The sequence below is a fragment of the Halorubrum trueperi genome (assembly GCF_042662525.1).
GTDB lineage: Archaea > Halobacteriota > Halobacteria > Halobacteriales > Haloferacaceae > Halorubrum > Halorubrum trueperi.
This window is the reverse complement of record NZ_JBHSXI010000020.1, coordinates 1-57671: the sequence shown is the minus strand read 5'-3', so window position 1 is coordinate 57671 and position 57671 is coordinate 1. Positions and strand designations below refer to the sequence as shown.

Sequence of the window (57671 nt, the reverse complement as noted above, 5' to 3'; positions counted from 1 at the left end):
CGCGGCGCTCCCGATGAACGCCGCCCACACGACGAAGTACAGCTCTTCGGTGTCGTACTCGACGAGGAACGTCGCGCCGACCAAGAGGGCGGCCGCGATGACGAGTCCGACCACCTGCCAGCTCACGCCGACGACGCCGCCGATGGTATCGTAGAGTTGCGGGACGGCGTAGACGGAGCCGACCACGGCGAGCGCGGCCGGGATGTAGAGGGTGTGGTTGGAGTTGGTAGAGCGGTAGAGGGGGCGCGCGACGATGTAAAGGACTGCAAAGAGAGCAAGGAAGAAGGCGAGGCCGTACTGCGAGAGCACGAAGTTGGCGAACGAGGAGCCCTGGAGGGGAGGTTGGGCCTCGCCGATGGTGCGTGCGCCAGCGCCTGCACTGAAGCCGACGGTATTGAGCAATCTCCCGGTGACTGTCGACCACAGTGAGGGGATTGCAAGCCAGACGACGGCCCCAGAGGCGAGGATGAGGCCACCGACTGTGAGGGGATATCTACTCGCATCGAGCTCGCGACCTTCCCACTGGCGTGTGAACCATCCGAGGAACACGGCTCCGACAGCAACGCCGAGGGGAAGAACGATCTGGAGCAAAGAGTACTCACTGACCGCAAACGAGAAGTCGTCGAGTGGAATGAGCTGCATCACTCCGGCAACGGTCATCGACAGTGCACCGGCGAAGACGATCGGTTCAGGACTCTTCCCGTGGTACACGTCGCTCGTTATCTTGATCGCGAGGAAAATTCCCGTGAAGCCGACCATGAGGATTCCCGGCTGCCACGTCCACATGTAAAGACCGAGTGCGACGCCCGCGGCGGCCGCGTACGCCGCTGGACGCTTGAGGGCGACCCAATCGTGATCGACGAACAACTCCCACACGGGGGCTTCGCGTTCTGCGACCGCGAAGGCGACGAGGAACGCGAGGACGGCGAGACTCTGGAAGAGGACTTCGGCCGCGCTGTGGTCAGGGAAGCCGACGAGAGAGTAACTGAAGAAGGTTCCCGAGAGGAGCGCGAGGACGACGACGCCGGCGAGGGCGGCGAACCGGTCGACGAACCGGCGCGCGATGAGGTACGTCGGAATTGCGACGAGAGCTCCTGCTATGGGGGCCATCACGAGCATGACACGCATCGCACCCTCCTCGCCGCCACCCGCGATCGGGGTCGTGAGGAAGATAGCAATGACCATGATCTGGTCCCAGAGGGTGCCGAACTGCCCAGCCTGGTTTCCGAACGGGAAGCCGGTCCAGACGTCGAACGGCATCCGACTCGGCCAGTTTTCCATGATGTACGAGGTCTCACGGAAGTGGTACCACGGGTCGTTCCCGCGGAAGTACGCCTGACCGTCCACGATAAAGTTCCCGTACGACTGGACGCGAGTCCAGAGCATGAACGCCAGTGCGACGAGAATCGCCGGAACGTGATACCACCGTTCGAGGAGATCGAGTGGGGACCGATCCGATCCCTCCGGCGGATCGTTCGCTTGACTCATTACGTGAAGACGACTGTCAAAACGCGCATAAGGCTTGTGATAAGCGGAGCGGTCTGAGACAGAACACCTAAGCGCTCCAGCGGCGCAACGTCCTGACGTGAAGGTCTCGGTCGTCCTCTGTACGTACGCTCCCGACATGTACGAGCACTTCCGCGAGGCTGCCGACAGCGTCCTCGCGCAGACATACGAGAACGTCGAACTCGTCGTGATCGTCGATGGGACGCCCGAGATGTATGAACAGGTCGTCGACGATTTCGGTGGTTTCGAAGACGTGGTGATCGAGTGTAACGACGAGAACGTGGGTCTCTTGGAGAGTCGAAATCGCGGCGCGGAAATTGCCGCCGGTGACGCCGTCGCGTTCATCGACGACGACGCGATTGCGGACGAGGCGTGGGTCGAAAGTCTGGTCCAGGCGTACGAGGAAGAGGACGCGATCGCGGCCGGCGGGAAGATGACGCCCGAGTGGGTCGCGGGGAAGCCGTCGTTTCTCCCCGAGGAGTTCTACTGGCTGATCGGGGTGACACACCGCGGGTTCGCCGACGGACCAGGAGAGGTCCGAAACACGTTCGGATCGAACATCTCGTTCCGGGCAGACGTGTTCGCCGAATTGGGTGGGTTCGATGTCGACATCGGCGGTCGGAAAGGCAACAAGAACCTGCAGGGTGGTGAAACCGAGTTGTGCGCGCGAATGCGGGAGCGATACGGGCAGGGAGTATGGTATGATCCCGAAGCGAAGGTGGCACACAAGGTGTTCGAGTACCGGACAGAGTCCCGGTGGCTGGTGGATCGAGCGTTCTGGCAAGGGTACTCGAAGCGGGCGATGGAGTCTTTCGTCGACGACGAAGCAGGTGAAGAAGGTCACTTTCTTCGTCAACTCATTTTTGAGTTCGTGCCAAATCGGCTCAAATCACTCGTCTACAACCCTTCCGTCTCACAGATTAGTCAACTCCTCTGCCTCTTCGTTTTCACAGGGTCAGTTGGTATCGGATATCTCTACGGATACCTCCGATACTAAACAACCAGACATATACCGGGGTTCATCGAACCTGCAGGTATGACTGACCGTGGCGTATGCGTCGTCACGCATCCCCTGAGTGCGGCTGGAGAGAATGCGACACGGACTCTCCTGGATATCCTTTCAGAATTAGGGCCAGTATCACTCGTGACAGCGGATCTCCCGGATAATTCATCAATATGGGACGATCGTGAGGTGGTGGAGCTAACACACAAGGGAACTGGTCACAGCGTTCCAATTGCGGCTTTTCGGTTCATACTGAACCAGATTCGGATGTGTGCTGCGATCCGCCAGCGTCCCGAAAAAACAATTCTGTTTTTCGGAGCCACTGCTTACCTCCTTCCGATACTCTTCGCCCGTGTCATCGGAAGAAGAGTGATCGTCGAACCAAGAGGTGATGTTCCGCTTACGCTACAACTCAACTGGGAGCAGCAAATGCCGAAATTCCTCGCACAATTATTGGCCGGCAGCGTTCGGCTGCTTGAACGGGGAGGATTCTCGGCTGCCCACACCGTTGTAACATATACTCCGAATATGGCCCGAGAACTGGGACTTGATCCGGGTTCGTCGAATGTGTATCCTCATGGGGCACGGTACGTTGACACCGAGAAGTTCCACCCAGATACTCCGTTTCAGGAACGCGACGCCGTGGTAGGGTTCGTCGGTCGCCTCGACGAGGAAAAGGGTATTCGAGAACTCGCAGCGGTGGCAAAACGACTCCGAGACGGAATGACATTCCGATTCGTCGGGGACGGACCGCTGTCCGACTGGTTGCAGTCAGAACTAGCCGCAGAGATTGAAGCTGGCACGGTTGAACTCACGGGGTGGGTACCCCATGACGATATTCCGGCAGAATTGAGCCGAATGAGACTACTCGTAATGCCTTCACAGCCGACTGAAGGACTCCCAACGACTATTCTGGAAGCGATGGCGTGCGGGACGCCAGTCTACGCAACGCCCGTCTCTGGTATTCCTGATGTCGTTTTAGAAAACGAAACGGGTTTCGAAATGACTGAGCGTAGTCACAAAAAAATAGTACAGCAAATCGAATCCATCCTCTGTAGAGAGGATCTAACAGATATGAGCCATGGGTGTCGGAGATGGATTGAGCAAGAATACAGCTTCGAAGCCGCGGTGGAGAGGTACCGCCGTCTCTTGGAGAGTAGCTAAATACGAGGAGGCTTCTATGGGTCGGTTTCGGTACTGTTCTCACTCCAAATGGAATCGTAAATTGCTACAGTGGAGGATGACAGGTTCCATTGATAAGAGAGGGACAAAAGTATTGTCGAGCGAGACCACTAAAATGGCCAACCGAGTTCAATATATTTACCAGAAAAATTGCCTCAAGTATCGGCGAACCGGTCGAATTATGAATATGGGAAGTTGCCTTTTAGGAGGGAACAATGATCGAATTTAACAACGAACAAATTGGAAATGGTGATCAGCCATTTATTGTTGCGGAGGTCGGCGTTAATTTTCGGGATGATATTGAATTAGGTAAAGCGTTCATTGAGGAGGCGGCCGAGGCCGGAGCCGATGCGGTCAAATTCCAAACACACATCCCGAGTGCCGAGATGGTTGAGTCGGAAATGGACGCTCTCGGAATGAGTGATCTCTACGATCGCATGGGTGTCTACGAGCTCTCTATGGAAGAGCATCGAGAATTGAAACAGCATTGCGAAGATTGCGATATTACCTTTCTTTCGACACCGTTCTCACCGGCAGCCGTAGAGCGTCTAGAAAAACTCGATGTCGGGGCCTACAAAGTTGGCTCGGGAGAATTAACCAACCACCACCTCTTGCGGACTATCGCCGAAACAGGCAAACCGATGATCGTCTCCACGGGGATGCACGGTATGGCCACCGTACAGGAGGCGGCCGCACTCCTCGACAAACACGCGTCGGAGTATATGTTCCTCTACTGTGTTTCAGAGTATCCGACTGAACCCTCGGATTTCAATCTCGGTCTCATCCAGCGTATGGAAGCGGAGTTCGACGTACCGATCGGCTTCTCGGACCATTCGACCGGTGTCGAGGCCGCCGCGATCGCGATGGCACGCGGGGCGACCCTCGTTGAAAAGCACTTCACGATCGACCGCCGTCTTCCGGGAGGCGATCAGGAGGTGTCCATCGAACCCGAAGAGCTCCAGAAATTAGTTGAATATGCAACCCTCTGTCACAAGACGAAGGGCGATGATAAGGAGGTTCGTGACGGTGAAGTCTCAATTGCGGAGTGGGCACGACATAGTGTTGTTACGACGAGTCAAGTAGCGACTGGTGAAACCCTTACGGCCGAACAGTTGACGACAAAACGTCCGGGTACTGGGATTCCCGCGACGGAGTTCGACGAAACCGTTGGTCGCGTGGCGGCTCGAGACTTGGAGGCAAACAGGACGTTACAGGAGGCGGATCTCGAATAGTATCGGCCGGGACTCTGTCTCAATCTAATACCGCGGAACCAGTGAGTTTATTCGGCCAATAGGTCATACTTCCCAAACATGCGCAAGGTCTGTTTTCCTGTGACGACTCGAGGAAACTACGGAAAATTCAAGCCAGTGATGCAGGCCGTGAAGGCTCACCCTGAGTTGGAACTACAGCTCATCGTGGCGGGTGGTGCGCTCCTACACAAGTACGGGGATTTCGTCGAGGACGGGTACTTGGGTGAGTTTGAGGTCGACAAGAAGATCTACTTCCTACTCGAAGGCGAGAACCCGATCACGATGGCGAAGTCGACCGGAATCGCGTTGACCGAGTTCACGTCCGTCTTTGAAAATCTCGAACCAGACGTCGTCATGACCATTGCCGACCGGTTCGAAGAACTCGCCATCGGCACGGCTGCCGCCTTCCAGAACATCCCGTTAGCTCACATTGAGGGAGGAGAGGTGTCGGGTTCGGTTGACGAGAGTATTCGGCATGCGATAACGAAGATATCTCATCTCCACTTCCCGTCGACCGAACGCGCCGCGGAACGCGTCCGCAAACTCGGGGAACCCGCCAAGAGTATCTTCAACGTGGGAACACCGAGCCTCGACGTGATTTCGAAGCTCGACTTAGACGACATCGAGACGGTCGGATCGGACCTCCGGGACAAAGGTGTTGGTGCTGATATTCGTCTGAGCGATGATTATCTCTTAGTTATTCAGCATCCAGTGACGACAGAGTACGACCACAACCGGCGGTACATCGACGAAACGATCGAGGCGGTCGACGACCTCAGACGGCCCACTGTCTGGCTGTGGCCGAACATGGACGCAGGGGCCGACGCAGTCTCGAAAGGGATCCGAGTCTATCGGGAGCAAAACGACCAGGACTTCATCCGCTTTTTTACGAGTCTCCCACTGGAGCAGTACGCGGTCCTCCTGAACAACGCCGCCTGCATCGCCGGGAACTCGAGCAGCGGGATCCGAGAATCCGCATACTTAGGGGTGCCGTCGGTCAACATCGGGAATCGTCAAAACGGGCGCCAACGTTCAGACAACGTCGTCGACGTTCCCCACGAGGCCGAGCGCATCAAAAGTGCTATCGAAGACCAAGTGGAACACGGTCCGTACCCATCGAGCTCGATATACGGGAATGGGAACTCCGGCGAGAAGATTGCGGATATTCTCGCCGAGTTTGATTTCAACATTCAAAAGCAGATCACATATTGACCTAGATTCGTTCAGGAGCTGGAAGAATCTGTGTCTTGCTCTTTCGACTCGAAATATTCGGTTAGCTGTTCAGCGAGCCAGAAGTCGAACTCAGTGTCAATATCTACCGACCGTCGTTCAGACATCTCGAAGAGACTGACTGTCCCGCTTCGGAGGTCACCATGAGCTCGGAAATGCTCGGCATCGACGATATATATCGCGCCGTTCTCGACGTACTCTGTGGTTTTATCCTGTCGCCGGCTCGCATCACCAGTATGGTTCAGCTGCTCAGCACCATCTTTCTGTGGTCGCCATCGGTAGCTATGATCTTTGAACCCCGATATCACAGTCGTAACAGGCGACTCTTTGTGGGCCTCGATGGCACGATCGATATGATCTGCGGTACGATGTGGAGATGTCGGCTGGAGGAGAACTATCCCCGAGCACGTATATCCCTCTTCATCCTCAAGATAGGAAATAGCGTGTTCGACGACCGGTTCCATCGCCGCATCGTCGGTTGCCAGCTCCTGTGGTCTACGAAACGGTGCTTCGGCACCGTGTTCCTTGGTAACCCGTCGAATTTCAGCGTCGTCTGTCGTGACTATCGTTCGATCTAGATTGGAGGCATCAATCGCTGCCTCGATCGTGTGTGCGATGAGGGGTTGCCCCGCGAACGGCCTCACGTTTTTCCGCTTGACACCCTTTGATCCGCCCCGAGCAGGGATCACGCCCAAGTAATCTGCTGCCTCTGTCGTCATATTTGTATAGATACTCCTCAGCCGTATAGTCGTGCGGTATCTCAGTCAATTCAGTTTCCTTACCCCTCCAGCAGATACCGTACTTATACGCACCGAAAGTAGTCCTCTATGAGGAACCGTCAGAGTAGCGCGCCGACATAAGGGTAATCTGAGAGAATGGAGATCGTTTTTTCTCGAACGGTCGTCGACAACGCCAGTAGTACTACCGAATAGAACCCTGCAGCTAGGAACACGATGACAACCGTTCTGATTCGTCCCGAGCCCAACATCTTGGAAAGGCCCGACACAGCAAGGACCATGACCAGACTGGCGATGACCTGGTACCCGATTTCCCGGTACGGTACGTAGATTGGAATGCTCTGATTGACCCAGTAGTATCCAAATAACATTCCGATGGTTGCCGAACTGGCGGTCCCGATAGCTGCCCCATACCAGCCGAAAATAGGGATGAGTGAGAAGTTTAAAATCACATTTGAAACAAGCAGTACGGCGTTAATCCGAAAGCCAATATCCGGTCTGTCGATTGCATTTATTGTATTCTTGAACAATCCGTTGTACGCGTTTGTGAGCCGAGCGACGACTAGTAGAATGAGAATTGTGCCACCCTGACCGTATTCGGAGCCGTAAATCTCAAGCACCCGTGGACCAACTGCTATTGCCCCGGCTAAGCCAGGAATTGTAAATATTCCCGTAAAGCTAAGTCCCTCTGTAAGAAGTTCGCTGACCTTATCATACCGTTTGTCGTCGCTCAGTTCGCTGATAGTTGGAAAAAGAGTTGTGGTAATAGACGTACTAATGATTGAGAGCGCCGACGCCATCGTCCACGCCACCTCGTAGACCCCTATCAGACTTGAACTTACGAAAATCGCTAAGATGACCGTGTCTAACCAGTTGAACGCTTGAACAGATATCTGACCTAACCAAGAGTATCTTGCATACTCATACAGACTCTTGAAATGTTTTTTCGATGGCCAAGCCGGTTTTATTGGATTAATGGCGAATGCAATCACGGCTGCCACAAAAAACGAGATTGTGTGGCCCCATATGAGTCCAGCCACGCCGAGAGTTAGGAGGTACGTCAGACCAATCTGAAGACCGGTTCGGATGATACGGCCGGTTGTCCAGATAATACTCGCATGGGCTACCTTCTTTTGTCCATTGAGAATGGCACTCGCGAAGTTTGCGGCGAACCAACAGACGATCAGCACCGCAATTTCGAGACTAACTGGATGATTAACGTACGTCTCAACGGCCGGTGAAAAAAGTAAAACCCCAGCAACGGTCATGAGCGCAATAGCTGTATTTATTAGAAAACCTGCTGATATTATCTCTTCCTGATTAGTCCCTTCGCTTACTCGTTTGACAACAGCCGAATCAATCGCTGATGCCGGGAGATACAGCCAGAACAACATTCCAACCACGACCGAATAGGTCCCGAGGACTTCCGAACCGAGGTAGGAGGCGATATAGAACGTGCCAACGAACCCTACTATCGTACTAAATTGGCTCGAAAGAAATAAGACAATAGATGTTTTTGCTAGTCGCATTCTTGAGTACTCACGAAATTCTTCTGTTACTAGTTGCTTCGATGGCTAAAGAAAGAAGTCTTTCTAAACTGATTCAGTTCTATACATTTAATTAAGGGTGCGATCTACACGGGATTTACAGCCGATATTGCTGATTGCGGACATCTGCTTATGCACAGATCCGCTGGACGAATTTGACTCGCTCTTGTATCATCAGGCTCATCACGCGGTCACTGTCTTGTTTGCAGATCGCAACAGCCCCAGTATTCTCGTTGCTGTCCAGCGAGTAACATTCATAATCGCTTCAACTAGTTCAATCATCTCTTCTATAATTTACTATTTCGGCTGGAGACCCCACCACAACAGAATCAGGAGGTACATCTGATATAACTGTAGAGTTGGCTCCGATGGTTGAATTCTCACCGACAGTGATATCATTGAGTATCACTGCCCCTGCACCGATGACTACTCCATCTTCTATAGTAGGAAATTCCCTATCGGGATCTTTCCCTATCGTTACATTCTGTCGAATTTTAACGTTTTTTCCGATATCAACTCCTTGTCCAATCACGATTCCAGTTGGGTGACCTATATTTGTAGATTTTGGCAGGACGCGCTCAATATCACAAGCCGTGAGCATCCCCAACCGCTTGAATCTGAAAAAATTCATCCAATCGCTCTTTCGGGGTAATAACGGAAAGATGTATCTCAGGTGCCGGTATGTCTCTTGGACTGCTGTCTTTAATCCATCGTTTCTTAGATAATATATAAAAGACAAAAGCTGCCATCCCCACTTATTAGTCTGATTTGGTTTCATAATCGGCAATTGAAATTGCTAATTGTTTTTTTATTGGCATCCACAAACTGCTTCCACGCTTAAATAAATGTAGATCAAAAATAACGTAACTAGAGATGTATATTTGATGTGAGAATATACATTGGTTTTCCAGTGAGATACCATTTTTATTCATAAGTGTTTTACCCATATACATGATAGAGTCATAGAGTCCGAAACATAAAAAAGAAGTTGATTATGCTTGAAAATATAAAAGCAAGTCTACAGAAGTTCTCGAAATTCACCGACCCTGGATGGCGACGAAAACGGATCCATCATAGAATTAACGGACCAATCCAGTACAAGATTCATGGACCGGGAATCGATTATGCCGGTGGCGACTGGGACACGTTAATCATACTTGATGCGTGTCGAGGAGACCTATTCGAGGAATTCGCGAATCTTAATCGGTGGGACGAGTACGAGCGAGTGAAATCCGGTTGTGGAGCGACCCGAACATGGTTTGAACGAAAATGGAATAGAGAGTACGGCGATATCGTATATGTATCCGGAACACCGGTCTTATCCCGCTGTGCTCCTGGTTCGTTTCATCGCGTAGTAGAGTGCTGGCAGAGTGCAATAAATGAAGAACTCAACGCCCCAGATCCGGAGATCGTCACGGATTCTGCAATTGAAGCTCACGAGGAGTACCCGAACAAAAGGGTTGTTGTCCATTATATTCAACCACATTACCCGTTCGTGCAGGATACAGATCTGCACTTTACTGAGTTTGCAGGGACTGAACAGTGGGATGTCAACGCAGATTCGCGAGCCACGGACGTGTGGGAAGCGCTCCGAGCCGGGATCGTAGACAAAGACAAAGTCTGGGATGCATACGGGAGAAATCTCGAATACGTCCTCGACGAAGTCGATGAGTTGTTGGACACGATTGAGGGGAGGGTCGTGCTCTCTTCGGATCACGGGAATCTCCTGGGTGAAATAACGTATCCTATCCCATTCCGAGAGTATGGCCACCCGATGCATCTGGCTCAACCCTCACTGACAACTGTACCCTGGGCAGTCAATGACGGCCCACGCCGTGAAGTGATCGAAGAAGAAGTCGGATCAACGTCGGACGCTAGCTCAGGGGAAATCGAATCACATCTCCAGGCGCTCGGGTATATGGATGAATAACGGTGGACCTGGATACCAGATCCACGGTATGCTGTGAGGGAGACATGAATGCTGCTACTATGAGAAAACTGTTTGTAACCGTGGAACCGTTAGTCGTCAAATGAGAACGAACCTACGGGAATGGGCTAGCGAAAGCATTGCTGATTTCCGGTCGAGCAACCGCTCGCTCCCTGCCCGTCTATTCCGACCTGCCTATCTCTTCTACGAGGCGAGTGCCCTGACGATGACTAGCCGGTTCCCGATCGGAACCAACGCCTTCGAACGTGAGTGGGACGCCCTCCTCATCCTCGATACCTGTCGCGTGGACGCCATGCGGGAGGTCGCAGACGAGTACAACTTCATCGGCAGCGTCGAATCGATGACTTCGGTCGGGAGTTCGTCCTTCGAGTGGATGAACAACACGTTCCGCACACGATACAAACCCCAGATTCGCAACACAGCCTATTTGAGCCAGAACTCCTTCGTCGACCAGACGTTCGGAAAAGGGGGGACGACAGGGAAGGCCTCGATCCCGTTTGAACCGTCGCGGTTCGACGTGGTTGAACTTGAGGATTTCGCGTACATCGAACATCTCTGGCAGGCAGAGTTCGACGACGCCTCCGAGTGGACCGTCTCGGGGGAGGCAGTCTCACGGACGTCTCCACGATACACCACCGAACGGGCGATCGAAGCCGGTCGAACCCGCGATCCCGATCGGCTGATCGTCCACTATATGTATCCCCACGATCCGTACGTCCTTGCGGATGAAAAACTGCAGCCCCGGTTCGACACTGCGCTCAAGTCAGGGGCGGCTACGCGGGAGGAGGTCTGGGCTGCGTATCTCGACAACCTCCGATTCGTACTTGACCAGGTCGAAGTTCTCCTCAAGAATCTCGACCGAGAACGGGTCGCGATCACCGCAGACCACGGTGAAGCGTTCGGCGAGTACATGTTCTACCGACATCCGCCTGCGTGTCCGATCCCGTCAGTCAGAAAGGTTCCATGGGTTGAAACGACCGGCACGGACGAACGGACGGTCGAACCGACCGCACCGTCGCCGTCCGACAGCAACCGGAATGCGACTGCCGAGGAACGACTCCAACAGCTCGGCTACCTCTGAGCCACCGCCCGGGCTACCGACGCCGACGCCGGTCGATTATCGTTTCTGGCGCTCTGCCATCGTTTCGAGCCACTGAAACACTGTTCGGTTCCCCATTGGGAGGAGGGATGCTACTAGAAGCCCAACAACGCGCGTCTCAACCATCCCGTCACGCAGGAGATCGAAGAATATGGATCGTGACTGGGTGGTCCGGCCGATCCGAAGCAGATGCTTGCCGTAACGGTAGTTGGCCATCCGCTCACGTTTGGATCGGTAGTCAGCAAGTTCAGGGAATTTATCACACAGCAGCTCAATCTCCAGAAGCTCGTTCTCGTACAGTATCTCCGGATCGCCCGTAGCCGAATCCTCCCGTCGACGCTTGTATGCCAGTGCTTGATCGATCTTTGTAACCTCGTACTGCTTGAAGAGTCGAACCCACAGATGAGGGTCTTCTCGAACCGCAAGACGTTCGTCGAACCGTTCAGCCTGGAAACAGTCCATCCGACCTAGCACAGTAAGGTGTGGTACGCCATGGCCCTGTTTGAAGTACTCCACATAGTGACGCTCGGGATCCGCAACGGGGAGTGCTGACAGGTAGGTCACGCTACCGTCCTGGTCGATGACGTACTCGTCTGTGTAGACGACATCGTACCCCTGTTCGAGGGACGCGACTTGCGTCTCGATTTTCTCTTCGGTGTAGTAGTCGTCGTCCGAAAGAAACCCAACGAACTCCCCGGTCGCCGTGTCGATCCCCGCATTCCAGGCAGCTGGCAACCCTGCCGGATCCTGGTACAGGTAGGTGATCCAGGAATACTCCTCGCCCAGTTCACGAAGCCACTCTAGGCCGGTGCTATCGACGATGACCAGTTCGATGTGCTCGTAGGTCTGGTTGGCGACGCTCTGTATTGCCTGACCGATATTCTCGATTTCTGGCTCGTAGGTCGGAAGAACAATTGACACACGTTTATTGGTCTCTAATCGTTTCGAGTTTGGCAAAAATAAATCCGGCCGGTTCATAGTGTTAACCTAAGTGTTATTCACTTTTCAACCAATCGGTTCCCGGCGTAACTGTCACAGAAACACTATAAAGAATCTGCCCTAGGTTGATCGGCATAGAAGCGTATCAAAGAATGGCGGTCGATTTCTTCGTCTTGGTACTCTACCAACCGGAGATGAAGACTGCCTCAAAGACTTCTTAACCACACTATACCCAGTTCCACTTGCACTGTTCTTCACTCAAATACGCTGCTGGCTGTTCTGGACAGAACTCCTCTAACTGCCACGCTGTCTTCACTATGCGCTCTGTTTTGGTCAACGTGCGGATTGCCGAATATTCCCCCTCTGAACAGTCCTTTCACAGAATGCTCCAGGTGCAGTACCTCACCACGTACTTCGAAGACAAGTCCTTTGGAAGTCATTCACCAGAGAAAGTTTCCAAACAATTGCATTGATATTGTTTGTATCCATAAGAGAAATACAAGTTGTCCTCCAGAGGCATAGTCTATATCTTTGTTATATATGTAATCAGCGACTGGAAGAAGCAGGAATGGTATTATATATTGCATATTCCTCGCTGTTTCGGCGGTTGGGGGAGTTCCTGCGATGAAGACAAGTAACACAGCAAGTGCCATATACCAAGTGAAATTGACAATATCGTTAGAAGGCTCTCTGAGTCCCCGGTAGATGAGAAGTGTGACAAATGGACCGAGAAAAACAAAGATTTCAATCACATTCTCAAAACGAGTGAACACATATGACACTGGATTAGTAAACGCATAGAAACCACCATTATTAACAATTCCTGATGCAGTATTAAAAGCTTCTACGTAATTAAAATTAAAAACTAGGTCAATTATAACGAAGAACAGTATAATAGGTGTTGCAACTTTTATCCCATCTTTGATTGGTTGAGATAAAGACTCCATCGTATGGAGCTTATGGAAAGCGAATATCAGTGGTAGGATTACCCACATAAAATTAAGCATTGATAACATTATCAGGTTGAAAATAAGCAATATAAAATGTTTGGTCGACCTCTCTGACTCCCACCAGTAATAATAGTAGAAACCACCAGTAGCAAAGAACAGAATCAATGCATCCAAGCTTGAGTAAAAATAGACTTGGATAGTAGGTAAAAACCCAAATACCAGCGTAATCAAAAATGCCACTCGTTTATCATAAATGGCAAGTAACAGATTATAAATGTAATATACACTTAACAGGGATACAAGCATGATTATCATTCCCACAAATATAGGATCTAGCATTATTTCCTGCAATAGTTGGTATATCATTACGGCCCCAGGTGGATGAGTAGGAGAATGCATATAAAGATCAGTTTGAACACTATTAAAAGAGGACAAAAACTGCAATACCGAATCAAATCTTTCAGCATCCTGGTAATAATGTGTCTTCATTCCATTTCTCAGACCCGCTAAGGGGTAAATGAAACCTTGATAGATGCCTTGAATAGAATTAGAGATTATTATACTAAATGCCAGAGTAACATATATAAAAAGTACATTTTCTTTGTTTTTTGTTATTTTCGGATATGTCATATAAAAAGCAAACACAGAGATTATTGCAATTCCCCAGTGAAGTGAATGTGATGCCACTTCATTCAGTCGGTCTGATAAAAATACAGAGTGGATGTTAGCTAAACGGGTTAATATCGGTTCTGGTATTCTAATAATACCTACACTGATGGGAAAGAACAGTCTACCAGTATCTGCTTTCGGGAAAAATGATGTAACTATCTGTCTGAAACCGTTCAGAAATAATAAAATTATCAGATATAAGGACGTGAATTTCAATATTTCTCTAACAGAAAACATTCCTCGGGTCAGTAATTGATGACGACTTTCGCTCATATTAATTGATAGAATTGATTTTAGTATTTGAACTTTTATTTATATTTTTGCTAAAATAATTCTGACCGTCATTCATACGCTCTAATGAAACAGTTCATTTATAAATATGTCGATACCAAACTTAGACGACTAATCGTTAGGTGCCTTTCAAATATTATTTTTATTGGGGTATGGTCGAAAGCCAGTAGATCAGGACCAAATACACCCTTGTTGCGATCCGGCCGAAGACTCCGTTCTATTTATCTTTCAAATCGTGTCAGCAAACCGATGCAACCACGGGCGACGAGCGGCTCAAATCATTTAGCTTCGCATGGAACCGGCTGCTCTGAACAGTACCCGTGTGTGGATGGAGACTCGGGCGAGCAAGGTTCATATGGGCACTAAGCCTTGCTGGAGCATGATTTAGAAGGTTGACTGACTGCTTCGTAATTAACCGTTTCGCTGACGTATTCAAGAGCCTTATCGGATATCAAGTGCAAATATGTAGTCTACCGTCGCACCACGCCCAATCCTGGTTGCTCTCATCTCAGTTAGTGTATGGCTCACACACCCGTTCGACACCTTTTCAAAACTAACATCTGATTTCCATCCGGTTGTTTCGTGAATCTTCGAGATGTCGGCACACGTGTCATGCACGTAGCCTTCGAATGGACATTTGATGTATTCAGGATCGATATCCGTTCCGAGCGCGTCGTTGATTAGTTTGACCATCTCGTTGAAGCTGTAGGCTTCCTCTGTACCGACGTTATAGACACCTATCAGCTCGTGGTCGGCGGCGAGTTCGGAGACGCGCACGACATCGTCGATATAGGTGAAATCTCGAGTTGGGGTACCATTTCCGAACAACTCCGGGGACTCACCATTGGCGATGGCGTCGGCGAATTGGGCGACTATGTTGGCGTACTCGCCTTTGTGTGCTTCGTTGCCGCCGAAGCCCTGGTAGACCGAAAAAACGTAGACCGACCATCGCCATGTCATAGTGGTTGGCATAATACTCGACGTAGCGTTCATGGGCGAGTTTCGAGGCCTCGTAGGCGGTATTGGCTTCCATTTCCATATTCTCCGGCGACGGTTCAGTTCGGCTGACATAGATTGAAGAGGTCGACGCATAGATGACAGTGTCACAACCGTGTTTGCGAACCTGTTCGATCGCATTGACGAACCCTTCGACGTTGACGCGGCAGCCGCACTGGGGATTTTTCGTGCATGTTCCGCGAGGAGAGTGCAGCGAGATGGAACAGAATATCCACGTCAGCTGGGAGGTCGTCATCAAGGACTTACGCTTGAACGAACTCGACGCTTTCGTCGAAGTTTTCGGGCGTACCGAGATACGTATCATCGACAGCGATCACGTCTTTGTCCTCGGCTAGATGGTTTGCGAGGTTCGAGCCGATGAAGCCCGCATCGCCATAAACGAGGATGGTTTGATCATGCATGATTGAATCTCCGTATCGCTGCTAATACCTGCTTCGGGGTTCACATGGATGCGACGTACCGCGAGATCGTCGATTGGGCGAGCGAAATGGATCGTGTTCGTGGCCTCTTACAGCTGTCACGGACAGCATTTCCCGCACCCTCAACGCTGTACGGTCGTTTGAGAGGGTGTCCATGTCTGTGTGGCGCGGGTTCCTTCGAGAGTCTGCGTAGCTCTGTGATCCGGGCTCGCATACTGACATCGATGCCGCATTCTTCGACCACGAAACGGCATCGAGACACTACCAACACCGCTCGGATCGCCACATACGCACGCTCAAAACGACGGCGTTGGTCGATACCAACTCGTGTGCCGTCCTCGACATCCACTGCTCGACACACTGGCCTCACGACACGCAAACTGGCCGTCGAGTTGCCTTGCGAAACGCCGAGAAAAATCGAGAGTCTCGCCGGTGGCAAGGGCTATGACGGCCAATCACTCCGGGACGCCCTCCGGTCAGAGGGCGTCCGGCCCCTGCTGCGTCACCGGCTGTTCGCAGCCTACGATCACGCACACAACGCACGGTTGGACTGCGATTTATACGGCCAGCGCTGGATGGCCGGGACACCCTTTTCGGCCATCAAGCGTCGGTTCGGCCCCGCTGTCCACCCTCGCGCGTGGTACCGTGATTTTCGCGAGCTCGTGTTGACCGCCGCAGTCTACAACCTTGAACAGGCTATCAAACAGTGATCCCCACGCCGTCATCGGATTCAACAAAGCACAATAATGCCAACTTATCGATCCCCCCGGCTGAGTCCGGTCGTGTTAACTTAAGCATCTATTTCAGCAGACGGCGAAGGCTCGGAGCCACGATTCTGCCGCCTTCGGTTCCGCATATCTAAACGTATTTGAAAACGAAGAGGCCCGACGTTTTACTTCTCGAAAGACACGTTCGATACTGTTCCGATTTCCATGTCGTTCGTATCTGAAATCGAGGCTGTGTTTGCGAAAGGTTCGATGAAGTGGAACCGCGCCATCAACGAGAAAGATTGTCATCTACGTCGTGTTTTTCGCGGAGCTCCGGGAAAAACTGATCTGTTATCACGTTCGTCCTTGTCGGCTCAAGCTTTGTATGGAGTAAATCGTTTGATTGAGAATCGACCGCGGCGTACAGCCAATAGTGCTCATCATCAGGCGGAATCACGGTCTCGTCAACCGCAACGTGATTCGGGTTCCGACCTGATTTCGGCTGTAGATCAGCCTTATGACCCCCAATTATGGACGGTAGATCGAACCCGATCAACACCGAATACCTCAAGAAAAGAATCAGTATTCGAAAGCGATAAGCCAGACAGGTGGAGCTGAATACTGAGCTTCATCAACAGCCGCGGTGTTGCTTCTCGATCCACAAAGTCCAAGTCGATCTCGTCTAAACAGCCGCTGAGGCAGTCGTTTTCCGGTATAAATCACTTTGAAAACGAACCGCTTCGCTTTTCAATCCTCATCTGAACACCGCCGATTAGAGAGACATTGGTTTTAATACTCCTAGGCTCATGTCGTCAACCGGTCTCGATTTCTTCTTCAGATCCTTGAGAGATATTTGTCATATTTTCAGCTTCAGAGTCATCTGTGGACGATTGTGAATTGTTGAAGTACGGACGTGACTGAAATACAATATGAATTACTGATATTGTTCCAATAATATAGATCACGGCGAGTCGCGTAAAATGATCAACCAAGCCGATAGCAAATCCAGTTGAAGATTCCACCTCAAATAGTACCAATACTGAGGTGATCGCTGTTTCATACGTCCCAAGCCCACCTGGGGTGATCGGCACAGCCTGTGAGACGAAAGCCGCTACACCAGCAGACACGGTTGGAATCACTCCCAACTCCACACCGACCGCACGTGCCGCGAAATAGATTGTCGCTACCTCCGCTAACCAGACAGGAACTGAAAGGAAACCGGATAACGCCAGTGCGAACGGGTTATTGCTCACCCGGCGGAGAGCCCGTTGAACGGTCTGGATCGAGTTACTGAGCCCCATAAACCGGTCTCCAGATACCTCTGTTACTCGGTGACCGACAAAATATACCATCAACAGGCCGATCAAAAGAATTACCCCTATTGAAAAGGAGGCCCCGGCGAGATATACCATACTGTTAGAAGGAACAAAAAACACTGCAACAACCAAGATCATCATACCAAGCACAAGCATATCAAATACGCGCTCAATAACAATCGTTCCAATACCGACACTAAAGGGAACCCCATCCGTCGTTTTCAGCGAGTATCCGCGTAACACATCACCAGCACGGGCAGGAATTAATGAATTCAGAAACCACCCCGCCATAATGCACCGGAAAGCATTACCTCGGCTGGCGAGATGTTCACTCGCACGCAACAGCACCCGCCACCGCCATGTCCGGAAGACAAACGAAATCGGATAGACAATCGCAATTCCGATAATGAACAGCAAATTCACCTGTTGGAGAGTGTCGAAGACTTCGCTATATCCTGTTAATGAGAATAAGCCGACCAACAGGAGCACACCAAAGACAGCAGCACCAAACATACGTACTGGACCTTGGTTAGTCACCACCGCAAACAGATCCCGAAGCCCAGCCAGATTTCCACGGGCGAACTCGGCAAACACTCGTTTGATATAGTCCGGCCCTTTTTTTGTCGCGTTAAGCTTACTCACTCCCGCATCACGGCTCCGCCAGGAGACCGGTACTTCTGTCGTCCGGAACCCTTTAATTGTTGCTCGGAGTGGGAGTTCTGCTGTGATATCGAAACTCTCTGCGTTGAGCGTCTCGGTCTCAATTTCGTCAATCACCTCACGTCGGTAAGCTGTGAATGCGTTCGTGATATCTTTCTCGCCGATCCCGAACATAAAGCGGATGAGATTATTGAACGCCCGGTTATAAGCGAGCTTGAGTGGAGGATAACCCTCCACAGAGCCACCAGTTATAAACCGTGAGCCATAGACAACATCATAACCGTCTCGAATCTGCTCAATCATCTGTGGAATGTCTGCCGGATCGTCCGAGAGGTCAGCCATAAACGGAATGAGTATGTCCCCCTCTACGTGAGATAACCCATCCTTGAGTGCGTTCCCGAATCCAAAATTATCAGTACGAACCAACCGAGATACCTCCGGATAGTGATTGTCGAGCTCCTCAGCGATAGCCTGTGTCCCATCGGTGGACCCATCGCTGACGACCAGCAAGATGTTGAACGTCCAGTCAGTCGCCTGATTCCGAAGAATATCCATCGTCCGCTCAACCATCCGTTCGAGGTTCCCGTTCTCATTATACGCGGGAACTACCAATTCGACGTGAAGTGACTCCGTCATAGATTAGGAGATAGGGTCATACTCGCCGGATTGTTCTGAGTCGGATTTATTTTGTGACGTACTGACGCGGACTCCAAATCCATCATACGTTCCGGAAATCATCTCACGTTCCAGGACGCCCCAGAGATCGTAGACGATAACGTCATCTGATGTGAGGGTATTGATCTGTGACTCGATACCTTCGAACTCTGGATGATTGACAGCCAGAACAACCACATCAGCGTCAGTAAGTGCCGTAGTGAGATCGCCAGTATCGGGAACGTGGGGATCAGAGAGTTCGACTGGTACACCCTGCGTGGCTAACTCGTCGGCGATGGTCTTGGCTGGTGAATTGTACGTGTCGCCAATTCCGCCCTTATATGATAACCCACACATCGCCACTTTTGAGGGCTGTCGACGGAGGATCTCCGTGACGACATATGACGACAGGGCGGCGTTTGTCTGACGAGTAGAAGTAAAGAGATCGGGGGTTGTTGGTTGGTCGCAGACACGCTCGTCAGTCAGGAAATGCGGATCTTTCGGGAGACATTTACCACCTACTGGCCCTGGACTCGGGATGTCGTTGCGCGGATACTCATAATTGGCCAACGAAATCGCTTCGTGTGCATCAAGATACAGTTCGTCAGCCGTGAAAGCGATCTGGTTAGCGATTGCAAATAGCGCGTCACGGTAAGAATTGTCAATCAATTTGACAAACATCGCCGTCTCTAGATCAGTGAATCTGATTTCACAGTCAAACCTACCGAGCAGAGACTGTATCGCTTCTCGACCGGTTTTATCGTCAACGCCGACAATTTTGGGAAGTGACTCGATCTCGTTGATTGCTTTCCCCTCAGCTAACCGTTCGGGGAACGTAATGAATGATGGAGATCCAGAAGCGTGGTGGTCAAGCGTCCGACGCATCCGGTCGATCATACTGACCGGAACCGTTGTCCGGTTGATGACTATGTGATCATCTTCAATGTGTTTCGCATACCCGCGAATAGTGTCAAGAAATTCGGACATCCCATTCCGTGGAGCATTGATTGTAAATGCGATGTACCGGTGATCAGCCACAACTGATGGATCAGTTGTCGCCGTGAGCGTCCCCGCTTCGACAGCTGTTTCAAGATATTCGTCAAGTTTCGGTTCATCGAAGGGTGCTTCCCCGCGATTCACCTCTTTGACCCGCGTGTCGTCGATATCGATACACGTCACGGGAACCTTATAGGTGGCCGCGAGCACACTGGCCCAGGGTAGACCGATGTGACCGGCACCAACGACGGCAACACCCTCCATTAAAGCGCCTCCTTGTACCAGGTGATGTACTCATCCAACGATTGATCAAGTGAAATCTCAGTCTCCCAGTCGAGCAGTTCTGCGGCCTTCGAGGAATCTGGAATACGTTTTTGGACGTCGTGGTCAAATTCCTCTTGCTGATCTACGGCAAAATTTTCTTCTCGATTGCAATAATTCCAGATTTTTTCCGCCAGATCAAGCATCGTTATCCCATCAGAGGAACCTAAGTTGAACTCCTCGTTTGCTGCGGCGTCATGAGACGCACATTTGTAAACACCAGATGCAATATCTTTTACATTTGTGAACGACCGGATCTGTTCGCCACTCCCCAGAATGTTCAAAGGAAACTGTTTCTCGTCGCGGATCTTTTTTACGAAATCCGGGATAACGTGTGCTTGACCAACTTCTTCCCCAGGTGGTTCACGCGGGCCGACTGCATTGAACGGGCGGAAGATACTGTATTCGATATCGTACTGGTCGTGATACGCCCGGCAGTAATATTCTCCAGCAAGCTTTTGAAACCCATAGGCACTGTCTGGCGGCGGTGTCTCTCCGATCTGATCCTCAGTAACCGGGAACTCATCGGCGTTCTCGTAGACCATCGATGAAGACGCATAGCAGACACGGTCGAAGTTATGTTCGACAGCGGCATCGAAAACACTCCGATTCATTGCATCATTCATCGCGATGATGTCAGCTGGAACGTGATGGAAATAACCGATTCCACCGATTTTGGCGGCCAGATGGACGATAACATCAATGTCACCGAGACTATCGATCGTTGCTTGCCGGTCACAGAGATCGACCTCACGGATCTCGACGAAGCTAAGTGATTGAGAAAGATTCTCACGAGTCCCCTCACTAAAATCATCAATTACGACTACATCTTCACCATTATCAGCAAAGTAATCGACAATATGTGAACCAAGAAAACCGGCACCGCCGGTAATTCCGACTGTCATTACAACCATGAATTCAACAAATCATATTAAACTTTTTTTTTTGAGTCAAAGAGAACTGTAGGTCGTAATAAGAAATCTGAGGTACACAGCGAAGTTGTCTCTGCTTGGTGTCGATGTGATCGGCTGTGTCCCAACTATCGGAATCATTTTCAGCAGTTGCTTCCATAACTTCCCATTCAATGTCTGAAGGAGCGCCAATCTCGGTCGTCAGTTTCAGTCATCTCGGGTACGATTCTGATCAAATCAGCGAAGTGACCTACCACACCGTGGCGAAACTCGCTGACGACGATCTCCTTCACACGCTGTTTGTGCTGGACGTCGAACCGACGTTCGGCTTGGATGAGCAGGTTATTGAGACACCGATCCCGGGAGGAAAAACTCTACCACGACTGATCTACCTGCTTGATGGTCTCTCCCCGGTCGATTTCTTCGACGCCCGCCAAGCAATCTCGACACTTTTTGACCGACTTGTCGCCCGAAACATCGGTGACGGACGTATCGTACATGTCTTCCCGGAGTTCCAGCACACTGCAAAGCAGGCCAAGCGCAGACAACTCACGACGGTTGTTTACGCGCGGGCGTGTCATCCTGCAGGGACTCTCCAGCTCTACGAAAAAGAACAGTCCAGATTCGATACTGATATGCAAATTCCCTACGACTGGTTCAACCGCTCACTTCGGACGTACGACCATGCTGACTACGTATTCTACCTCTGTGATTACGTCAAGGAGACCTTCCTCGAACGGGGGTTCCCAGAGGACCGACTGTTCAAGGTCGGCCCGCTCACCGTCGATCCAGACATCTACCATCCGACCCCCAGTGACACCGACGAGTTCGTCGTCCTCGCCGTGTCGAACATGACGCCTCTGAAGGGAACGCGGTATCTCCTCGATGCTTGGGAGCTGCTGGATATTGATAATGCCCGTCTGGTCCTGTGTGGAGGGATGAGCGACGACGTGCGTGCCGAACTCGGAGAGCGAATCGATGACGACGAGTCCATCGACCACCTCGGTCACGTCGACGACATCGCCGAGCAGTACCGGCAGGCGTCGGTCTTCGTTCACCCCTCTCTGACCGAAGGGTTCGGGAAAGTGTATGCGGAGGCCATGGCATCAGAACTGCCGGTTGTCGCTACGGAGAACGGACCCACTGAGTTCATCGATGACGCCGGACTTATCGTCCCGATTCGGAATGCCGAAGCCATCGCCGAGAAGCTCCGATACCTCTACGGCAATCCCGACGAAGCCCGACGCATGGGGGAACGAGGGCGTGCTATCGTTCAGGCGAACTCGTGGGAAGGATTCTCCGAGCGAGTACTCAATGGACACCGGTTCGTCTTGGAGTCACTCGACTGATTGAGGGATGTGGTACAACTGATCGTCTTGACCGTCGCTGGCGCGACCTGTTCGTGCCAGTTCACCGCCGTGGGCTGCTGCTTCGACTCCGACCGTCCGCACAGACTCACCACACCTGCTGTTCGACGTCGGCGTTGATCCGGTGGAGATTGTTGTCGACGATGTATCTGATCGCCTTTTTGGTCTCGACGATCTGGTCGTAGCTGACTTCCTCGTAGACTCGTGACAGGAGTCGGTAATCGTCAGCCTCGTCTAGGGTCAGTCGGAGCTTCCGGAATGCTGGTATCGACTCGACAAACTCGCTCCCGAATACCTCCTCGGCAGTCACGTTTACTGCCGTAACCTCGTCTTGGTACGCTTTGAAATACTGGGCGACGTGTTCTCTGTGATGGTCGGAGTCGGCATCTTGGGCAGCACGCGTAATCGTACCACGTGTGAACCCGTCGACGTTGTGTCCGATCGGAAACGTGTGCTCGAATTTGCTCGATGCGTATTCGATTCCGTCTTTGCGGACCATGTCGAGCAGTGTCTCCGGCAGCCTCGGGTCAATCAGGGTATTGTCACCACAAAGTCGTACCGCGATGTCGGCATCGACCTCCTCGACGGCGTTTGCGATACGGCCGATGACGTTCGCCTCGGAGCCGCGGTAGACTGTCGCTCCGGCGTCCTTCGCCGTGATCGCTATGATATTGTCTCTGGGGGTCTCAGAGGTAGCAACGACGACATCCTCATGGTCGATTCCGTCGACGGACACGGCACGATTGATTTCGTGTACGAGTGCCGGCGTCCCGTCGAGTGGAAGCATTGCTTTTCCGGGGAGACGGGACGATCCCATTCGAGCCTGAACCGCGACGATGGCGTCCATACGCCTGTTAGGTTATCGTCTGTTTTCAAAACACTGTCCGTATTCGAGACACCGGACTGTCCACTGTCCTCACATGAGCTCGCAAACGGTTCACATATAGCCAAGGTCTTCGAGACGCTCCTCGGTTATTGCATCGTACTCGATGTCTGTCTCTCCCTGCTTGAAATCCTGCGAAAGAATCTGTTCGCCGTAACTCTGGAGGTTCGTCAACACCGATTCGCCACCAGCGACTGTGTTCCACGTTCCGTCGATATACTCGACACGTGCGTCGCCTTTTATTAATACGAGATCCCGCTGAACCTGCTCGTCGGCATGTATCCGTTTGGTCACGTCGATGCGGCCTGTCTTCTCGTACACCTCGTTAGGGTGGTGGAGTACTTCGGTCACCGATATTTCGTCGCTCGTTACATCCAGAAGAGATCGACCATCAAAGCCACCGCTTTCACCGGTCACGTACTCCATGATCGTCCGTGGTAGCGAGCGGAGATTGACGGTGTGATCGACTGTCCGGGGCGGTTCGTCCGGTGCGAAGATGACAAGGGGTACGTGGAGACGGTTTTCAGAGTAGGCCGTATCACAGTTCCAGATCCCGTGATCAGACGTAACGATAACCATCGTATCGTCTTCGATGAGGTCGCGCAACGTGGATCCCAGTTTCCGATCGAAGTCCCAGACGGCTGCGTGATAGAGTTTCTCCATTACGTTGGGTTCGTAGGATTTCTCGTCGTTATTGATGTGCCGCTCCGGGGGAATTCCAATGGGAAGTTCGTCCCGGCTCATCCCGGGAGCGAACCGTTCGAGTGCTTCGTCGCTCGCGTCGAACGGCGGATGTATGTCCATGTAGTTCGCAAACACGAACCTGTCCTGGTCGTTCGTGTCGACGATTGCCCGGAGCTCGTTATTTATCTGTTCGGCGTACTGGTAGTTCTCGCTGTCTCCCCACTGTTCTGGTACGAGCGACCCGTTCAGCCGCTTGTAGTTGGCGTAGTTCAGCAGCGATCGGACGGGTTTCCCGCCCGCAGTCGCAAACCTTAGAAGTCGGCGTAGTTCCGAGCCGTCCGGGTCGTGTTTCCTGAAGTAGTTCAGCGGATCTGTCGCGTCTCGGAACAAAAGATACTGCCGGCTGAAGTCCTTCGTTGAGTCGAAGCCAGTATCGAGTCCTTGGAACAACCACATATTCAGCGAGAGAAGGTGCGTCTCGTGGGTTCGTCGGAGCTTGTCAGCGATTGTCGGGATACCTCCATCGAAGTACGGATGTGCCTCGTGCATCCCGGCGACTGAGGGGAGCTCCCCGGTAAACATCGCGGCGTGAGAGGAAGGGCTTAGCGGCCCCGGTGCGTACGCTTCGGTAAACGTCACGCCCTCTGAATCAGCGACCTCTTTGAGAATCGGCGTCGTATTTGGACCGTCTTCCGCGAAAGGGGTCGCTCCGAAAGAGAGGGAATCGAGGATTAACCAGACGACGTTCATTAGCCGACCATAGAAATGACTACCAAATAAATGGTCGTATATGCTCGGCGACGTCTGTGATAGCCCGCTCTACCGACTCCGTCACGATATCTGTGACTCCTCAGCCTAACGACACCGTCGCGTCCCCGTACCGGAACTCGTTGCAGTCGTACCGCGGGAGACGGTGGCGTTCGTTTTGCAGAACGCTTGCCGTGATCGGTCTGGAGTCGACATCGAAACCGAACAGGCATCCCGTATTCTCTAGCAGTGTAATCGTCTCGTCAGTGTAGCTGTGTGCTCCGCCGTATGGATGACAGTATGAACGGATTGGGAGTCCGCCAAGCAGATCTGACAAGAAATCGAAACTCTTGGTGAGTTCCCACTGCTGGTCGTCCGGAGACAACTTCGACATGACGGTATGTGTAACCGAATGTGAACCCACGTGCATCCCGGCGTCGACGAGATTTTCGATTTCCGACTCCGACAAATAAATGTCTTCGGGCTGCAATGGATCATCGAATAGTCGCACTTCGAGCGCGTCTAAGACGTCTGATCGAACCCCGTCGTCGATGTAATAGTTGAGGATCCGTTTCGCACGCTCGACGGCGGTTTGATTGTCTTGACTTTCGTACACCACTGATTCGAACTGCTCGCGATGCTCTTCGGGTATCATCGATTCTGTGACGATATCGGTGAGCGCCTCCGAGATGGCGGCACCGCCGTGTGCACCCAACAGTGCGTGTGTCCGGTGGACGTCCAGGACGACATCGTCGAGGTAGGGGCCTGCGGGCACGTAGAACAGTCCCCAGAGTCCTCGATCTGCGAGTTCTGGAAGGACGTGCTCGTGGTGGTCAGCGAGACCGTCGTCGAACGTCAACACAAGGTCGTCTTCCCTAGGTAATCGATCACCCCGCACGGTGTTGAGGAACGCTTCGCGATCAAGGATCTGATAGTTCATTTCGAAATAATCTAGCTGACGGCGAAAATCATCGACATCCAGATAGTAATAGCCGTACGGCGGCGTTGCATCGTCGCGTCCGACATAGTGGTACATTACTGCTTTCATGACTGGTATGTACTCCAAACCCCGACTTGATGTGATTCCCGCGCGACTCCGAGTGAGTGGGAGCTTCGGGATGGGTTAGTTTGATTCCTTCGTTTCGTTCGTGAGGCGTATCGAAGCAGCTCTGTTGGCGATGCTACCCGTTTTATCAGCATCCAGTCTCGAACCGATCTCGGACAACCACCGGCTCCCGTGATTCAGTAGTCATCTACCACTATATTCAGGATCCGGTCAACTGACTCCCCAACGTTGAGGAGCCGGCTGTTCTCGAGGATGTTGTCGGAATCGAGACCCAATTCTCGCACTCGCTTGATTTCCTGTTCCAGCTCGTCGCTGTCGACAAAGTTCGCCCCGGAAATCGGTCTGAGTTCGCTCAGTCCGAAACTCCAGACCTCGTTGAGTATGATCGGGGTGCCCAGTGCGATGCTCTCGACGAACGCCGAGGAAAAATGCGTAACCGCGATATCGGCGCTCTTTATTGCGTCTCGTATGCTGTCGAACTCCACAACGTATGACTCCCAGCCGTGTTCACGATACCAGTCGCTGTTTTCAATCGGGTGGAGTTTAATCGCGAGTGACCAGCCGTTGTCCTCGCAGGCTTGGACAAGGTCGGCGACGAGTTCCTCGTAGAGTTCTTCCCACTTCTCGGAGTGAGTTGTCGCTTGGGAGCCGCCGATAAAGAGGATGTCCCAGTCGGGTGGAGTAGAATCTCTTGATTCCGAGAGATAATCGTGCCACGGGCTCCCTGTCACACAGACTTCTGTGTCGGGGTGGAGCAACGGCTCGAAGTTTTCAACCCACGCCTCCCCCCAGACGAGGAGCGTGGCCGGAAAGAAACTGATAGCTGCCCATGCATCCTCACCCGGACTCCGCTGAGCCCCATGTTGGTAGACGTACAGACGTTCGGGAACCGTTGCTCGCACCTGATATGGCATCAATGAGTAGGTGTGAACCACCGGGACATCCCTCACCAGCGGCTCCAGTGACGAATATTTGATGTACTCCAGAAATGTCGAGTTGAACGCATAGATCTGGGACGACTTCTGGAACTCCCCCGATGTAATGTGTCTGAGTTTGTACATCGTAATGACACTCCGAACCAAATTGACGAACAACTCGGACACCGAGACGAAGCGAAGCAGGTTTCTGAACGACTCAGTTTGGAACCCATTTTGCTGCCAGTCGTCCATCTGGTCGGCGGCACTCGGTGAACAGAGAAACATCACGTCCTTATTTTTGTCAAGGAGTCGTTTCCCGACTTCCTCGAACGTGTACGTACGGTATTCGTGAGTCGAAGTCGTGACGAACACGTGATCGGGCGGCGAGATGGGAGGAGAGTCGGTCCGGCTGAGTACGCGGTTGAGACCATACGCCGTTCGCTTGAGGACAGTGTACGCGACGATCAGCGGCACGAAAGCAATAGAGAAAATAAAGGGAACCTCATCTTTCTCCGCGACCGTCTGTTCTCTTCCTTTTGAAGAGACATCGAGAGCCCTCAATCCGGCGTACGCCGTTGGATTTTCTTCGAGATATCTCCTGATGGGATCGAGATCCATATATCAGTATTCGTCCCGTTTCACGGTAATAAAGTTCTGGAAGGACATACAGACACCTCAGTTCTGACCGGGCGACTGGTGAGGCACTCCACTGGAGCGAAGGCCAACGCACCGGTGAGTAGACAATTTACTTTTTAATCACGGCCGTGAACGCATCGCAGTCGAAAAGCCCTGCGAGTCGGATTCAGACGGCATGGGAGTGACAGATAGACGGACACACCGGACTGGCCAGAAACCGTAACCGACAAGCGAACAATACACGACTAAAAATCCATGCAAGTATTGGTCACAGGTGGTGCGGGGTTCATCGGGTCGAACCTCGCCGAGCGTCTCCTCGCTGACGGCCACCGTGTCGTCGCGTTGGACAATCTCGATCCCTACTACGATCTCAATATAAAACGTCGTAACCTCAACACCTGCCGAAAGGTTGGTGAGGATCGCTTCGAATTCGTCGAAGGTTCGATCACCGACGAGTCGCTCGTCAAGGAGGTCATTGCCGGCCGTGGTGTAGACGTTATATTCCACGAGGCCGCGAAAGCGGGTGTCCGTCCAAGCGTCGAACAACCGAAAGAGTACAACGCAAACAACGTTGGTGGACTCCTCACAGTCCTCGAGACAGCCGCAGACAACGGTGTCGACCGCTTCGTTAATGCCTCCTCCTCCTCGGTGTACGGTGTTCCCGAATACCTTCCCTACGATGAGGATCACCCGAACCACCCGAAAAGCCCCTATGCCGTGACCAAGCGTTCCGCGGAGTACTACTGCAATGTCTACGACGATCTCCAGGATCTCCCGACCGTCAGTCTCCGCTACTTCACGGTGTACGGACCACGGATGCGGCCGAACATGGCGATATCGAACTTCGTCTCGCGATGTCTCAACAGCAAGCCGCCAATCATCTACGGTGACGGCGAGCAGACGCGTGACTTCACGTTCGTCGACGACGTAGTCGACGCCAACCTCGCACTCCTAGACACCGATGCAGCCGACGGCGAGACGATGAACATCGGATCCAGCGACAACATCTCGATCCGCAAGCTCGCGGAGTACGTCGTCGAGGAAACCGGTGCCGACATCGATATCGTCCACGAGGAGAGGAAAGATGCGGACGCGAGACACACACATGCCGATGTCTCGAAAGCAAGCGATCTCATCGACTACGAACCCAGCGTGGACATCCGTCAGGGCGTCTCGAGGTTCATCGACTGGTACCGTGAAAACCGAGACTGGTACGAGCCGCTGGTCCGAAACTAATTGAGTCGAAGGTATTTACTAGTAACCTGACGACTAGCCGCCAATGAAAGCGATCGTGCTCGCAGCCGGTCAAGGGACCCGTCTCCGACCCCTCACGGACGACAAACCGAAGGGGATGGTCGAGGTCGCCGGAAAACCGATCCTCTCCCATTGCTTCGATCAGCTCGCGGAGCTCGGTGCGGACGAGTTCGTCGTCGTCGTCGGTTATAAGAAAGAAGTAATTATCGACCACTACGGGGACTCCTACGAAGGGATTCCGATTACATATTCACATCAGCGGAATGCGAAGGGTCTCGCACACGCGCTCCTCACGGTCGAAGACCACATCGACGACGACTTCATGCTGATGCTGGGCGACAACATCTTCGACGCGAATCTGGAGGACGTGGTGAAACGCCAGCGCGAGGATCGCGCGGACGCCGCATTCCTCGTTGAAGAGGTGCCGTGGGAGGAAGCGTCTCGCTACGGCGTCTGTGATACGAACCAGTACGGCGAGATAACGGATGTCGTCGAGAAACCCGACGACCCGCCGTCGAACCTCGTGATGACCGGCTTCTACACCTTTACTCCAGCCATCTTCCACGCCTGTCACCTGACGCAGCCGTCCGATCGCGGCGAGTACGAGCTCTCAGACGCGATCGATCTCCTCATTCAGTCCGGTCGCACGATCGACGCTATCGGTCTCGACGGCTGGCGTATCGACATCGGATACCCCGAAGACCGCGACGAAGCGGAACGTCGTCTCACGGACGGCGAAGAAAATGCCGATAATTCTACTGAGGAAGCGACTGTCGACTCCTGAGGATCGATCGATCCCTTCGCTGTCGATCCGATTGTGCAAGTCAGTAAATCCGCGGTGACTCGCTGTCGATTAAATGGTATCGGCGAACGTCACTCCTGCAATAACCGCGAGATCGACCGCCGTACGCTCTCTTTACGTTCCCACCCTAACTCTTCACGAGCACCGGACGTATCCACCCCGAACTCCTCCACCATCGTCTCTCCGCTCCGTGGATTCTCGACCAACTCCACATCTACGTCGATCCCGCGCTCCGCTAACGCCGCCTCCCGCACGATCTCCGCAACCGCCATCACGCTCATGTCCTCGTCGCTCGCGATCTCGTACGTTTCGGTCCCGGTCTCCCCACGCTCTAACTGCTCCAACAACCGCTCCGCGCTCCGGACGTACGCCCGCGCCACGTCCTTCACGTGGACGAAGTTCCGCGCCTGCGTGCCGGGCTCGTAGACGGTCAACGTCTCACCCGAGAGCGCCCGATTCACGAAGAAATTGATAACGGTCGGCTTCCCTACCTCCGTCTCGTCGACGACGTGTTCGCCGTACAGGTTCGACTTCAAGAAGAGGTGCGCCGGAAACGCGTCGTCCGCGAACGCCTCGATCGACCGCTCGCCGATCCACTTCGTCCGCCCGTACCAGTTGAGCGGGTCCCGCGGCTGGTCGGCCGTGATCGGGAACGACTGCGGGTCGCCGAGCACCGCCATGCTGAACGGGAACGCGAGTGCGGCACCCGTCTTCTTGCAGAACCACGCCACGTTGTTCGTCCCGGTGACGTTCACCTCGTAGGCGAGATCCGGATTCTCCTCGCAGTCGTCGACGCCGCTTATCGCCGCGAGGTGACAGACCACGTCCGCGCCCTTGAGCGCGTCCTCCAGCCGGTTGCGGTTCCGGACGTCCACGTGCTCGACTTCGACGTCGCCGATCGAGTCGACCTGCGCGCGGTAGCCGTTGTCGATCGCGATCAGCTCCCAGTCGGGGTGGGCTGCCCGCAGCTCGACGACGACTCGACTCCCGATGTACCCGGCCGCGCCGGTGACGGCGATCGTCGGCGGCGACCGCTCGCCGTCCGGTGCGTCCGCCGATTCTGTTCCGTCCGTCGCCTCGGTCTCGCTCTCGATGGCTCGCTCCGTTTGGTCCGTCATGCGGTCACCTCCTCGGGCGCGTCCCCGCGCAGTTCGCTCGCGATATCACGGATTCCCTCCCGCAGCGTCCACTCCGTCTCGAAGCCGGTCTCGGCCAGCCGGTCGAAGTTCACGTGGTAGGACGGACCGGGCTGTTCGTCCTCCAGGTACGTCACGTCTAGGTCGCGATCCAGCTCTTCGCGAACGATCTCCGCGATCTCGCTGATTCGATAGTTCGCGTCGTTCGATCCCACGTTGTACACGCGTTCGGGCCACGACTCGGGCGCGAGCGCGGCGTGAGCATACGCCCGCGCGGCGTCGCGCACGTGGATGAACGGCCGCCAGTTCGACCCGTCGCCGTAGACGGTCAAGGGACGATCCGTGAGCCCGCGGAACACGAAGTGGTTCACTACGAGGTTGAACCGGATGCCCGGCGACCACCCGTAGTTCGTGCTCATCCGCAGCGCCGTCCCGTCGAGTCCGTGTTCGTCTATCGCCCCGGCCAGCAGCTCCTCGGCGGCGACCTTGGACTCGGCGTAGGGATTCAGCGGGTTCTGTTCCGTCTCCTCGTCGAGGTCGGTGCTCGCGGCGCGCCCGTAGTTGTTACACGAAGAGGCGATAACGACGTTCTCGACGCCGAACTTTCCCGCGGCCGTGAGCACGTTCTCGGTCCCGTCGCGGTTCACCGCGAACGTCTCGGCCTTCCGGTCGTGCGTCGAGGCCGCCCCGGTGATCGCCGCGAGGTGGATCACGGCGTCGACGCCGCGAACCGCGCCCTCGACCGCGCCGTACTCTCGCGCGTCGCCGCGCCGGAACGTCAAATCGTCGCGGACGCTCCCCGCGAGGTTCGCGGGCGACCCCGCCGCCAGCGAGTCGAGAACGATCACGTCGTCGACGCGCTCGTCCGCCAGCAATTGCGGGACCAACGCGCTTCCGATGTAGCCGCAGCCGCCGGTCACGAGGACGGTCGTCTCACCCTCCGACAGCTCACTCATCGGTCAGCACGCCGGGCAGGAACCGGTCCTCGTGGGCGGCGATCCGGTCCTGCGCTTCGACGAGCGTGCCGAGCACGTCGCGGATCCCCGCTTCGAGCGTCTGCCGTTGGCCGCCGACCAGATCGAGGAACCGATCGTTCTCCATCTCCATTTTGTGTTCCTCGTCCTCGTTGCGCGGGTTCTCGTAGTGTTTCACCTCGGCGTCGAGATCGAACTCCGCACCGACCTCCGCGATCGTCTCCGCGAGCTCGACGATGGCGACCGGCCGCGTCACCTGATTGTAGATGTCGATCCCGTCGTCACCGGAGTGACCCTCATCAACGAGCCGCACGAGGCTCTCGACGGTGTCTTCCAAGCTCACCATCGGCTTGCGCTGCTCGCCCTTGCCGTAGACGGTTATCGGATAGCCGGCCACGGCCTGCGCGCAGAACCGATTCACGACCGTCCCGAAGTAGTAGTCGAAGTCGAACCGCGTCGGGCTCTCGTGGGCGCGAGTCTCGGCGGTCTCCGTCCCGTACACGATCGCGGTCCGCACCTCGCTCATGGGGAACTCGAACTGCGACTCCGCGAGCCGCATGTTGGCCGCGTCGAACGACTTCGTCTGGTGGTACCAGCTCCCGCCCATCGCCGGGAACGGCACCTCGTCGCTCCCGTCCTTCCGGACGACCTCCAGGCCGCCCTCAGGGATCGGGAAGTGCGGGGCGCCGTAGATCCCGGTCGTCGTCGTCTCGATGAAGTGGGTGTCGTCGAGCCCGCACTCGGCGAGCCCATGAAGGAGGTTGAGGTTCATCGAGACGTTGTTCCGCTGCGTGTACAGCGCGCGCTCGCCGTTAATCGACGAATAGGGTGCGCTCGGCTGCGCGGCCGCGTGGAGCACGGTGTCCGGCTCGTAGGTCTCCAACAGCTGGAGCACGAAGTCGCGGTCGGCGAGGTCGCCCTCGACGAGGCTCGCGTTCTCGACCTCGACGAATCGTTCCTCGGGGCTCTCGACCCGCGTCGCCGACACGCTCCCAGACTCGGCGACCCAGTCGCGCCGCGCGAAGTTGTCGACGCAGACGATCCGTTCTTCGAGCCGGTCGGCCAGTCGGAGCGCGGTCGGCCAACCGAGGTAGCCGTCAGCACCGGTGAGCAGGACAGTCATCGTTACTCGGATATCGAGTAACTACTGCTAAAGTCTTTCTGGTTCCTCGTCGGGGCGACTCTCGTGTCGCCAGAGCAGGTCGAAGTACTGCCACAGGCCGGCCACGAACGACGGGTTCTCCGTCACCGCCGCCTGTCGATGATGATTCGGGATCTCCTCCTGTTCGACGAGGAGGAGGCCCTGTCCGGACTCGTACTCGAGGCTGGGGTCGACGAACGTCCCGCGCCACGGGAGGACGCGATCGCTTATCCGCACGGACGCCGACGGGAACGCCTCGGCGATTGAGCGTCGAATCTCCCGTTGACGCCGTTCGTTCGTCTCCGAAAGGTGCTCCGGGGAGAGCATCAGCACGTCGACGGAAACGCTCCGTTCGATCGCGTCCCGAATCGCCGGCCGCACTGCGTCGATGTAGCCGAAACTCTTCGTCAGGACGAACACGCCGTCTTCGGCCTCGCGGAACAGTCGACGCGTCTCGCGCTCGCTGGGTTCGCCGACGTCGACGACGTGGAACAGGTCTTCGGTCGGACTGAGCTCGTCGACCGCCCTGTCCCGGACCGGCGTGTACGTCTCGACGAATGATTCTTCGACAGCTTCGATATCACTCCGGAACGACTCGTACGCGTGACGCTGGTTCTCCACCGCGCGCGCCGCGATCTCGGACGGGTCGTGAGGTTGGTACCGCTTCGGCCGCCCCGGGATGATCTTCACGTACCCCGCCTCCGCAAGCGAGTCGAGGACGCCGTATATCCGCGCCTTCGGGATGCCGGTCGCCTCCGCGAGGTCGGGAGCCGTCGTTCGGCCCAACAGCAGTAACTCCTCTAGCGCCTCGGCCTCGTACTCGGTGAGGTCGAGCAACGAGAAGAGGTCCTCGCCGGTATCTGGCATACGTGTCAATGCTCATTCGGCCCGTAAGTACGTACTGATGATACCGGTGATGCCGATACAGTTATATCCTGTCGACAAATACGGTTACTCAGAATATGAGTAACTCCAAATCCTCCGATGAAGACGATACGCACCTCGCTGAGATCCCCGACGGCGCCGGTTGCACGGAAATCTGGGAACACCTTTCGGACGGACGCGACGAGGAATGAAGCCCGAGCGGCGAATCACTTGGATGAGTGCATCGACGACATCTGAGACCAGACGAAGTCGTCGACGGATAACTTATACACCCGTCTGCCGTCAATTTGAATATGGCTTACAGCGACGAGAAATTGCTCAATGACATTCGCGCTGTCGCCGATACTGTCGATCGATCACCCTCCCTTCAAGACTATCGTGAGTACGGCGAGTACGCTGCAACCACGATTACGCGACGCTTCGATTCGTGGCAGGACGCTGTCGCCCGCGCCGGGTTCAAACCGCATGACGCCGAGACAGCGATACCAGAGGACGACCTCCTCAGAGAGCTTCAGCGTCTCGCCGAGGAGTTGAATGAGCAGCCAACTGTTGAGGCAATGAACGAAGAGGGAAAATACTGGGCGTCGACGTACAAACGTCGCTTCGGATCGTGGAGTAACGCACTCGCGGAGGCTGGGTTCGAACCCGCGGACGTCCGGACCAAAGAACGGATCTCTGAAGCAGATTTGCTCGCGGAGTTGGAGCGGTTGGCCGACAAGCACGGCGAGCCGCCGACCTTCCAGCTGATGTCTGACGAGGGCGCGTACGCCTCTCGCACGTACGTGAATCGTTTCGGATCGTGGAACGAAGCTCTTGATGCGGCGTTTGACTAGGCCGATGACAGGCTCAATGTCTGACAATCGGGGTAAAGCAAACAATCTCCTCTCCTTGGATAATTTGACGCACTAGGTTCGCTCGGGATCGTGTCACACAGTGTCGGAAGAAGCAATATACCGCTCGCTGAGCAAGACGTAGCTTCGTGGGTGGCGATACAGTTGATGCCGTGGAAAAGCACCCGCAAACGACCAAGCGAGGGTCCCCTACCACTGGTGCTTAGTCGCGTGCGGGGTATCCAGCTGTGAATACGGTCTCGATCGTTCTAATCGTTTCGGTGTCTATACTTGTATGACTGCGTTTCGATACCAGACAACTACTCTGAGCTGCCACTGAACATACGGTATATTCGTTCTCGGGATGGTTCAATGGTCTTGTGACCAGATACGTGGCGATTTGAACGTGCTCTCAGAGTACTACGCTCTCCCGAACGCGTTATCTGTGTTGTGGCGTTCGGTGTTCGGGCCAATCTTTCTCACGCAGGATGTGATCTACCGGATACTATCGCTCGTCGCTGTCTAGTGCAGTATGATAAAGAAATACCGCGTGTGGGTTGGCCTGCGTGGGCAGATGGTTAGCAAGTGTGGGGTGTCGCTGCTGCGTTACTCGGTACGCCGCGTAGCGAGGAGCGCAGCCGCGATGAGGGCGACGAACGCGACGAGTGCGCCGAAGCCGGGCGTGGAGTCGTCGGTGTCGTCACCGTCGTCTCCATCATCACCGTCGTCGGAGCCGTCTTCACCGTCATCGGTGCCGTCTTCGCCGTCTTCGCCGTCATCGGTGCCGTCTTCGCCGTCTTCACCGTCGTCGGAGCCGTCTTCACCGTCTTCGCCATCGTCAACGGATTCGACGAGGAGGGCGTCTACCTCCTCGACGTTAGTGCTGCCGACGCGGAAGCGGAGCGTCCCCTCGTTTCCGATTTCACCTTCGGTCGTGTCAAGAGATGCGCTGAATGTCCCATCCTCGGCGATCTCTGCGTCGTTATCAATGAGAATGAACTGCGGGGAGACACTCGATGCCGAGCGCAGGCGGACGCTGAGGTCCGTACCCGGGGCAACATTCGTTGTGCCCGTGACCGACGCTTCCTCGTCAACTGCAATTTCGACGAAGCCATCGGAATTCTCATTGTCGAAGGACGCTTCGCGATCCTCCATGGTAAAGCTAGCCTCCTCTGTGGCGCTGTCTCCAGCTGCGAAGTACGGGAACGAGTCCGCGTTGTCGTTGCTGTCCCACGTCGGCGGCGAGGTACCATCGAAGCTGTAGCGCTCGTCGTCGTCGGTTTCGTACTCGTAGGTGACATCAAAGCTGTTACCGTCGGAAACGGACTGGTCAAACGTGTCACCGTCACTCGTGTCGGCAACAACGAAGAACTGATCGTCAGCGAAGTAGACGGTCGTCTCCGAGAGGTCGAGCTCGGCCGGATCCTGGTTCGCAGTCGCCGACGTGGCCTCGATATCGAAATTCACACCCTGTCCATTGGCATCGTCAATGAGTTCGTTGAGGACAGCGCCGTCGATTCCCTCGTGGAGGTCGTAGGGGTTCGTTCCGCTCTCTTGGGCGACAAAGCCCTCGATACCGTCGGCTTCGACTTGGATGACCATGCGGTCGCCTAGGGCGATGTCTTCGCTCGCAGTGATTTCCTCGAGAAGCTCCTCAACGTCGTCAGCGTCATCCGTGCTGCCGGCCGGAGCCATGTGGGTCGTCACGCCCTCGATCGTCGGCTCGACTAGCTCGAGCGTCGCAAGGTCTCGTTCGTTCGCAACGATGAGGTCGCCGTCGTCATCAGCGATAAACTCACCATCACTCGCTATCAGATCGTACTCGGTGGGTTGGATCGGCCGCACCAACTCACCTTGATCGAGCCCGTTGGAACTCGTGCGGAAGTCATGGGCGTCGGTGAACGTGTCACCGTCTTCGTTCTCGAACGATGCGCCCTCGCTGACGACGTCAGTTTCGATGATATCGTCGGCCGAAGAGTACGCATTCTCAGCTTCATCGGTTCCGAGCGTCCGCGTGTTTATCTGGAAGGTTGCCTCACCGTCATCGTCGTCGTCCTCGACGTATACTGCGTCGAAAAATCCGTCGTTGTTTCCACCGATGGAGACGAATGTACTGTCGGAGTCGTCAAATTCGACAGTGATTTCGACGATGTCACCGGCCGCATCGGTGGTGATGGACTCGGAGAAGTCCGCGCTAACGTCTTCCTCCTCGATGGTCACCGAAGCGGTGTCCTCGGCGTCCGTATCGGTCACTTCAGCCGTGAACTCGTAGTCGCCTGTATCGATGTCCGTATTGCTGAAGTCGGCGATCAGCGCGTCTTCCCGGAAGCCGCGAACGATGATCTCGTCGTCATCACTCGCAGCGTCCTGAGCGACGCCGTTGACGGGGTCGTTGTTACTGTTCCCACCGAACAGCGCCTCGAGGTCGTCGTAGTCGAGGCCGTCAGCACTGACGTTCAGGTTGTAGCTGTTCCGGCGGGACTCCACGTTGAGCTCGGCTGCGTCTTCACCGGTGTCGTAGGTCGCCGCTTCCCAATCGATGCTGATCTCCTGAACAGTCAGCTCAAAGGTGTTATCCCGTGTTTCGTCTAGGTCGGGTCCACGAAGGAAGTAGTCTCCAGGTTCAAGACCACTCGTGTCGATCGTGAGATTACCGTCGGCATCCGTTTCGTACTCCCCTTCGAACGCACTACTCGAGATGGTATCACCATCGTACTCGTCTACCGAACGGAGCACGTACTCCGTGTCGGCTTGGATGTCTATCGCGGTGATATCCTGGCCCTGATACACGATACTCGGGTTCGTTTGTCCATCGACTACGAAGTCGACATCAGTGGGGTTACTCGTTTGAGCGGCTGTGGAGCCGGCAAAGCCGGCAAAGCCGACCGTAGCCATAGAAAGAACCATGACTACGCTGAAGAAGACCGCACCGACCTTCTTCCGGGTTGTATTGTCGGTTGTCATTGTCTGGTGTTGTAGTTTGTATTGCGTCGGGTGCGTTCTCGTTGGATAGGGAACTGTACGTAGAAAATACACCGGATCTGATAAATACTTTGTGAAGACACAGATCGTGATTATACCCACTAAACGTCCCCTTCAGAGCCAAATACCGTTGTTTTAGATCTGTCACGGAGTGTCATAGGATATCGATGACAGAGTGTAGAAACAACGGGTACACGCTCACCGTCGTGAGAGAACCGACATCTCGATGAAGCGCTGCCGCTGGGCGCGTAGTCCAATAAAGAAAAACCGCGTGTGAATCGGCCTGCGAGGGCCGGTAGTTACAACATGTGAGACGTCGCTGCTGCGTTACTCGTTACGCCGCGTAGCGAGGAGCGCAGCCGCGATGAGGGCAACGAGCGCGACGAGTGCGCCGAAGCCGGGCGTGGAGTCGTCGGTGTCGTCACCGTCGTCTCCATCCTCACCGTCGTCGGTTCCGTCGGTGCCGTCGTCGGTGCCGTCTTCGCCGTCTTCACCGTCGTCGGTGCCGTCTTCACCATCTTCACCATCTTCACCATCTTCACCGTCTTCACCGTCTTCACCATCTTCACCGTCTTCGCCATCCTCACCGTCTTCGCCATCGTCGACGGATTCGACGAGGAGGGCGTCAATCTCTTCGATGTTGGAGCTGCCGACGCGGAAGCGGAGCGTCCCTTCGTTGTCGACCTCACCTTCGGTCGTGTCGAGAGTTGCTTCGAATGTGCCGTCCTCGGAGATCTCCGCGTCGTCATCCGTCAGGATGAACTGCGGGGAGACACCCGTAGCCGAGCGCAGGCGGACGCTGATCTCCGTACCCGGGGCGACGTTCGTCGTGCCAGTGATGGACGCTTCCTCATTGACAGCGACTTCGATCTGGTCGTCAGCGTTCTCGTTGTCGAAGGTCGCTTCGGCGTCCTCTAGCGTGAAGCTCGCTTCTGCGGACGCTTCGTCACCAGCCGCGAAGTACGGGAACGTGTCGTCACCAGCATGGTCATCCCAGTTGGGAGTGTTGTCCGTATCGAAGCTGTAGCGGTTGTCCTCGTCGGTTACGTACTCGTACGTGACGTCGAAGGAGTCACCGTCCGACACCGAGTCGTCAAACGCTGCATCGTCGCTCGTGTCGGCGACAACGAAGAACTGACCGTCAGCGAAGTAGACGGTGGTCTCGGACAAGTCGAGCTCGTTCGGGTCCTGGTTCGCAGTCGCCGACGTTGCTTCGACGTTGAAATTAACGCCCTGGTAATTGCCGTCGTCAACAAGATCAGCGAGGTTCGAACCGTCGACACCCTCGTTGAGCTCGTTCAGGTTTGTGCTGCTAGACCGCTCGGCGATGTCACCTTCGATACCGTCAGCTTCGACCTGGATGACCAGACGGTCGTCCAGAGCGATGTCTTCGCTCTCCGTAACGTCTTCGAGCAGTTCGCTGACGTCGTCAGACGCATCAGTGTTGTCAGACGGAGCTGTGTGCGTCGTGACGCCGTTGATGGTCGGCTCAACGAGGTCGAGCGTCGAGATGTCGAGCTCGTCTTCGACGACGAGGTCACCGTCACTGTCGACGGTGTACGCGCCGTTGCCGCTTGCGATCAGGTCGTACTCGCCAGCCTGAGCCGGTCGCGCCAGCTCACTCTGGCCGAGTCCATTTCCGCTCGTACGGAAGTGGGACACGTTACTAAGATCGTTGTCACCGTCTTCGCTCGAGAACGTAGCGCCCTCACTGGACGCGTTGGTTTCGACGAGGTCATCTTCCGAGTAGTACGCGTCACTGGAGTTGTTCGTACCGAGCGTACGCGTGTTGACCTGGAACGTAACTTCGTCGTCATCGTCGTCGTCTTCAACGTGGACAACATCGAAGAAGCCGACATCCTCGCCACCGATGCTGACGAAGGTGCTGTCGGAGTCCTCGAGTTCGACACTCACGTTCACGACGTCACCGGCCGCATCGGTGATGACGGAGTCAGAGAAGCTCGCGTCCGTGTCTTCTTCTTCGATTGTCACGGAAGCGGTGTCTGACGCTTCAGTATCGTAGGCCTCGAGCTCGAATTCGTATTCACCTGCATCGATATCCGCTGCACTGAAGTTAGCGTCGATGTGGTCGTCTCGGTAAGCCTCAACGATAATCTCGTCATCATCGCTATTCTGATCGTAGGCGACACTGCCTGCCGTGTTGTCACCGAAGATAGCATCGAGGTCCTCGTAGTCGAGACCCTCAGCGCTGATGTTGACGTTGTAGTTGTTCCGCTGTGATTCAGTGTTGAGTTCAGCTGCTTCCTCACCGGTATCGTAGGAGTCCTCCTCCCACTCAGCGGAGAGATCCTGAACAGTCAGCTCGAATGTGTTATTCTGGTACTCCGCGATATTCGCGCCACGGAGGAAGTAATCATTCGACTCGAGATTACTCGTGTCAATCTCGATTTCACCACTATCAGCATCGTACTCTCCTTCGAACGTGCTGGAGGTGATGCGATTGTCTGTATCACTGTATGAGTCAACCGAGCGCAGGGTGTACGAATCGCCATTATTTATCTCGCTCCCATTGGCGGTGACTTCCTGACCCTGGTAAACGACACCTGGGTCTATTTGATCGCCGACCGTATAATGCACCTGTCCCTGGTTGTGACTGGATGCAGCCACGGGTGCGGCTGCAAAGCCAACAGCAACCATGGAGACGACCATAATCGCTGCAAAGAAGACTGCATTAGCCTTCTTTCGTGTTGTATTTTCGTTTGTCATTGTTGTCGTTGTGTTCTGCGTCGCGACAGTCTGCTTTGTCCGTGTCTTAGACGTCCGTTCGTCAGTAGCCTACTCATACGATATGGTGCGGCCGGACTTGACGCGGATTACTTGCCTTCGTGTCGCATTGTGGGGTAGGGGCTGCGAGCGATTGTTATGGCGGTCAGTATAAGTACTTTGTGTCGACCGATCGTGTGTGCGAATGTGTCTCATGAGGGTTTCAGAGTGTGAGACGGCTGTTTTCAATTCATAGCACGTGAGCACAAAACTCGCGGCCACAACAGACATGAGATCAGCATTGAGGGCAGATCAGCAATACACACTGTTGCAAGAGTGTGAATCGAGGCACCGTTTCGTATACCGAGAGATTATTCCATGCATTGAGGCGTCATTTGCACATTCTCGTGCGAGTTACAGAGCAGGTTGATTGCCCATGAGAATGTCGTCATCGGTGACGGTGACCGTCTGGTTTCCGACAGTATACTCTCCGGGATGTGCGACACGGATCGTCGCCGTCTCGTTGGTAATCGTGGTATTCCGAGTGTACTCGTACGTCTCATCGGCAATCGACACCGTCGTGCTGGCAGACACGCGCTCGCCGTCCGTCCCATTCACACGCACCGTCGCACCGGGAACGACCGCAAAGGTCCGAACACCGTCGTCGGCCGCGAGCAACTGGTAATGACCGGTGGGAGCCGTGTCGTTGGCACCGAGACCGAGTCCCTCGTGGAGCGCTCCGTAAGTGGTGTTCGTGGTGGGCGCATTCTCCCGATCCGTGATTACGACGTACCCGACCCGATCTTGCATTCTATCGTACTGTGAGTCAGGGTTCTCGGAAGCAAGGAATTGTTCATGGTTATTCTGGGCATACCCGTAATTTTGTGACTCACCGTTCACGAAGTAGTTGTACATCCGGTTATCGCCCCATTGACTCAAAACGAAGTTTTGCGGATAGTCGCGCTCAGTTGCGTCGGCGTGCACGTCGATGGTCTGTGCGGCATCGAACTGCGCCCGATCGTGGGTCGTCTGGCCAACGAGCGGCGGTACGAGAATGAGATTAAACAAGAGGACGAGCACCACCGTGGTAACAAGGTAGCCACGCATGCGGACCCCACTCGGGATCTGGAAGGTAGAGATACCAGATGACGCATTGGGGTCATCGCCGCGATTGAGAAGAGAGGGATTCTCCTCGGCTTCACTGTTGCTCCCGAACCGTGCGGATTGTCGGGTAGGACCCGTCTCATGACTCTCACTTGTAGAACTGAGTAGATTGACTGGACGGGCAATATCGATCGCGGCAAGCAGGTAGACCAATCCAATTCCTGCGAAGGGAGCAATAAAGATCGCTAACTGACCGGCGAACCGAACCTGCATCGCCGCGAGCAGCATGTAGTACCATGCAAAACAGACGAGCACGAGCCACCCGGGTTCGTATCGACGGGTGACAGCCCACGTGACAACCGCCAGCACGGCGATACCGAAGTAAAATCCGAGCCCAAGTTGGAACAGTGGACCCAGCACAACCGCAAAATCGGGGCTAAACAGCGACGCTGTCTCAGTGGCCCCCTCACGGAAGAACAGATCGCCGGCGCGTGTTCGGAAGCGTTCGATCTCAGCCGGCCTGAGTCGCCAATACGCGAGGAGGCCCCCCACGGCGACGATCGCCTCCACGACGACAAACCCCGTCGCTGGAAGGTCAGTCTGCCGCCACAGTTCACCGGCGACAACGACAGTGATCGCCCCAACCGTGACGAGCAGCGGTGTGGCTGCCGCAATCGCTTCGTGCCAGCCGAGCCAACGGTGCAGAGCCAGTGCGAGGCCGGCGCCGACACTCAGACCCACCAGCAGGGGGGCATTCCCAAACGCGGGTGACCCGTCATGCCTAATGTCGAGTGCGACGCGGAACCCGGCCACAGCGGCAACAGGAACAAATGTGAGCGGGGATCCACCCCACAGGTGTGCAGAGGCGGCGACAGCGGCTGCCAGTCCCGCTGCGACAATCCAATTTCTTGGAGCGCGCGCGTGAGCGCGGGCAGCCGTGGCGGGGTCTGTCTCGCGGGCTCGACGGGCGACGTCTGTCGCAAGTACGGTCAACGTAAAGACGAGCAAACCGAGCCAAAGGTACTGATGTGCTTGATGATCGAGAAAGCCGACGGTCGTGTACACGACGTTCGTAGGCGCGAGCCCGTAGAACAGCACTGCCGCGAGTGCAACGCGAACATCTTCGGTGAGGAGGTGAGTAAGGCGGTAGACGACGTAGCCAAGACAGACGGCAGTCACAATCGGTAGCCACGCCGCGACGGCTGGGGCGGCGTCGACGCCACCAACGAAGACGGTCACCCACCAGTTGATAGCGTGTGCAAGCGGGCGCGTGCTCGCGGCCCCGCCCATATCGGCGAACAGCGCGACATCGAGGACGCCATCAGCGCGGGCGGCCAGTCGTTCCTGCCAGTAGCGGAAAAAGTATGTGTCGTTGCCGGGAGAGACCACGTATCCATCCCGGAGGATCGCGGGCGCGCCGACAAGCCGCGCCGCAACGACAGCGAAGAGTGCCCCGACAAGTGCGAGAGTTCTTTGCAGATCGATACCAGTCAGATCGACGCTGAACTCTGGGAGGGTTCGGGTAGTGGACCCGGTGTCACTGGGAGTGGCGTCGTCGTTGGGAGTGGATTCTCCGGACAGATCAGTATCGGACGTGTCGAGAGCAGCGCGAATTGCGTCCGGATGCTGGAGGCGATACCCATTCTCGACAGCGGTCGCGAGATCGCGGGAGACGAGCTCACCAAAGCGACCGGAATCGAGGTCAGTCTCCGCGAACGTCCAGGGCTCACCGTCGGCGTCGAGTGCAAGGAGTGCCACGAGCGCGTCTTCGGTCTCTGGATGGTCCGCAAGGAACTCGCGTGCAACCGCAGTCGTCTCCTCGGGCGAGGGCATTAGGTTGCAACTGTGGCCGACCCCGATTAGCGTTTTCGTTCGATGCGAACTGGTTTACCTCGAAACCGGCTCCACGACACTGTCCCAGCCACTGGGTCCACAGCGTCCCACATTCCGAACCGATGGCAGTCCGATTCACTTCGAAAGAGATTGTCTAATCACCGATAAGTCGGCGCTCGACCAGACACCGTGATACCGCTCCCACAACAGTACTGCCGGGGGGAGTGCCACAATCGTGAAGATAAATGAATACAGCACACTCAGCGCCATCAGGAGTCCAAAGTCCCCAAGAACCGGAGTGATAGCGAGTGCAAGCGCACCAGTGCCAAGCGACGTGGTAAGCATACTTCCGAGCAGGGCACCACCCGTCCCTGAGAACGTGATTAATATCGACTCGTAGGCATCCCCATTGTCAGTATATTCGTCGACAAACCGATGTGTTGCGTGGACGGAGTAGGCTATTCCAAGCCCGATCGATATCGAGAGAATCGTCGCAGTCAGCGCGTTCAATGATAGCCCGAGGAATCGCATGGTCCCGAGCAAGAACGCGATGGCAATGAGGATGGGGAAGAGATTCACAATCCCGAGCAGTGGCTTCCCTTCCAAAATCCCGTATGAGATGACGAGGAACAGCCCCGTCAATCCCATTGCAAGGATCAATCCTTGGATCGCTGAGTTGAAGATGATATCTGTCACGGCATCGAACACGACAAGCTGTCCGGTTGCTGTGGCTTCCAGCCGAAAGTCCTCAGTGAACTGCCGGGCGTCAGCGGCTGCGTCACCTTGTGAAGCACTGGCATCAATTGCGTACTCAACTTTTGCGTTTCGCCGATCCGGGGTGAGGTACTGTTCAGCGCGGTCACCAGCCGGTGAGGCAAACAGCACATCATATATCCGTTCGAGGTTGCGATCAGGGATTCCGTCCCCATTTACGTCGTTGCGAGCAACAAGCTGAGCAAACTCGGGGTCACTATCAGCCTGTGATTGGATCACTGTCACAATGCTTGTCGGGCGGGCACTGCCACCATCACCGACAGCGAGTGCTTCCGGTGGGTTCTCGTTCGGCGCTGCAAGCGCCGCTAACGCGTGGTCCTCTTGTAAATTCCCTTCGACGTATATCGTTACGGATTGGTCTTGGTTGGTGGAGAAGCGATCTTCCAAGAGAGTGATCGTTTCTGTAACGGTGTACTCGCTGGGAGCGAACGGCTCTGGCAACGCAGTCACATACTCTGGCAGCTCTTCGGGGGGCAGGAAGTCTTCCGTCTCAAAGGAGGTATCAACACCGCTGCCGTAGGCTGTCGCCATCCCTCCGGTGACGAGCAGCACAACAATGAACGCAATCGGTGCGTATCGGCTGATTTGTGCTGGGAACGTCAGGAGCCGCCCAAGCGTGGAGTCACTCGAGGAAATCGGTGCCGAGTTGAATTCAGGAACATTGTACACGTCGCGGAGTTTGTCAACTTCCAGTTTCGCCGCTGGCAGGAACAGCCCAAAGATCAAAAATGTGAAAATTATACCAATTGCCGAGGCGATGCCTAAGTCTCGAATTGGCCCAAGATCTGAAATCACGTTTGCACCAAATCCGAATACCGTCGTCACAGTCACAATGACGAAGGCGATCATCAACTGGTTGTTCGCCTCTCGCATTGCCTCAACGGCCTTGTAGCCTTTGACGGTCTCTTCTCGATAGCGGTTGATAATGTGAATCCCGAAATCAACGCCAACGGCGAGCAACAACACGGGAACAGAGATCATCTGCTGGCTGAATGGGATCCCAGAGAATCCAAGGAACCCAAACGTCCAGATAACGGTCATTAACAGCGAGAGCAGTCCCAAAGCGAGATCAATCGGATCTCGATATGCAACCACCAAGAACAGCAACAACAACAGCACAACGACCGGCATCACGATGGTTAGCGAGTCACCGATCACGTTCGCTGTTTCAGCGTTTGTGACGCCGGTGCCAAACGCTCGAATATCACCGGGATTCTCGTTCGTAATCGTTTGAATTGACGTTTGAATTGCTTGGAGATTCGAGGTTGAAAATCCAGCGGGAACGTCATGTGACACGACCGTGATCGATGCCGATGCGCTAGCGCTCGTTGGATTGAAATCGGTCGACAGCGACCGGCTAAACTGTGGATCTTCGTCGAGTTCGCGGACAGTTTGTCGGATCTGTGTCGAACTAGCGCCTTCGATCGTCCGTCGCTGCTCAGCAATCGTCGTCGCCGATGGGTCGATTGTCGTTGCAACGACCGTGGCCGGTCCGTTTGCTGACGCCACCCGAAGGTCATCACGACGTGTGATGTCCTCTAAGAGACGGAGTTCACGGGCGAGCGCCTCTTTTGTCAGTACGTTCCCGCCGGTGTGGATCAGTTGGGTGGACTCGCTGCCCGGTTCAAACGGATCGTCGAACTCTTGATTCACCGCATCGAGTGCTTCCTGCTCATCAAGGCCTTCGGTGAACGCGTCAGTGGCACCAGTGTCGGTGGTGACGAACCCCATCCCGCCGGCGAACACCACGGTAAGCACAAGAAACGCGAGGATGACTTGCCGTGGCCTGTCGACGATGGTGTCATTAAGCCGGTGTATCCGGACCTCAATGCGCTCACCGACCGACATCAGCTACTGCCGCCTCCGATAGATGACAAGCGCGCCGGTTGCAACCACGAGCAGCCCGACAACGATGACGGGGAGTGGGAGTCCACCCCCCTCGCTCGCAGTCACGTCGATTGGAACCCGGTAGGTGTCCGACAGTTGGCTGTCACCATCTGCGTCATCATACCGGAAGTCAAGCGAGACAGGATACGTACTCCCGGGAGTTGCAGAGCCGGTGGTGGTCAACTCAAACGTCATTGTTGTCGTCTCACCCGGTCCGAGCGACTGCACATACCCCGTGTCGGTGTCACCCGTCTCGAGGGGATCATTAGCGAATAATCGCGCTTCAACGTCGCTTGCAGCCTCCTCAAGGTTATTTGTGACTGTGACTGCAACCGTTCGCGTGCCGCCCGCGTCGATCGTTCGGTTCTCGACGGCGACGCTAAAGCGGTCTCGTTCTGGGGCAACTGCAGCGTCAACGGCGAGTTCAGAGTAGCGGCGAGCTTCACCGTCGTCATTCCGATACTGGACTGCAAGATCGAGCGATCGAAGTCCAGACTCTGCTTCACCACCAATCGACAGTGGGAGTGTAAAGTCGGTTGATTCGCCCGACTCTATCGTACCAACCGCGGTCGATCGTTCGATCGGAATAACACTGTCCGAATCACCCGCATATTGGACGACCACATTGTTCGCTGCAACCGGTCCATCATTTGTGACGGTCCCCGTGAGGTCACCATCTTCACCGACCCGTAGGGTTGACTCAGTGTTGTCGACAGCGAACGTCTGCTCGCTGAGTGGCGTCACCCCAGCAGAAAGCCCCTCATCGACGTGTGGAATACCGTCCGGCGTCTCAAATGAGACCAGTCCAGAGATGGGGTACTGTCGGTTCGGGGCAGTCGACGTAAACGAGGCGTCGTACGGGACCGTCACAGTCTCACCGGGGGCAATCGAGTCGATCCGAGCGGCGTCCGTGGCCTCCTGTCCGAGCCCCAGCCCGGCACTCATTGATTCGAGTGTGACCGTCGCATCGCGCGCGCCAGTTGCACCGACATTTCTGATCTCAGCTTCGAGGATGCCCTGATCATCAATTTGAGAATCAGTCGTCACGTTAACGATCCGGAAGCGTGCGTCATTGGTGACCTCGACTTCAGCCTCGGCCGTCACAGTCCGCTCTCGATCGTAGGTGACGTCACCGGACTGCTGGTGCGTGTAGGAGTACTCCAGTTCAACGTCAAGTTCGTAGTTACCTGGCTCGGTGTCGTTCGGAACGGTCACTGAAAGTGGTACCTCGCGAGGGGTTGTGTCAGTCACAGCGCCGAGTGCCTGGGTTTCGGTCTCAACTGTAAGCGGGCTGTCATCGGCCTCGGCCGTCAGCCGAACGTTTCGTGCGGTGGTGACGATCTCGCGCGTCTCGGATGTGCCGAGATCCATATCACCGTCATTGATAACTTGAAGTGTTACTTCATTGGTCCGGCCAGGAGTGACCTCAGGCCGGCTGATCGCCACGGAGAGATCGGGTGACCCGCGAGTAACTCCCGCCGTCTGAGCCTGCGTGGCCGAATCCATCGGCGACGTTCCGGTGAGATCTGCGGCTGACGTGTCACTAGCGGGCGAACCTGCGGGTGCCATGCCAGCGACCACGCCGACAGTCCCACTCGTGAGCATCAACACCGCAACGAACACCGAAAACAACGAGGACCGTCTCACACCGATCCCCTCCCGAAGCAACCTTCACGGGTGGTACCGCGCTCGCGTCTCATTGGGTCACCGTCGACGGCTGCGTCCCATGTGGGTATCGTTGGCCAAAACACATCGAGTCCGCCACGACTGACATCTGCTCCATAGTAATTCACACAAGCACGAATGAATAAATTCTTTGTTTTTGGATTCTCTAGATGTGATCGATGGATCACCCCCGATTAACAGTCCGCAGGCAGTACCTCCCCGTATGAGCCGATTCACTGACCAGGACCGCGAGCGAATTCGGTCGCAATTGGTCACCGCCGGGCGAGAGTTATTCACACAGTATGGGTTCGAGCGCACACGGGTCAGCGATCTCACAACGGAGGTCGGGATCGGCACGAGCACGTTCTACCAATTTTTTGATTCCAAAGAGGCGCTGTATGTCGAGGTGCTTCTCGCAGAGCGTGAATCGTTAGAAGAGCAGATCGTCGCCGCTGTTACCCAAGTTGAGACACCGCGTGAGGAGGTGCGAGTCCTATTAAAGACCATGCTCAGTGAGGTGCGGGCGAACCCACTCATCTCCTCGCTGATCGTTGATGGGGAGTTGCGCGCGTTGCAGGATCGTATCTCCGAGGCAGGGGCTGACGGGGAGTCGATTCCGACCCGCGCTCGCGACTCAGAGCTGCCGTTCGCAGAGCGCTGGGCTGAACTTGAGGCGTTCCGGTATGAAGATCCCGAGTTGATCGATCAGTTCATCATCTCGCTTGTGTTTACTGCCCGTTCGCGAAATGCCCCGATGGGTGCCGATACCGACGCCGCCTACGAACGGGTCGAAGACGCGTTGATCGAGACGGTCGTCGACGGCCTCTTCGAAGGCAATTGACATCCTTTCCGTGCTGAGGTGCGAGGCTTTCTCCTCGACTTGTCGTAACCAAATTCATATGGACTCAGCAGCGTGTGTAATAGTACGAATGCGCCGACTACGGGTTCCACTGATTCCGTCGCGCAGCCGGTGGGGTGTCGTCCTCGCGGTTGCGGGGGTCATTCTATATTACTCGATCCAAACTGGACCCGGTACTGGAACGTTTCAGACGGGACCGCTCGGGCTGTTTCCATACTCGGACTGGCTTCACTTTCTCGCGTACGCCTGTCTTGCGGTGATGCTCGCGTATGCACTCCATGACGCCCGGCTGTCGGATTGGCAGGTGTTCGTCCTCGTCTTGATGTGTGCCGTCGGGTATGGCGTTGGGATCGAACTCCTTCAATCGAGACTTCCATCTCGAACGTTCGCGATCGAGGATATGGGTGTCAATGCGGTTGGCGCGGCCGTGGCAGTCGTCTGCTGGCGGCTGCTCGTGCGATACGCCCGCTTTTATCGAGCAGCACGGCCGGCCGATCTCGAACCACCGATCAGCTAGGTCGGTCCCAGATCGAATACCGGTCTGCAGTTGGGATGGATCTACCCGTGATGCGGAAGCGGACTACTCGTCGACGGGTCGACGTCTCACGACGTGGGCTGTGTTACCGATGCAATCGGTTCGGTTGCGGCGGCTGAACTAGAGGGCTGTATCCACTCACATCACAACCGACACAACCCCGCCCCCGACGATCGCTACCCCGCCCAGTCCGAAACAGACCGCCCAGAAGGGGACGCGTTCGACAACTCGCATGAGCACGTCGATTGTGAGGTAGCCAACGACCGCGCTGACTGCAAGCGCGACGAACGCAGCTGTGGGACTGATTCCCGGAAGGCCACCTGCACTGAGGAGCGTGAGTACCGCCGCGCCGAGACTGGCTGGAATTGACAGTAGAAACGAAAGTCGAAACGCGGCCGGTGGCTCATAACTACGAAAGAGGAAGGCGCTCGTGGTCACACCGGATCGCGAAATTCCCGGGAGGATCGCGAATCCCTGGACGGCGCCGACGAGGATCGAATCACCGAGTGTCGGAACTGTGTGGCCGCCCATCGACACGGATTCGGATGCAAGTTGCAAGAACCCGGTTGCAACCAACAACAGCCCGATGACAGCGATGAAGACGCCGCCAGTGAGTTGACCAGCGAGATCGACGGCGAATATGTAGAGCGGGATACCGACGAGGCCGGTCATCAAACAGGCGACCACGATGTACGAGGCGATCGCGTTCTCACCTTCATACGCCGCTCGTGGGCGCCATCCCGGAACTGCTGCGAGAGCCGTCCGGAGATCGTCGCGGTAGTACGTCGCTGCAGACAGCGTCGTCCCCACCTGTAAAAACAGCGCGAGTTGCAGCGCAACATCGGGTTCGACACCGACCGCCGTGAGCACCAACGCGAGGTTCCCCTGACTGGACACGGGGAGCCACTCGACGATGCCCTGTACGATCCCCGCGAGGATGGCGACCGTGAGATCCGTGGAATGCACTATCTGATGTGGGTTGAGACGACTACTTAAGCGATACCGATTCTCAATGGGCGAGCCAACAGTGCGTCGATGTCGGTGTGTAGGTTGACGGTATCGGCGAAGAAGGCACCATGATCACTGACGGTCCGAATCCGACGCCTTAGCCGAGTCCTCCGAACCTGAAGCCGGTGAGAGAGACTCATCTGCATCAGCAGCGATACGCGGCTCACTGCTCTCATTCGGATCGGCACGCGACTGTCCGATTTTGCCTTCGTCATCCGTAGCATCCGGGGGTTCCGGTGGCGCAAACACAGCGATGGCGAGTTCGACGGGATGCGTCTCTCGAAGTGTTGTCCAGTCACGATCGTCTTGCATACCGATCAGGCCCACAATAGCAAGTCCGACACCGACAGCGAGACGCGTCGTCGAGACGCCACCGAGGAGACTACCACCGGCGACGACGATCCCCAGTGTCGCGACGCAGATTCCGGACAGGCGCATCGGCGCAGCGTGCGCCGTGGCGACCCCACGTTGGGCGACATCGACGAAGCGGGAGCCGACCGCGGCATCAACGAGTCGATCAATCACCCAGTCGAGTACGCGCAGGATCGGGCCGACGGTCCACGTCTCCCGCAAGTCGATCACGATCACTTCAGGATCTGGTTCTGCAGTGAACCACTGAAAGAGCGCCGCGGACTGTATCCACGAACTGACGCGGTGGCTCAGGGTCTGCAGAGTTGACGCCACGCGAGAGCCAGCGAGCAAGGCTGGTGTGTCGTTTCCTGACGCCACCTCAGAAGAGGATGTGTCAGGCCCCTCCGTCGAGGGGGTCGTCATGGTTCACTCCTTCCTATTAAGTGACGTCGAACGGACGCAGGACGGAGGTGGATCGAGCGGCCGCCGTCGGTCATCCCGAGACGCTCACCACCTCGGCCTCGATGATTCTCGACCCCAGATCCAGGGTGACGGTCGTGCCGCCACGGAGCCCCTCGCCTTTGAACTGTACGCCCGTCGCAGTGTCTCGGACCTGGAACTTGGCAGTGATCGTCACATCACGGTTGACCGGGTGATCGACGACGTTGACGCTCCCGTCGTCACCAGTGGCGATGATGAGCGACGGCTCGGTCTCAACGTCGGTGAGTTCTGCAACGGGGTCATCGGTCGGGCCGTCCGTCATTCCTGGCTGAATCGAGTCAGCGGTGGTTTCACGCACGTCCGGCATGCGAAGCGTGACCGTCCGTGTTTCGGTCTCACTCAGTCCACGTTCGCCGCTCGTGCGCTCGATCTCTCCGTCGATAGTGTACTCATCGGCAGGGAGCGTGAGTGACTGTCCGCGTTGGAGGGGAACGCCCCCGAAACGGGGCAGCCCATCTTCGTTGTGCGTGGCAAGCGTCGTCTCGACAAGCACGCGGGTCTGTGCGGAGCTATTCGTGGTATAGGTGGCGACATCGTCGATGGTTGCGACGGTCCGATCAGCCAGTCGGATCTCGTCGCCGGCGGTGACCGCGGAGGCAGTTTCGGCGTCGAGCGTATCTCGAACGATGACACGGTGGTTCTCGGTGGCGAGCGCGTCGCTTCCACCAACCGCACGGATCTGGCCCTCTATTTCATATTGGTTCGTCTCGATGGCGAGTGTTCGGCCGAGACGCGGTGGGGCGTTTGCGTAGGTGAGCGTGTCACCAGGTTCACCGTCGAGAGCGACGCGGAGGGTGACGCCGATTTCGTTATCACGTGGGGTAAGGTGGACATCCGTAATCGTGGCCGTGGAGGAACCGTCAGGTTCGTAGGTGTCACCCTCATTGATCGCGTCGACGATATAGGTGGGTTGCGTGCCCATATCAAGGGTCGCGTACGTCGTATTGGTTTCCGGTTCGGGCGCAGCGTCATCGCCACCGAAGACGAGCGCGACGCCGGCGACGCCGACCGCCAGGACCAACAGCACGACGAGCGCGTCGATAACATTGACGACGCCAAAGAGGTTGCCGTCGTCGTCGATTAGTTCCAATGGGGACCACCCGAGAGTCGCATTATCCCGTGGGTATTGGCCGGGGAGTAAAACGGTTCCCCTTTCGAAGGCGTTCGGATCCGGACGTGCTGGTGTTCGTGGATAGGTGAGAGGATGTGTGGACTTGTGAGACTCTTCAACTGAAGTGGTAGCGCGGAATCCCCTTCCTCAAGGAGCGAGCGAAGTCGTTAGACTGAGTGAAGTAGGGTGGGGTCGTTGACAGGATGGCTCTCATCGTTTGATGAGTGAGAGAGTACGTTTCATCTGTCTCAGATACGTCCCTCTCTGAGGATTTCGGCTGAACGAATCGTCGCAACTGAATGCCGGCATCGACACGCCGGAGTGCTCAGACATCCCTCGTTTCGTCTGTTCTTCGAGAGCAGTTCCTCTGTATAGCTAGTAGGGGGACACCCCTCATGTCGTCTGTTCTCCTAGATCGACCGGAAGAAGGGTACTCGATCGAGTTCACCGATGCAATTGACGAGTACGGGATCAACGGGACGGCGCTGCGGATGAGCACGAACTACGGCTGGTCGCCCGGCGTGCGGTTCAACCTCGTGGTGAACCACTTCGTCTTCCGCGGGCTGACCGACCGTCCCCTGACCGTCTACGGCGACGGGTCGAACTGGCGGCCGTTTCATCCACGTGCGCGACGCCGCGCGGGCGTACGATCACGCCGCGTTGGAGCCGGACGTCTGGCCCGCGCAGGTGTACAACGTCGAGTTGAACGACGCAAACTATCGGATCAGCGAGATCGCCGAGGTCGTCCGCGAGGAACTGGATCGCGACCTTGACGTGACCTACCTGGAGGACGAACAGCCCGGCCCCTCCTACCACGTGAACTTCGACCGGCTGGCCCAGACCGGCTTCGAGACGGAGTGGACGCTCCGGGAGGGCGTTCGCGACATTGCGGACGAACTGTGTGGGGACGATGACGAGGTGGTGACCGCATGACGGATCAGAGAAGTGAGGTCGACGACGGGACAGTGGAATCGGACGGTGAGGAGGTGACCCCCACGATCGCGGTCTCCGGGGCCGCGGGGTATATCGGGAGTCGGGTCCTCGTCGAGTTGCACGCGGCCCATCCGGAGTGGGAGCTCGTCGCGATCGACAACATGTATCGCGGGCAGGTCGACGCGGTTGGCGACGTGGCAATCCAGCACGTCGACGTACGAAATCGTGGGCGGCTGGAAGAGGCGCTCGCCGGCGCGGACGTGGTGTGTCATCTTGCGGCGATAAGCGGGGTGGACGACTGCGAGTCGAACGCCAACCTCGCCTACGAGGTGAACGTGACGGGGACGAACAACGTGGCGTGGTTCTGTCGGAAGACGGGCGCGGCGCTCGCGTTCCCGTTCAGCATGGCCGTGTTGGGGGATCCGGCGTCGTTCCCTATCACGGCCGACCTGCCACGGGACCCGCTGAACTGGTACGGGCGGACGAAGCTGCTCGGCGAGCGCGCGATCGAGTCGTTCGCGGAGGGAGCGTTTCCGGCGCATCTGTTCTTGAAGTCGAATCTGTACGGCGAACACGAGATCGAGGAGACCGAGGTGGGTAAGCCCACCGTGATCAACTTCTTCGTGAACCGGGCGCTCGCGGGTGAGACGCTGACCGTGTACGAGCCAGGGACGCAGGCGCGAAACTTCGTCCACGTGCGGGACGTGGCTCGGGCGTACGTCCGGAGCGCGGAGCGGTTGGTGGGGCAACTTGTGAGAGGGGAGACCGGGACCGAGACCTATGAGATCGCGAGCGACGAGAGTATGAGCGTGATGGAGGTCGCGGAGATCGTTCAGGAGGCGGCCCGCGAGGAACGTGGGATCGAGGTGGATATTGAGTTGGTCGAGAACCCGCGCAGTGGGGAGACGATGGTGGAGGAGTTCGGCGTGGACATTTCTGGTGCTCGGGACGTACTCGGGTGGGAGGTGCGGGAGTCGGTGGCGGGTGCGGTACGAGAAGGGCTAGAGCGGATAGATTCGTAGATTGGATCTACCGCTTGCGGCGACAAATCACGAAGGCGGCCACATCAGACGCCCAAGACGGGGGAAAAGTACGGAAGGCGCTCGATCTGCTCCGCGTCGGTGCGGAGTTGGCCGAGCAGAATGGTGAGGCACCGTCACGGACGAGCACATCGAGACCGCACGGTAACAAGTATAGCGCGGTCGGTCGCAAACAAGAACCGAGACCAAACCGAACACGCGCAGTATATTCTGGAAGCGATCGCGAACCTCCAGACGGGCGGGAAGGTCCCGGCGCGATCCAAGGAGATCCAGTGAACGTACGAGCAGGTGGCGGATTCGCATGCTGCCTCACCGCTATCGACGCTGAAGAGTATCCAAGATGCCCCTCTGACCCACATGCTGTGGTTCCTTCGACGCCACAAGCAGAACAAGGGATTGAGCGGTGGGCAGTACTACGAGTACGAACTCGATCTCGATCCGACGATCGTCTTGGAGGCGCGGACAGAGATCGCCGAACACACCGTGTGAAAGCACACGAAATCTACTCTCTTTCTCGAAGTTACTCTCGGTGGGACGCGAGCGGAAAAGAACATAAAATCTACTCTGACTGGATAATTGTATACAAGCCCTCGCAGACGATCGCGAAGGGCGTCGAAGTATTTATCAAGTAATATCAAGCGAATCAAGAGTGGTACGAGCTATTGGTGTAATCGTCATAACCCGATAAGACAGTTTGTTTAGCAAAGGCATAGGCTTCACTCCGGGATCACACCCCAAATTAATCAGACGGCCAATCAGAATGACGAATATTGTGTGCCGATTTATATTCAGATCACAGGATTTGTACCACTGTGATAATCAAGTTGAGTTGTAAGATGATCCAGCCTCATGGAAACGAACTTATTGACCGCCAAGTCAGTTCAGAGCGGAGCGCCGAATTCAAAGACGGCTTTGAGGATCTCATAACAGTCACGCTTGATCAAAACCTTCTGTTCGATTTTGCCAACATCGCCCGTGGTGTTTACAGTCCACTTCGTGGGTTTATGTCTAGAAATGACTTTCTAAAAGTTGTCAACGATCTTACCCTAGAGAGTGGAACCGCGTGGCCGCTTCCCATCATACTCGATATCGAAACAGATCTCGCAGACCAAATGGGACCGGGAGATCGAATCGGTCTCCGTGGACCCGACAGCACACCGGTCGGCATTATGAATGTCGATAGTGTCTACCGGTACAACGAGGAAGAAACTTGCCAGAACCTCTTTGGAACGACTGACGAGGAGCATCCCGGCGTTCGGACTATCCAATCGAAGGAACCATTCTTGATCGGTGGCCCGATCAAGGCGTTTTCCGATGCGCTTCCACGGAATGGGAGCCATGATCTCACTCCAAGAGAAACACGGGTTCTATTCAAGAACCTCGGGTGGGACACCGTCGTCGGCTTTCAAACTCGGAACGTTCCCCACCGTGCACACGAATACCTCCAGAAATCCGCGCTAGAACACGTTGACGGGTTGCTAATCCAGCCTAAGATAGGTGAAAAGAAGTCGGGAGACTACCGAAATAACGCGATTCTTGAAGGATATGAATCACTCATACAGAATTATTACCCGACGGAGTCGGTCGCCCTGTCGATATTCAAGTCCCGGATGTGGTACGCCGGCCCCCGTGAGGCCGTCTTCGATTCAATAGTTCGGAAGAACTACGGCTGTACCCATTTCATTATCGGCCGCGACCACGCCGGTGTCGGAAATTACTACGGTGACTTTGAAGCTCAAGAACTGTTCGACGCGATGGGGAACATCGGCATTGAACCGCTGTACTACCATTATGCATTCTACTGCCGGAAGTGCGACGGGATTGTTTCGGAGAAAATCTGTCCGCATAGCTCTGACCAGCATCTTGAACCAAGCGGAACGAAGCTCCGGGACATGTTGTCCGACAACGAGTCGCCACCACCAGAACTGATGCGTCCCGAAGTAACCGAAACTGTATTGACTCTTGACGAGATATTCGTGGAGGAATAACTATGTTTACGCTCTGGTTCATGGGTCGTCCGTCAGCGGGAAAATCGACACTCGCAAGCCGGGTTGAAGATCGTCTCGTCGCGATGGACTATCCGATCGAAAACCTCGATGGCGATGATATCCGGAAGCATCTCCATCCCGATCTCGGATTCTCACGTGAAGACCGCCGAACCAACAACCGCCGAACCGCCTATGTCGCCAAACTACTCAATCGTAACGAGATCCCGGTTATCGTCGGTATGATAACGCCGTTTCGGGACTCCCAAGAGCAGGCTCGGGATATCATTGAGGACGAAGGCGACTTCATCCTTGTCTACGTAAAGTGTTCTGTCAAGAGTGCCGAGAACCGTGATCCGAAAGGGCTCTATGAGAAGGCGCGTGATGGTAATATTGAGAAGTTCACCGGGATCAACCACCCATTCCAAGAACCCCTCAATCCCGAGATCATTGTCGATACTGAAGAACAATCCGTTGAAGAGGGTGGCGACCATGTACTTTCGCAACTCGAAACGAGAGGACTACTCGAAGAGCAACTTAATGACGACTACAATATTTCTATAACTAGCTCGGAAGAACAGAAGATTACCGACCGGCTGAAGAATCTCGGTTACCTCGATGGGTAGTGTTCAACTATGGGAAGTCTCTTACCCGAACAACCATAATAAGTAAAATGCGCTTTCGGGATCGTACGATCTTTAGATGGAGACCGTGTTAAACCGATAGGCGGGAAGGTGGTGCTGCGGTGAGTGTTGTTACTGGACGGCAACGAGAATGCTATTGCCCTGGCTATTATGATCTACAAACCAGTCCTTGACTGTCGTCTGCTCTCCCTTTCTCCAGGACATATCCGGGAGAAGTATCGCCGTCGTTACCGGAACAGCAGAGCAAAATACCATAATTGAGACAATCCTGGTCTGTTGAATCCACAGAAGGCGACGGGATAGCGTCGCTCTGAAGGTGGAAGCAAAGCCGAAGAGCTGAATGTAACTAAACTCCTCTTCTGCGTCGTTAAGTAAGTCGCGTCGCTGGCTCAAAAACGCTCTGCCGCCAGTCCAACGACCGTAAGTGATCCGACTGGCAACGGATTTCGCGGCGGAAGCATGTCACGCTCCACTTTTTGCGGATACACTGGATGCGACGCACCGCGAGATCTCTAATTGGGCGAGTGAGGTGGATCGAGTTAGTAGTCTGTTAGAGCTTGCGGACGGTATTTTCCGCAATCTCAACGCTGTACTGATCGTTTGAGAGGCTCTGACCACCAGTTCGAGGGAGTCATAAAATGGATGGACAGCATATCTGAAACTGAAATCTTCAATCTCAACCCGAAATCTAATCCTTCGCCGGCTTCGCGTTCGTCCAAGTCCTACTTCATCTGATACGACTGTTCGTTTCGCAGATCTAGTCTTGGTTGAGATAGGTGGGGCTACGTCGGTTGTTTTGTCGGTAGAGAACGGCACACCTGCCAGACGGACTGCGGAAATTCGGGTAACGAGCTGATGCTAACGATGGGTCGGGGACGTACAACGTCAGTGTTCGTGGAATCAGGATGATTGCCCGGTGATACATACAGTGAGGGGATAGAGCCTGTTCTTCAGCAACCAAAAATAAGATTATGAGGGGGAAAAAAGTAAAGATACATCCGTCTTTAGCTAAGCGAAGGACCACGTGACAGCGGCGGCTTATCGAGGCTACTTTTCGAGAG

General features: G+C 55.3%; 41 protein-coding genes and 4 pseudogenes (1 of these 45 running past the window's edge). 18 read left to right on the top strand and 27 right to left on the bottom strand.

Going from position 1 to position 57671, the window contains the following annotated elements; all coding sequences use genetic code 11:
• Positions 1 to 1488, bottom strand: the start of a protein-coding gene (locus ACFQEY_RS14745) for an oligosaccharyl transferase, archaeosortase A system-associated (RefSeq protein WP_379769961.1). 1635 nt of this gene lie to the left of the window's left edge; the window shows 1488 of its 3123 coding nt (coding positions 1–1488); its start codon is at positions 1486 to 1488; its stop codon lies off the left edge, out of view.
• 97 nt (positions 1489 to 1585) lie between these two features.
• Here ACFQEY_RS14745 and aglG point away from each other — a divergent pair, with 97 nt between their 5' ends.
• The 4 genes from aglG (at position 1586) to neuC (ending at position 6153) form a co-directional block, all read left to right on the top strand.
• Positions 1586 to 2503, top strand: coding sequence for a glucosyl-dolichyl phosphate glucuronosyltransferase (aglG, locus tag ACFQEY_RS14740; RefSeq protein ID WP_379769959.1), 918 nt, complete (start codon positions 1586 to 1588; stop codon positions 2501 to 2503).
• Between the two features lie 39 nt (positions 2504 to 2542).
• Complete coding sequence (locus tag ACFQEY_RS14735) at positions 2543 to 3673, top strand: glycosyltransferase family 4 protein (RefSeq protein WP_379769957.1); 1131 nt, start codon at positions 2543 to 2545, stop codon at positions 3671 to 3673.
• Positions 3674 to 3906: 233 nt separating this feature from the next.
• The gene (locus ACFQEY_RS14730) at positions 3907 to 4923 is read left to right on the top strand and encodes an N-acetylneuraminate synthase family protein (protein ID WP_379769955.1); all 1017 of its coding nucleotides are present in this window, start codon (positions 3907 to 3909) and stop codon (positions 4921 to 4923) included.
• A gap of 78 nt (positions 4924 to 5001) precedes the next feature.
• The gene (gene neuC / locus ACFQEY_RS14725) at positions 5002 to 6153 is read left to right on the top strand and encodes a UDP-N-acetylglucosamine 2-epimerase (RefSeq protein ID WP_379769952.1); all 1152 of its coding nucleotides are present in this window, start codon (positions 5002 to 5004) and stop codon (positions 6151 to 6153) included.
• An 11-nt stretch (positions 6154 to 6164) separates the two neighbouring features.
• Here neuC and ACFQEY_RS14720 read toward each other — a convergent pair whose 3' ends face one another.
• The 3 genes from ACFQEY_RS14720 to ACFQEY_RS14710 form a co-directional block, all read right to left on the bottom strand.
• Positions 6165 to 6890 carry an acylneuraminate cytidylyltransferase family protein gene (locus tag ACFQEY_RS14720; protein WP_379769949.1) on the bottom strand — a complete coding sequence of 242 codons (726 nt, stop codon included), beginning with the start codon at positions 6888 to 6890 and terminating at the stop codon, positions 6165 to 6167.
• A 119-nt stretch (positions 6891 to 7009) separates the two neighbouring features.
• Complete coding sequence (locus tag ACFQEY_RS14715) at positions 7010 to 8437, bottom strand: oligosaccharide flippase family protein (RefSeq protein WP_379769947.1); 1428 nt, start codon at positions 8435 to 8437, stop codon at positions 7010 to 7012.
• Between the two features lie 292 nt (positions 8438 to 8729).
• Complete coding sequence (locus tag ACFQEY_RS14710; RefSeq protein ID WP_379769945.1) at positions 8730 to 9233, bottom strand: serine O-acetyltransferase; 504 nt, start codon at positions 9231 to 9233, stop codon at positions 8730 to 8732.
• A 216-nt stretch (positions 9234 to 9449) separates the two neighbouring features.
• On the opposite strand from ACFQEY_RS14710, the gene ACFQEY_RS14705 reads away from it, so the two are divergent.
• The gene (locus ACFQEY_RS14705) at positions 9450 to 10385 is read left to right on the top strand and encodes a hypothetical protein (RefSeq protein ID WP_379769943.1); all 936 of its coding nucleotides are present in this window, start codon (positions 9450 to 9452) and stop codon (positions 10383 to 10385) included.
• Between the two features lie 223 nt (positions 10386 to 10608).
• Positions 10609 to 11484: an alkaline phosphatase family protein gene (locus ACFQEY_RS14700; RefSeq protein WP_379769941.1), complete on the top strand. Its 876-nt coding sequence runs from the start codon at positions 10609 to 10611 to the stop codon at positions 11482 to 11484.
• Positions 11485 to 11520: 36 nt separating this feature from the next.
• On the opposite strand, the gene ACFQEY_RS14695 is transcribed toward ACFQEY_RS14700, so the two are convergent.
• From ACFQEY_RS14695 to ACFQEY_RS14685, 3 genes and pseudogenes are all read right to left on the bottom strand, one after another.
• Positions 11521 to 12423, bottom strand: coding sequence for a glycosyltransferase family 2 protein (locus tag ACFQEY_RS14695; protein WP_379769938.1), 903 nt, complete (start codon positions 12421 to 12423; stop codon positions 11521 to 11523).
• A gap of 458 nt (positions 12424 to 12881) precedes the next feature.
• On the bottom strand, positions 12882 to 14333 hold the full coding sequence (locus ACFQEY_RS14690; RefSeq protein ID WP_379769935.1) for a hypothetical protein: 1452 nt from the start codon (positions 14331 to 14333) through the stop codon (positions 12882 to 12884).
• A gap of 526 nt (positions 14334 to 14859) precedes the next feature.
• Positions 14860 to 15769, bottom strand: a pseudogene (locus tag ACFQEY_RS14685) (NAD-dependent epimerase/dehydratase family protein).
• 235 nt (positions 15770 to 16004) lie between these two features.
• Here ACFQEY_RS14685 and ACFQEY_RS14680 point away from each other — a divergent pair.
• Positions 16005 to 16235, top strand: a pseudogene (locus ACFQEY_RS14680) (hypothetical protein); the annotation flags it as partial.
• A gap of 355 nt (positions 16236 to 16590) precedes the next feature.
• Here the strand turns inward: ACFQEY_RS14680 and ACFQEY_RS14675 are convergent.
• The 4 genes and pseudogenes from ACFQEY_RS14675 to ACFQEY_RS14660 form a co-directional block, all read right to left on the bottom strand.
• A pseudogene (locus tag ACFQEY_RS14675) lies at positions 16591 to 17210 on the bottom strand (IS6 family transposase).
• A 96-nt stretch (positions 17211 to 17306) separates the two neighbouring features.
• Positions 17307 to 19106 carry a flippase-like domain-containing protein gene (locus ACFQEY_RS14670; RefSeq protein ID WP_379769932.1) on the bottom strand — a complete coding sequence of 600 codons (1800 nt, stop codon included), beginning with the start codon at positions 19104 to 19106 and terminating at the stop codon, positions 17307 to 17309.
• A gap of 3 nt (positions 19107 to 19109) precedes the next feature.
• Complete coding sequence (locus tag ACFQEY_RS14665) at positions 19110 to 20384, bottom strand: nucleotide sugar dehydrogenase (RefSeq protein WP_379769929.1); 1275 nt, start codon at positions 20382 to 20384, stop codon at positions 19110 to 19112.
• The gene (locus tag ACFQEY_RS14660; protein ID WP_379769927.1) at positions 20384 to 21346 is read right to left on the bottom strand and encodes an NAD-dependent epimerase/dehydratase family protein; all 963 of its coding nucleotides are present in this window, start codon (positions 21344 to 21346) and stop codon (positions 20384 to 20386) included. The genes ACFQEY_RS14665 and ACFQEY_RS14660 overlap by 1 nt, the downstream gene beginning before the upstream one ends.
• A gap of 125 nt (positions 21347 to 21471) precedes the next feature.
• Between ACFQEY_RS14660 and ACFQEY_RS14655 the strand changes: the two genes are divergently transcribed.
• Complete coding sequence (locus tag ACFQEY_RS14655) at positions 21472 to 22701, top strand: glycosyltransferase family 4 protein (RefSeq protein ID WP_379769924.1); 1230 nt, start codon at positions 21472 to 21474, stop codon at positions 22699 to 22701.
• Between the two features lie 106 nt (positions 22702 to 22807).
• Here the strand turns inward: ACFQEY_RS14655 and ACFQEY_RS14650 are convergent, their stop codons facing one another.
• From ACFQEY_RS14650 to ACFQEY_RS14635, 4 genes are all read right to left on the bottom strand, one after another.
• Positions 22808 to 23566 carry a cytidylyltransferase domain-containing protein gene (locus ACFQEY_RS14650; RefSeq protein ID WP_379769922.1) on the bottom strand — a complete coding sequence of 253 codons (759 nt, stop codon included), beginning with the start codon at positions 23564 to 23566 and terminating at the stop codon, positions 22808 to 22810.
• Between the two features lie 90 nt (positions 23567 to 23656).
• Positions 23657 to 25036: a sulfatase-like hydrolase/transferase gene (locus tag ACFQEY_RS14645; RefSeq protein ID WP_379769920.1), complete on the bottom strand. Its 1380-nt coding sequence runs from the start codon at positions 25034 to 25036 to the stop codon at positions 23657 to 23659.
• A 100-nt stretch (positions 25037 to 25136) separates the two neighbouring features.
• On the bottom strand, positions 25137 to 25973 hold the full coding sequence (locus tag ACFQEY_RS14640) for a polysaccharide deacetylase family protein (protein ID WP_379769917.1): 837 nt from the start codon (positions 25971 to 25973) through the stop codon (positions 25137 to 25139).
• 302 nt (positions 25974 to 26275) lie between these two features.
• Positions 26276 to 27634 (bottom strand): type 1 glutamine amidotransferase family protein, encoded by a 1359-nt coding sequence (locus tag ACFQEY_RS14635; protein WP_379769915.1) that lies wholly within the window; start codon positions 27632 to 27634, stop codon positions 26276 to 26278.
• A gap of 273 nt (positions 27635 to 27907) precedes the next feature.
• Here ACFQEY_RS14635 and ACFQEY_RS14630 point away from each other — a divergent pair, with 273 nt between their 5' ends.
• Together ACFQEY_RS14630 and aglF are read left to right on the top strand one after the other, a co-directional pair.
• On the top strand, positions 27908 to 28888 hold the full coding sequence (locus tag ACFQEY_RS14630; RefSeq protein ID WP_379769913.1) for an SDR family oxidoreductase: 981 nt from the start codon (positions 27908 to 27910) through the stop codon (positions 28886 to 28888).
• Positions 28889 to 28931: 43 nt separating this feature from the next.
• Entirely contained in the window at positions 28932 to 29690 is a 759-nt protein-coding gene (gene aglF / locus ACFQEY_RS14625) for a UTP--glucose-1-phosphate uridylyltransferase AglF (protein WP_379769911.1), read from the top strand.
• 89 nt (positions 29691 to 29779) lie between these two features.
• On the opposite strand, the gene ACFQEY_RS14620 is transcribed toward aglF, so the two are convergent.
• Genes ACFQEY_RS14620 through ACFQEY_RS14605 form a run of 4 tightly spaced genes read right to left on the bottom strand, consistent with a single transcriptional unit; the run spans position 29780 to position 33826 of the window.
• Positions 29780 to 30826 (bottom strand): NAD-dependent epimerase/dehydratase family protein, encoded by a 1047-nt coding sequence (locus ACFQEY_RS14620; protein ID WP_379769909.1) that lies wholly within the window; start codon positions 30824 to 30826, stop codon positions 29780 to 29782.
• Positions 30823 to 31800 (bottom strand): NAD-dependent epimerase/dehydratase family protein, encoded by a 978-nt coding sequence (locus ACFQEY_RS14615; RefSeq protein WP_379769907.1) that lies wholly within the window; start codon positions 31798 to 31800, stop codon positions 30823 to 30825. Before ACFQEY_RS14615 ends, ACFQEY_RS14620 begins: the two co-directional genes overlap by 4 nt.
• Positions 31793 to 32941: an NAD-dependent epimerase/dehydratase family protein gene (locus ACFQEY_RS14610; protein WP_379769904.1), complete on the bottom strand. Its 1149-nt coding sequence runs from the start codon at positions 32939 to 32941 to the stop codon at positions 31793 to 31795. The genes ACFQEY_RS14615 and ACFQEY_RS14610 overlap by 8 nt, the downstream gene beginning before the upstream one ends.
• A 27-nt stretch (positions 32942 to 32968) precedes the next feature.
• A complete protein-coding gene (locus ACFQEY_RS14605; protein WP_379769901.1) occupies positions 32969 to 33826 on the bottom strand; it encodes a TrmB family transcriptional regulator in 858 nt (285 codons plus the stop codon).
• Between the two features lie 311 nt (positions 33827 to 34137).
• Here ACFQEY_RS14605 and ACFQEY_RS14600 point away from each other — a divergent pair, with 311 nt between their 5' ends.
• Positions 34138 to 34677 (top strand): homing endonuclease associated repeat-containing protein, encoded by a 540-nt coding sequence (locus tag ACFQEY_RS14600; protein WP_379769899.1) that lies wholly within the window; start codon positions 34138 to 34140, stop codon positions 34675 to 34677.
• Positions 34678 to 35280: 603 nt separating this feature from the next.
• Here the strand turns inward: ACFQEY_RS14600 and ACFQEY_RS14595 are convergent.
• The 5 genes from ACFQEY_RS14595 to ACFQEY_RS14575 form a co-directional block, all read right to left on the bottom strand.
• Entirely contained in the window at positions 35281 to 37569 is a 2289-nt protein-coding gene (locus ACFQEY_RS14595; protein ID WP_379769897.1) for a BGTF surface domain-containing protein, read from the bottom strand.
• Between the two features lie 414 nt (positions 37570 to 37983).
• Complete coding sequence (locus tag ACFQEY_RS14590) at positions 37984 to 40383, bottom strand: BGTF surface domain-containing protein (RefSeq protein WP_379769895.1); 2400 nt, start codon at positions 40381 to 40383, stop codon at positions 37984 to 37986.
• A 411-nt stretch (positions 40384 to 40794) separates the two neighbouring features.
• A complete protein-coding gene (locus ACFQEY_RS14585) occupies positions 40795 to 43317 on the bottom strand; it encodes a hypothetical protein (RefSeq protein WP_379769893.1) in 2523 nt (840 codons plus the stop codon).
• A gap of 135 nt (positions 43318 to 43452) precedes the next feature.
• Positions 43453 to 45939, bottom strand: a complete 2487-nt coding sequence (locus ACFQEY_RS14580) for an efflux RND transporter permease subunit (RefSeq protein ID WP_379769891.1) — start codon at positions 45937 to 45939, stop codon at positions 43453 to 43455.
• Between the two features lie 3 nt (positions 45940 to 45942).
• Positions 45943 to 47349, bottom strand: a complete 1407-nt coding sequence (locus tag ACFQEY_RS14575) for a COG1361 S-layer family protein (RefSeq protein WP_379769889.1) — start codon at positions 47347 to 47349, stop codon at positions 45943 to 45945.
• Between the two features lie 517 nt (positions 47350 to 47866).
• Between ACFQEY_RS14575 and ACFQEY_RS14570 the strand changes: the two genes are divergently transcribed.
• Positions 47867 to 48484: a TetR/AcrR family transcriptional regulator gene (locus ACFQEY_RS14570; protein WP_379769886.1), complete on the top strand. Its 618-nt coding sequence runs from the start codon at positions 47867 to 47869 to the stop codon at positions 48482 to 48484.
• A gap of 88 nt (positions 48485 to 48572) precedes the next feature.
• Positions 48573 to 49019, top strand: coding sequence for a VanZ family protein (locus tag ACFQEY_RS14565; RefSeq protein WP_379769884.1), 447 nt, complete (start codon positions 48573 to 48575; stop codon positions 49017 to 49019).
• Between the two features lie 156 nt (positions 49020 to 49175).
• Here ACFQEY_RS14565 and ACFQEY_RS14560 read toward each other — a convergent pair whose 3' ends face one another.
• The 3 genes from ACFQEY_RS14560 to ACFQEY_RS14550 all read right to left on the bottom strand — a co-directional run bounded on the left by ACFQEY_RS14560 (position 49176) and on the right by ACFQEY_RS14550 (position 51987).
• The gene (locus tag ACFQEY_RS14560) at positions 49176 to 50003 is read right to left on the bottom strand and encodes an undecaprenyl-diphosphate phosphatase (RefSeq protein WP_379769882.1); all 828 of its coding nucleotides are present in this window, start codon (positions 50001 to 50003) and stop codon (positions 49176 to 49178) included.
• Between the two features lie 114 nt (positions 50004 to 50117).
• Complete coding sequence (locus ACFQEY_RS14555; protein ID WP_379769880.1) at positions 50118 to 50633, bottom strand: hypothetical protein; 516 nt, start codon at positions 50631 to 50633, stop codon at positions 50118 to 50120.
• A gap of 256 nt (positions 50634 to 50889) precedes the next feature.
• Entirely contained in the window at positions 50890 to 51987 is a 1098-nt protein-coding gene (locus tag ACFQEY_RS14550; protein ID WP_379769878.1) for a DUF4330 domain-containing protein, read from the bottom strand.
• A gap of 494 nt (positions 51988 to 52481) precedes the next feature.
• Between ACFQEY_RS14550 and ACFQEY_RS14545 the strand changes: the two are divergent.
• The 5 genes and pseudogenes from ACFQEY_RS14545 to cysC form a co-directional block, all read left to right on the top strand.
• A pseudogene (locus ACFQEY_RS14545) lies at positions 52482 to 52941 on the top strand (NAD-dependent epimerase/dehydratase family protein); the annotation flags it as partial.
• Entirely contained in the window at positions 52938 to 53963 is a 1026-nt protein-coding gene (locus ACFQEY_RS14540) for an NAD-dependent epimerase/dehydratase family protein (RefSeq protein WP_379769876.1), read from the top strand. The pseudogene ACFQEY_RS14545 and the gene ACFQEY_RS14540, both read left to right, overlap by 4 nt.
• A gap of 375 nt (positions 53964 to 54338) precedes the next feature.
• Positions 54339 to 54470 carry a hypothetical protein gene (locus ACFQEY_RS14535; protein ID WP_379769873.1) on the top strand — a complete coding sequence of 44 codons (132 nt, stop codon included), beginning with the start codon at positions 54339 to 54341 and terminating at the stop codon, positions 54468 to 54470.
• Between the two features lie 323 nt (positions 54471 to 54793).
• The gene (gene sat / locus ACFQEY_RS14530; protein WP_379769871.1) at positions 54794 to 55969 is read left to right on the top strand and encodes a sulfate adenylyltransferase; all 1176 of its coding nucleotides are present in this window, start codon (positions 54794 to 54796) and stop codon (positions 55967 to 55969) included.
• Positions 55970 to 55971: 2 nt separating this feature from the next.
• On the top strand, positions 55972 to 56592 hold the full coding sequence (gene cysC, locus ACFQEY_RS14525; protein ID WP_379769869.1) for an adenylyl-sulfate kinase: 621 nt from the start codon (positions 55972 to 55974) through the stop codon (positions 56590 to 56592).
• The last annotated feature ends 1079 nt before the right edge of the window (positions 56593 to 57671 follow it).

What these genes read in the sequence shown, in the direction of transcription:
- ACFQEY_RS14735 (WP_379769957.1), top strand. Translation starts at nt 2,543, where the DNA reads ATGACTGACCGTGGCGTATGCGTCGTCACGCATCCCCTGAGTGCGGCT.
- ACFQEY_RS14730 (WP_379769955.1), top strand. Translation starts at nt 3,907, where the DNA reads ATGATCGAATTTAACAACGAACAAATTGGAAATGGTGATCAGCCATTT.
- neuC (WP_379769952.1), top strand. Translation starts at nt 5,002, where the DNA reads ATGCGCAAGGTCTGTTTTCCTGTGACGACTCGAGGAAACTACGGAAAA.
- ACFQEY_RS14720 (WP_379769949.1), bottom strand. Translation starts at nt 6,890, where the DNA reads ATGACGACAGAGGCAGCAGATTACTTGGGCGTGATCCCTGCTCGGGGC.
- ACFQEY_RS14715 (WP_379769947.1), bottom strand. Translation starts at nt 8,437, where the DNA reads ATGCGACTAGCAAAAACATCTATTGTCTTATTTCTTTCGAGCCAATTT.
- ACFQEY_RS14710 (WP_379769945.1), bottom strand. Translation starts at nt 9,233, where the DNA reads ATGAAACCAAATCAGACTAATAAGTGGGGATGGCAGCTTTTGTCTTTT.
- ACFQEY_RS14705 (WP_379769943.1), top strand. Translation starts at nt 9,450, where the DNA reads ATGCTTGAAAATATAAAAGCAAGTCTACAGAAGTTCTCGAAATTCACC.
- ACFQEY_RS14700 (WP_379769941.1), top strand. Translation starts at nt 10,609, where the DNA reads ATGACTAGCCGGTTCCCGATCGGAACCAACGCCTTCGAACGTGAGTGG.
- ACFQEY_RS14690 (WP_379769935.1), bottom strand. Translation starts at nt 14,333, where the DNA reads ATGAGCGAAAGTCGTCATCAATTACTGACCCGAGGAATGTTTTCTGTT.
- ACFQEY_RS14670 (WP_379769932.1), bottom strand. Translation starts at nt 19,106, where the DNA reads ATGACGGAGTCACTTCACGTCGAATTGGTAGTTCCCGCGTATAATGAG.
- ACFQEY_RS14665 (WP_379769929.1), bottom strand. Translation starts at nt 20,384, where the DNA reads ATGGAGGGTGTTGCCGTCGTTGGTGCCGGTCACATCGGTCTACCCTGG.
- ACFQEY_RS14660 (WP_379769927.1), bottom strand. Translation starts at nt 21,346, where the DNA reads ATGACAGTCGGAATTACCGGCGGTGCCGGTTTTCTTGGTTCACATATT.
- ACFQEY_RS14650 (WP_379769922.1), bottom strand. Translation starts at nt 23,566, where the DNA reads ATGGACGCCATCGTCGCGGTTCAGGCTCGAATGGGATCGTCCCGTCTC.
- ACFQEY_RS14645 (WP_379769920.1), bottom strand. Translation starts at nt 25,036, where the DNA reads ATGAACGTCGTCTGGTTAATCCTCGATTCCCTCTCTTTCGGAGCGACC.
- ACFQEY_RS14640 (WP_379769917.1), bottom strand. Translation starts at nt 25,973, where the DNA reads ATGAACTATCAGATCCTTGATCGCGAAGCGTTCCTCAACACCGTGCGG.
- ACFQEY_RS14635 (WP_379769915.1), bottom strand. Translation starts at nt 27,634, where the DNA reads ATGGATCTCGATCCCATCAGGAGATATCTCGAAGAAAATCCAACGGCG.
- ACFQEY_RS14630 (WP_379769913.1), top strand. Translation starts at nt 27,908, where the DNA reads ATGCAAGTATTGGTCACAGGTGGTGCGGGGTTCATCGGGTCGAACCTC.
- aglF (WP_379769911.1), top strand. Translation starts at nt 28,932, where the DNA reads ATGAAAGCGATCGTGCTCGCAGCCGGTCAAGGGACCCGTCTCCGACCC.
- ACFQEY_RS14620 (WP_379769909.1), bottom strand. Translation starts at nt 30,826, where the DNA reads ATGACGGACCAAACGGAGCGAGCCATCGAGAGCGAGACCGAGGCGACG.
- ACFQEY_RS14615 (WP_379769907.1), bottom strand. Translation starts at nt 31,800, where the DNA reads ATGAGTGAGCTGTCGGAGGGTGAGACGACCGTCCTCGTGACCGGCGGC.
- ACFQEY_RS14610 (WP_379769904.1), bottom strand. Translation starts at nt 32,941, where the DNA reads ATGACTGTCCTGCTCACCGGTGCTGACGGCTACCTCGGTTGGCCGACC.
- ACFQEY_RS14605 (WP_379769901.1), bottom strand. Translation starts at nt 33,826, where the DNA reads ATGCCAGATACCGGCGAGGACCTCTTCTCGTTGCTCGACCTCACCGAG.
- ACFQEY_RS14600 (WP_379769899.1), top strand. Translation starts at nt 34,138, where the DNA reads ATGGCTTACAGCGACGAGAAATTGCTCAATGACATTCGCGCTGTCGCC.
- ACFQEY_RS14595 (WP_379769897.1), bottom strand. Translation starts at nt 37,569, where the DNA reads ATGGCTACGGTCGGCTTTGCCGGCTTTGCCGGCTCCACAGCCGCTCAA.
- ACFQEY_RS14590 (WP_379769895.1), bottom strand. Translation starts at nt 40,383, where the DNA reads ATGACAAACGAAAATACAACACGAAAGAAGGCTAATGCAGTCTTCTTT.
- ACFQEY_RS14585 (WP_379769893.1), bottom strand. Translation starts at nt 43,317, where the DNA reads ATGCCCTCGCCCGAGGAGACGACTGCGGTTGCACGCGAGTTCCTTGCG.
- ACFQEY_RS14580 (WP_379769891.1), bottom strand. Translation starts at nt 45,939, where the DNA reads ATGTCGGTCGGTGAGCGCATTGAGGTCCGGATACACCGGCTTAATGAC.
- ACFQEY_RS14575 (WP_379769889.1), bottom strand. Translation starts at nt 47,349, where the DNA reads ATGGATCTCGGCACATCCGAGACGCGCGAGATCGTCACCACCGCACGA.
- ACFQEY_RS14570 (WP_379769886.1), top strand. Translation starts at nt 47,867, where the DNA reads ATGAGCCGATTCACTGACCAGGACCGCGAGCGAATTCGGTCGCAATTG.
- ACFQEY_RS14565 (WP_379769884.1), top strand. Translation starts at nt 48,573, where the DNA reads ATGCGCCGACTACGGGTTCCACTGATTCCGTCGCGCAGCCGGTGGGGT.
- ACFQEY_RS14540 (WP_379769876.1), top strand. Translation starts at nt 52,938, where the DNA reads ATGACGGATCAGAGAAGTGAGGTCGACGACGGGACAGTGGAATCGGAC.
- ACFQEY_RS14535 (WP_379769873.1), top strand. Translation starts at nt 54,339, where the DNA reads ATGCTGTGGTTCCTTCGACGCCACAAGCAGAACAAGGGATTGAGCGGT.
- cysC (WP_379769869.1), top strand. Translation starts at nt 55,972, where the DNA reads ATGTTTACGCTCTGGTTCATGGGTCGTCCGTCAGCGGGAAAATCGACA.